This window comes from Mycolicibacterium sp. XJ662, assembly GCF_053484035.1.
The window spans coordinates 115344-171481 of sequence record NZ_JBEFTL010000006.1; the positions used below are offsets into that span (position 1 = coordinate 115344).

At 67.6% G+C, this 56138-nt stretch carries 55 protein-coding genes, 1 tRNA gene and 1 other RNA gene (2 of these 57 cut by a window edge); 32 read left to right on the top strand and 25 right to left on the bottom strand.

Annotated features, from left to right (window positions below; all coding sequences use genetic code 11):
* Nucleotides 1–779 carry the 3' portion of a serine hydrolase domain-containing protein gene (locus tag ABQE93_RS17590; protein WP_448409323.1) on the top strand. Its footprint begins 46 nt before the window's first position, so 779 of the gene's 825 nt are visible here — the last part of the coding sequence; the start codon falls outside the window, past its left edge; its stop codon occupies nt 777–779.
* Between the two features lie 118 nt (nt 780–897).
* The gene (locus ABQE93_RS17595; RefSeq protein ID WP_069404919.1) at nt 898–1410 is read left to right on the top strand and encodes a DUF3145 domain-containing protein; all 513 of its coding nucleotides are present in this window, start codon (nt 898–900) and stop codon (nt 1408–1410) included.
* Here ABQE93_RS17595 and ABQE93_RS17600 read toward each other — a convergent pair.
* Both ABQE93_RS17600 and ABQE93_RS17605 read right to left on the bottom strand, forming a co-directional pair.
* Nucleotides 1407–2306 carry a diacylglycerol kinase gene (locus tag ABQE93_RS17600; protein ID WP_448409322.1) on the bottom strand — a complete coding sequence of 300 codons (900 nt, stop codon included), beginning with the start codon at nt 2304–2306 and terminating at the stop codon, nt 1407–1409. The two genes, ABQE93_RS17595 and ABQE93_RS17600, sit on opposite strands and share 4 nt — an antisense overlap.
* The gene (locus ABQE93_RS17605) at nt 2303–3883 is read right to left on the bottom strand and encodes an FAD-binding oxidoreductase (protein ID WP_448409445.1); all 1581 of its coding nucleotides are present in this window, start codon (nt 3881–3883) and stop codon (nt 2303–2305) included. Before ABQE93_RS17605 ends, ABQE93_RS17600 begins: the two co-directional genes overlap by 4 nt.
* Before the next feature lie 50 nt (nt 3884–3933).
* Here ABQE93_RS17605 and ABQE93_RS17610 point away from each other — a divergent pair, with 50 nt between their 5' ends.
* A complete protein-coding gene (locus ABQE93_RS17610; RefSeq protein ID WP_448409321.1) occupies nt 3934–4503 on the top strand; it encodes a TetR/AcrR family transcriptional regulator in 570 nt (189 codons plus the stop codon).
* The gene (locus tag ABQE93_RS17615; protein WP_448409320.1) at nt 4500–6038 is read left to right on the top strand and encodes a glycerol-3-phosphate dehydrogenase/oxidase; all 1539 of its coding nucleotides are present in this window, start codon (nt 4500–4502) and stop codon (nt 6036–6038) included. Before ABQE93_RS17610 ends, ABQE93_RS17615 begins: the two co-directional genes overlap by 4 nt.
* A gap of 39 nt (nt 6039–6077) precedes the next feature.
* Here the strand turns inward: ABQE93_RS17615 and ABQE93_RS17620 are convergent, their stop codons facing one another.
* The 7 genes from ABQE93_RS17620 to aceE all read right to left on the bottom strand — a co-directional run bounded on the left by ABQE93_RS17620 (nt 6078) and on the right by aceE (nt 15655).
* Nucleotides 6078–7499, bottom strand: a complete 1422-nt coding sequence (locus tag ABQE93_RS17620; RefSeq protein WP_448409319.1) for an acyl-CoA carboxylase subunit beta — start codon at nt 7497–7499, stop codon at nt 6078–6080.
* 53 nt (nt 7500–7552) lie between these two features.
* The gene (gene kasB, locus ABQE93_RS17625; protein ID WP_448409317.1) at nt 7553–8830 is read right to left on the bottom strand and encodes a 3-oxoacyl-ACP synthase KasB; all 1278 of its coding nucleotides are present in this window, start codon (nt 8828–8830) and stop codon (nt 7553–7555) included.
* A 26-nt stretch (nt 8831–8856) separates the two neighbouring features.
* Nucleotides 8857–10107 carry a 3-oxoacyl-ACP synthase KasA gene (kasA, locus tag ABQE93_RS17630; RefSeq protein WP_448409315.1) on the bottom strand — a complete coding sequence of 417 codons (1251 nt, stop codon included), beginning with the start codon at nt 10105–10107 and terminating at the stop codon, nt 8857–8859.
* Nucleotides 10104–10403, bottom strand: coding sequence for a meromycolate extension acyl carrier protein AcpM (gene acpM, locus ABQE93_RS17635; protein ID WP_069404904.1), 300 nt, complete (start codon nt 10401–10403; stop codon nt 10104–10106). Before acpM ends, kasA begins: the two co-directional genes overlap by 4 nt.
* A 91-nt stretch (nt 10404–10494) precedes the next feature.
* Entirely contained in the window at nt 10495–11403 is a 909-nt protein-coding gene (locus ABQE93_RS17640; RefSeq protein WP_448409314.1) for an ACP S-malonyltransferase, read from the bottom strand.
* A gap of 137 nt (nt 11404–11540) precedes the next feature.
* Nucleotides 11541–12818: a PucR family transcriptional regulator gene (locus ABQE93_RS17645; protein WP_448409313.1), complete on the bottom strand. Its 1278-nt coding sequence runs from the start codon at nt 12816–12818 to the stop codon at nt 11541–11543.
* Nucleotides 12819–12865: 47 nt separating this feature from the next.
* The gene (gene aceE, locus ABQE93_RS17650) at nt 12866–15655 is read right to left on the bottom strand and encodes a pyruvate dehydrogenase (acetyl-transferring), homodimeric type (protein WP_448409312.1); all 2790 of its coding nucleotides are present in this window, start codon (nt 15653–15655) and stop codon (nt 12866–12868) included.
* A 158-nt stretch (nt 15656–15813) separates the two neighbouring features.
* Between aceE and ABQE93_RS17655 the strand changes: the two genes are divergently transcribed.
* The 4 genes from ABQE93_RS17655 (at nt 15814) to ABQE93_RS17670 (ending at nt 17509) form a co-directional block, all read left to right on the top strand.
* Complete coding sequence (locus tag ABQE93_RS17655; protein ID WP_448409311.1) at nt 15814–16389, top strand: Rv2240c family protein; 576 nt, start codon at nt 15814–15816, stop codon at nt 16387–16389.
* 115 nt (nt 16390–16504) lie between these two features.
* Nucleotides 16505–16930: a DUF3052 domain-containing protein gene (locus tag ABQE93_RS17660; RefSeq protein WP_448409309.1), complete on the top strand. Its 426-nt coding sequence runs from the start codon at nt 16505–16507 to the stop codon at nt 16928–16930.
* Nucleotides 16931–17395, top strand: coding sequence for a peroxiredoxin (locus ABQE93_RS17665; RefSeq protein WP_448409308.1), 465 nt, complete (start codon nt 16931–16933; stop codon nt 17393–17395).
* Nucleotides 17396–17437: 42 nt separating this feature from the next.
* Nucleotides 17438–17509: transfer RNA gene (locus ABQE93_RS17670), tRNA-Val, on the top strand.
* Nucleotides 17510–17513: 4 nt separating this feature from the next.
* Here ABQE93_RS17670 and ABQE93_RS17675 read toward each other — a convergent pair.
* Nucleotides 17514–18341 (bottom strand): oxygenase MpaB family protein, encoded by an 828-nt coding sequence (locus tag ABQE93_RS17675; protein WP_448409306.1) that lies wholly within the window; start codon nt 18339–18341, stop codon nt 17514–17516.
* A 36-nt stretch (nt 18342–18377) separates the two neighbouring features.
* Between ABQE93_RS17675 and ABQE93_RS17680 the strand changes: the two genes are divergently transcribed.
* Nucleotides 18378–19340 carry a cobalamin biosynthesis protein gene (locus tag ABQE93_RS17680; RefSeq protein WP_448409304.1) on the top strand — a complete coding sequence of 321 codons (963 nt, stop codon included), beginning with the start codon at nt 18378–18380 and terminating at the stop codon, nt 19338–19340.
* On the opposite strand, the gene ABQE93_RS17685 is transcribed toward ABQE93_RS17680, so the two are convergent.
* Genes ABQE93_RS17685 through ABQE93_RS17695 form a run of 3 tightly spaced genes read right to left on the bottom strand, consistent with a single transcriptional unit; the run spans nt 19294 to nt 21279 of the window.
* Nucleotides 19294–20121, bottom strand: coding sequence for an SURF1 family cytochrome oxidase biogenesis protein (locus ABQE93_RS17685; RefSeq protein ID WP_448409302.1), 828 nt, complete (start codon nt 20119–20121; stop codon nt 19294–19296). The genes ABQE93_RS17680 and ABQE93_RS17685 overlap by 47 nt on opposite strands.
* A complete protein-coding gene (locus ABQE93_RS17690; RefSeq protein ID WP_448409301.1) occupies nt 20121–20615 on the bottom strand; it encodes a low molecular weight protein-tyrosine-phosphatase in 495 nt (164 codons plus the stop codon). The genes ABQE93_RS17685 and ABQE93_RS17690 overlap by 1 nt, the downstream gene beginning before the upstream one ends.
* Complete coding sequence (locus ABQE93_RS17695; protein WP_448409443.1) at nt 20608–21279, bottom strand: HAD-IA family hydrolase; 672 nt, start codon at nt 21277–21279, stop codon at nt 20608–20610. Before ABQE93_RS17695 ends, ABQE93_RS17690 begins: the two co-directional genes overlap by 8 nt.
* A gap of 136 nt (nt 21280–21415) precedes the next feature.
* Between ABQE93_RS17695 and cobC the strand changes: the two genes are divergently transcribed.
* From cobC to ABQE93_RS17715, 4 genes are read left to right on the top strand one after another with little or no spacing between them, the layout of a single operon-like run.
* Nucleotides 21416–22378 (top strand): Rv2231c family histidinol phosphate aminotransferase CobC, encoded by a 963-nt coding sequence (gene cobC / locus ABQE93_RS17700; protein WP_448409442.1) that lies wholly within the window; start codon nt 21416–21418, stop codon nt 22376–22378.
* Nucleotides 22375–23508: a Nif3-like dinuclear metal center hexameric protein gene (locus ABQE93_RS17705; protein ID WP_448409300.1), complete on the top strand. Its 1134-nt coding sequence runs from the start codon at nt 22375–22377 to the stop codon at nt 23506–23508. The genes cobC and ABQE93_RS17705 overlap by 4 nt, the downstream gene beginning before the upstream one ends.
* Nucleotides 23498–24235, top strand: coding sequence for a zinc ribbon domain-containing protein (locus ABQE93_RS17710; protein ID WP_448409299.1), 738 nt, complete (start codon nt 23498–23500; stop codon nt 24233–24235). The genes ABQE93_RS17705 and ABQE93_RS17710 overlap by 11 nt, the downstream gene beginning before the upstream one ends.
* Nucleotides 24232–25293: a bifunctional RNase H/acid phosphatase gene (locus tag ABQE93_RS17715; protein ID WP_448409298.1), complete on the top strand. Its 1062-nt coding sequence runs from the start codon at nt 24232–24234 to the stop codon at nt 25291–25293. The genes ABQE93_RS17710 and ABQE93_RS17715 overlap by 4 nt, the downstream gene beginning before the upstream one ends.
* Here the strand turns inward: ABQE93_RS17715 and ABQE93_RS17720 are convergent.
* Nucleotides 25282–25854, bottom strand: a complete 573-nt coding sequence (locus ABQE93_RS17720; protein WP_448409297.1) for a type II toxin-antitoxin system RelB family anti-toxin — start codon at nt 25852–25854, stop codon at nt 25282–25284. The genes ABQE93_RS17715 and ABQE93_RS17720 overlap by 12 nt on opposite strands.
* A 47-nt stretch (nt 25855–25901) precedes the next feature.
* Between ABQE93_RS17720 and ABQE93_RS17725 the strand changes: the two genes are divergently transcribed.
* Both ABQE93_RS17725 and ABQE93_RS17730 read left to right on the top strand, forming a co-directional pair.
* On the top strand, nt 25902–26858 hold the full coding sequence (locus ABQE93_RS17725) for an NAD(P)/FAD-dependent oxidoreductase (RefSeq protein WP_448409296.1): 957 nt from the start codon (nt 25902–25904) through the stop codon (nt 26856–26858).
* Entirely contained in the window at nt 26845–27480 is a 636-nt protein-coding gene (locus tag ABQE93_RS17730) for an SAM-dependent methyltransferase (RefSeq protein WP_448409294.1), read from the top strand. The genes ABQE93_RS17725 and ABQE93_RS17730 overlap by 14 nt, the downstream gene beginning before the upstream one ends.
* Here ABQE93_RS17730 and map read toward each other — a convergent pair.
* On the bottom strand, nt 27446–28231 hold the full coding sequence (map, locus tag ABQE93_RS17735; protein WP_448409292.1) for a type I methionyl aminopeptidase: 786 nt from the start codon (nt 28229–28231) through the stop codon (nt 27446–27448). The two genes, ABQE93_RS17730 and map, sit on opposite strands and share 35 nt — an antisense overlap.
* Nucleotides 28232–28326: 95 nt before the next feature.
* Between map and ABQE93_RS17740 the strand changes: the two genes are divergently transcribed.
* The 4 genes from ABQE93_RS17740 (at nt 28327) to ABQE93_RS17755 (ending at nt 32272) form a co-directional block, all read left to right on the top strand.
* A complete protein-coding gene (locus ABQE93_RS17740; RefSeq protein ID WP_448409291.1) occupies nt 28327–28593 on the top strand; it encodes a helix-turn-helix domain-containing protein in 267 nt (88 codons plus the stop codon).
* Between the two features lie 124 nt (nt 28594–28717).
* Entirely contained in the window at nt 28718–29404 is a 687-nt protein-coding gene (locus tag ABQE93_RS17745) for an envelope biogenesis lipoprotein LpqN (RefSeq protein WP_448438072.1), read from the top strand.
* A 439-nt stretch (nt 29405–29843) separates the two neighbouring features.
* The gene (locus tag ABQE93_RS17750; protein WP_448409288.1) at nt 29844–31574 is read left to right on the top strand and encodes an HNH endonuclease signature motif containing protein; all 1731 of its coding nucleotides are present in this window, start codon (nt 29844–29846) and stop codon (nt 31572–31574) included.
* Nucleotides 31575–31717: 143 nt separating this feature from the next.
* Complete coding sequence (locus ABQE93_RS17755; RefSeq protein WP_448409286.1) at nt 31718–32272, top strand: DUF4334 domain-containing protein; 555 nt, start codon at nt 31718–31720, stop codon at nt 32270–32272.
* Here ABQE93_RS17755 and ABQE93_RS17760 read toward each other — a convergent pair.
* Nucleotides 32269–32913, bottom strand: a complete 645-nt coding sequence (locus ABQE93_RS17760) for a winged helix-turn-helix transcriptional regulator (RefSeq protein WP_448409284.1) — start codon at nt 32911–32913, stop codon at nt 32269–32271. The genes ABQE93_RS17755 and ABQE93_RS17760 overlap by 4 nt on opposite strands.
* A gap of 63 nt (nt 32914–32976) precedes the next feature.
* Here ABQE93_RS17760 and ABQE93_RS17765 point away from each other — a divergent pair, with 63 nt between their 5' ends.
* Together ABQE93_RS17765 and ABQE93_RS17770 are read left to right on the top strand one after the other, a co-directional pair.
* Nucleotides 32977–33846 carry an alpha/beta fold hydrolase gene (locus tag ABQE93_RS17765; RefSeq protein ID WP_448409283.1) on the top strand — a complete coding sequence of 290 codons (870 nt, stop codon included), beginning with the start codon at nt 32977–32979 and terminating at the stop codon, nt 33844–33846.
* Entirely contained in the window at nt 33846–34178 is a 333-nt protein-coding gene (locus ABQE93_RS17770; RefSeq protein ID WP_448409282.1) for a TfoX/Sxy family protein, read from the top strand. The genes ABQE93_RS17765 and ABQE93_RS17770 overlap by 1 nt, the downstream gene beginning before the upstream one ends.
* Here the strand turns inward: ABQE93_RS17770 and ABQE93_RS17775 are convergent.
* From ABQE93_RS17775 to ABQE93_RS17785, 3 genes are read right to left on the bottom strand one after another with little or no spacing between them, the layout of a single operon-like run.
* Entirely contained in the window at nt 34153–34650 is a 498-nt protein-coding gene (locus ABQE93_RS17775; RefSeq protein WP_448409281.1) for a methyltransferase family protein, read from the bottom strand. The two genes, ABQE93_RS17770 and ABQE93_RS17775, sit on opposite strands and share 26 nt — an antisense overlap.
* Nucleotides 34651–35082, bottom strand: coding sequence for a VOC family protein (locus tag ABQE93_RS17780; RefSeq protein WP_448409280.1), 432 nt, complete (start codon nt 35080–35082; stop codon nt 34651–34653).
* Nucleotides 35083–35098: 16 nt separating this feature from the next.
* On the bottom strand, nt 35099–35545 hold the full coding sequence (locus ABQE93_RS17785) for a helix-turn-helix domain-containing protein (protein WP_448409278.1): 447 nt from the start codon (nt 35543–35545) through the stop codon (nt 35099–35101).
* 69 nt (nt 35546–35614) lie between these two features.
* On the opposite strand from ABQE93_RS17785, the gene rnpB reads away from it, so the two are divergent.
* An RNA gene (gene rnpB, locus ABQE93_RS17790) (RNase P RNA component class A) lies at nt 35615–36019 on the top strand.
* Nucleotides 36020–36030: 11 nt separating this feature from the next.
* On the opposite strand, the gene ABQE93_RS17795 is transcribed toward rnpB, so the two are convergent.
* Nucleotides 36031–37530 carry a CYTH and CHAD domain-containing protein gene (locus tag ABQE93_RS17795; protein ID WP_448409276.1) on the bottom strand — a complete coding sequence of 500 codons (1500 nt, stop codon included), beginning with the start codon at nt 37528–37530 and terminating at the stop codon, nt 36031–36033.
* Between the two features lie 118 nt (nt 37531–37648).
* Here ABQE93_RS17795 and ABQE93_RS17800 point away from each other — a divergent pair, with 118 nt between their 5' ends.
* Complete coding sequence (locus ABQE93_RS17800; protein ID WP_448409274.1) at nt 37649–39457, top strand: fatty acyl-AMP ligase; 1809 nt, start codon at nt 37649–37651, stop codon at nt 39455–39457.
* 9 nt (nt 39458–39466) lie between these two features.
* Nucleotides 39467–40246: an enoyl-CoA hydratase/isomerase family protein gene (locus tag ABQE93_RS17805; protein ID WP_448409273.1), complete on the top strand. Its 780-nt coding sequence runs from the start codon at nt 39467–39469 to the stop codon at nt 40244–40246.
* On the opposite strand, the gene panB is transcribed toward ABQE93_RS17805, so the two are convergent.
* Nucleotides 40243–41076 carry a 3-methyl-2-oxobutanoate hydroxymethyltransferase gene (gene panB / locus ABQE93_RS17810; protein WP_448409271.1) on the bottom strand — a complete coding sequence of 278 codons (834 nt, stop codon included), beginning with the start codon at nt 41074–41076 and terminating at the stop codon, nt 40243–40245. The two genes, ABQE93_RS17805 and panB, sit on opposite strands and share 4 nt — an antisense overlap.
* Nucleotides 41077–41236: 160 nt before the next feature.
* Between panB and ABQE93_RS17815 the strand changes: the two genes are divergently transcribed.
* The 7 genes from ABQE93_RS17815 (at nt 41237) to ABQE93_RS17845 (ending at nt 51700) form a co-directional block, all read left to right on the top strand.
* Nucleotides 41237–42628, top strand: a complete 1392-nt coding sequence (locus tag ABQE93_RS17815) for a WS/DGAT/MGAT family O-acyltransferase (protein ID WP_448409270.1) — start codon at nt 41237–41239, stop codon at nt 42626–42628.
* 45 nt (nt 42629–42673) lie between these two features.
* Complete coding sequence (locus ABQE93_RS17820; protein ID WP_448409268.1) at nt 42674–44188, top strand: alpha/beta hydrolase; 1515 nt, start codon at nt 42674–42676, stop codon at nt 44186–44188.
* Nucleotides 44189–44265: 77 nt separating this feature from the next.
* Nucleotides 44266–45795 carry an alpha/beta hydrolase gene (locus tag ABQE93_RS17825; protein ID WP_448409267.1) on the top strand — a complete coding sequence of 510 codons (1530 nt, stop codon included), beginning with the start codon at nt 44266–44268 and terminating at the stop codon, nt 45793–45795.
* A gap of 61 nt (nt 45796–45856) precedes the next feature.
* A complete protein-coding gene (glnA, locus tag ABQE93_RS17830; RefSeq protein ID WP_448409266.1) occupies nt 45857–47197 on the top strand; it encodes a type I glutamate--ammonia ligase in 1341 nt (446 codons plus the stop codon).
* A 31-nt stretch (nt 47198–47228) separates the two neighbouring features.
* Nucleotides 47229–50204, top strand: a complete 2976-nt coding sequence (locus tag ABQE93_RS17835; RefSeq protein WP_448409265.1) for a bifunctional [glutamine synthetase] adenylyltransferase/[glutamine synthetase]-adenylyl-L-tyrosine phosphorylase — start codon at nt 47229–47231, stop codon at nt 50202–50204.
* Nucleotides 50205–50213: 9 nt separating this feature from the next.
* Nucleotides 50214–50846, top strand: a complete 633-nt coding sequence (locus ABQE93_RS17840) for a PaaI family thioesterase (protein WP_448409264.1) — start codon at nt 50214–50216, stop codon at nt 50844–50846.
* On the top strand, nt 50843–51700 hold the full coding sequence (locus ABQE93_RS17845; protein WP_448409262.1) for a TIGR03619 family F420-dependent LLM class oxidoreductase: 858 nt from the start codon (nt 50843–50845) through the stop codon (nt 51698–51700). The genes ABQE93_RS17840 and ABQE93_RS17845 overlap by 4 nt, the downstream gene beginning before the upstream one ends.
* A 3-nt stretch (nt 51701–51703) precedes the next feature.
* On the opposite strand, the gene ABQE93_RS17850 is transcribed toward ABQE93_RS17845, so the two are convergent.
* Both ABQE93_RS17850 and glnA (ABQE93_RS17855) read right to left on the bottom strand, forming a co-directional pair.
* Nucleotides 51704–52186: a DoxX family protein gene (locus tag ABQE93_RS17850; protein WP_448409260.1), complete on the bottom strand. Its 483-nt coding sequence runs from the start codon at nt 52184–52186 to the stop codon at nt 51704–51706.
* Between the two features lie 85 nt (nt 52187–52271).
* Nucleotides 52272–53708, bottom strand: coding sequence for a type I glutamate--ammonia ligase (gene glnA / locus ABQE93_RS17855; protein WP_448409258.1), 1437 nt, complete (start codon nt 53706–53708; stop codon nt 52272–52274).
* Between the two features lie 158 nt (nt 53709–53866).
* Here glnA (ABQE93_RS17855) and ABQE93_RS17860 point away from each other — a divergent pair, with 158 nt between their 5' ends.
* On the top strand, nt 53867–54355 hold the full coding sequence (locus tag ABQE93_RS17860; protein WP_448409256.1) for an RDD family protein: 489 nt from the start codon (nt 53867–53869) through the stop codon (nt 54353–54355).
* Between the two features lie 6 nt (nt 54356–54361).
* Here the strand turns inward: ABQE93_RS17860 and ABQE93_RS17865 are convergent, their stop codons facing one another.
* Together ABQE93_RS17865 and ABQE93_RS17870 are read right to left on the bottom strand one after the other, a co-directional pair.
* Nucleotides 54362–55234, bottom strand: coding sequence for a type IV toxin-antitoxin system AbiEi family antitoxin (locus tag ABQE93_RS17865; protein ID WP_448409255.1), 873 nt, complete (start codon nt 55232–55234; stop codon nt 54362–54364).
* A gap of 84 nt (nt 55235–55318) precedes the next feature.
* Nucleotides 55319–56138: the 3' portion of an amidohydrolase gene (locus ABQE93_RS17870; RefSeq protein ID WP_448409253.1), read on the bottom strand. The gene runs 983 nt beyond the window's last position; only the last 820 of its 1803 coding nucleotides appear in the window; its start codon lies off the right edge, out of view — the gene reads right to left on this strand; the stop codon is at nt 55319–55321.

Here is a 56138-nt window from a genome sequence, read left to right on the forward strand (position 1 = left end):
CCGCGGCGGTGGTCGGTCCCTCGGGGGTGCTCGCCGAGCATGGCGACGTCGCACACGAGTTCCGGTTGGCGTCGGTCACCAAACCGTTGGTGGCCCGCGCCGCGCACGTCGCGGTCGAAGAAGGTGCGTTCGGGCTGGACAGCGCGGCCGGACCGGAGGGCTCGACCGTGCGTCATCTGCTGGCCCACGCGACCGGCTACTCGATGAACTCGGCGGAGTTGATGGCCAAGCCGGGCAAGCGGCGGGTGTACTCCAACTACGGCTTCACGGTGCTGGCCGAGACGCTCGAACAGGCGTCGGGCATCGAGTTCGGGCGCTACCTGACCGAGGCGGTGTTCCAGCCGCTGGGCATGGGCGCGACATCGCTGACCGGCGGCGCGTCGGCCGCCGGGTTCGGGGCGACGTCGACGGTGACCGACCTCGCGGCCTTCGCCGTCGACCTGCTGCGCCCGTCGATCGTGTCGGGCCAGATGCACGCCGAGGCCACCAGCGTGCAGTTTCCCGACCTGACCGGCGTGTTGCCCGGCTTCGGGGTACAGCGGCCCAACGACTGGGGCCTGGGTTTCGAGATCCGCGGAAACAAGTCGCCGCACTGGACCGGATCGGCCAACTCGGAGCGCACGTACGGTCATTTCGGCCAGTCAGGGACGTTTTTGTGGGTCGACCCGGCGGTTGATCTGGCGCTGGTGGTGCTCGCCGACCGCGACTTCGGGGACTGGGCGTACGAGCTGTGGCCGGCGCTATCTGATGAAGTGCTGAGAGAATTTCGCGCAGACTAGCGCAACAGGGGCCACACAAGGCACAATAGACACGCACGACACATACATATCTGCAAGTCATTCGGTTTCTACCAGGTCGTTGGGGAAGACGTCCCTCGTGGAGCCGAAGGAGCAGCAGATGCGTGCAGCGAATCAGTTCGCCGACGCGACGACCGGCGTGGTGTACATCCACGCCTCACCCGCGGCGGTGTGCCCACATGTCGAGTGGGCGTTGTCGTCGACCCTTCAAGCCAGGGCGAATCTCAAGTGGACCCCGCAACCGGCCATGCCCGGCCAACTGCGTGCGGTGACGAACTGGGTGGGTCCCGTCGGGACCGGCGCCCAGCTGGCAAGTGCACTGCGCTCGTGGTCGGTGCTGCGCTTCGAGGTGACCGAGGACCCCAGCGCCGGCGTCGACGGGCACCGGTGGTGCCACACCCCGCAGCTGGGCATGTGGAGCGGGCCGATGAGCGCCAACGGTGACGTGATGGTCGGGGAGATGCGGTTGCGTGCGCTGATGGCCGAGGGCGCCGACATGCTGGCCGCCGAACTCGACTCGGTGCTCGGCACCGCGTGGGACGAGGCGCTCGAGCCCTACCGCGACGGCGGCGAAGGCGCCGAGGTGAGCTGGCTGTCCCGCGGAGTTGGCTAGCCGGCGGGGCGCAGGATCTTCAGCGCGGCAGGCACCGCCGACACCTCGACCGGCAGCGGGCACATGTACTCGCCGTCGGCGTAGGCGTTGATACCCGGCGAGTCGACGGTGATCGTCTGCGCCCGGGCGGTGCTCACCTCGTCGAGGTGCACATGGGTGCCCTTGAACACGGTGGGAAACAGCCGGATGAGCTTGGTGCGCGACGCCGAGGCCACCATCGTCACGTCGAGCTTGCCGTCGGTGGGGTCGGCGTCCGGGCAGATCAACATCCCGCCGCCGTAGCTCTTGGTGTTGCCGAACGCCGCCAGCGTCAACTCGGTGTCCATTTCGCGCCCGTCGAAGGACAGCCGAAACGGCAACAGCCGCAGCTTCGACAGCTCGGCGATGATCGCCAGGTTGTAGCGCATCCGGCCGTGCGGCCAGATCATCCGGTTGGTCCGGTCGGTGACCAGTGAATCGAACCCGGCGGCCATCACGGTGCCGAACCATTTGGTGGTGCCGTCGGCGCCCACGATGCGGCCCAGATCCACGGTGTTCACGACACCGTCGACCACGGCGTCGGCGGCCGCCTCGGGATCGCTTCGCGGAATGCCGAATTCGCGTGCGTGGTCGTTGCCCGTGCCGGCGGGGATGATGCCCAACGGGATGTCGGTCTTGGCAAGCACTTGCAGGGCAAGGGAAATGATGCCGTCGCCGCCGACCACCACGAGCGCGTCCATATCGCGTTCCAGCGCGCCTTCGACGAGGCGGCGGGCGTGCTCGGCGTCGCGGCCCACGATGGCGACGACGTCGACGCCGCGTTTGGCGAACCTGGCGGCCGCCCGCTCGGCGGCGTGTGACGCGCTGCCGTGCCCCGACATCGGGTTGGTCAACATCGTGATGCGCGAGACGCTCATGGAACCAGCTTGCCCGGGTTGAGGATTCCCGCCGGATCCAGCGTGGCCTTGACCGCGCGCAGCACCGCGACACCCAGTTCGCCGACCTCGTCACGCATCCACGGCCGGTGGTCGGCGCCGACGGCGTGGTGGTGGGTGATCGTGCCGCCCGTGCGCATCATCGCGTCCGAGGCGGCGGCTTTGGCCTTGCGCCACTGGTCGATCGGGTTGCCGCGTTGTGCGGCGACGACGGTGAAGTACAGCGACGCTCCGGTGGGGTACACATGCGAAATGTGGCACAGCACCAGCGCGGGCGTGCCGGATTCGGCGAGCGATGCCGTCAGCGCATCGGTGACCGCGGCTTTGAGCGCCAACACATTCGACCAGTTGGTGGCCGTCTCCAGCGTCTCGCACAATGCACCCGCGGCCAGCAGCGAGTCGCGCAAATACGGTGCGCCGAACCGGCCGTGCTCCCAGGCCCTGGCCGGTTCCTCGCCCAACGAGGTGCCGCCCGCGGCTTCCAGCACGGCGCGCGTCTCGGCATGGCGGCTCGCGACGTGGGCCTCGGTTCCCTCGAACAACGTGATGGCCATGCAGCCGCCGGTGATCTGTTGTTCGCCGATCTTCTCGGTGGTCGCGAGGTTGACGCCGGTTTCGGCCTCGTCGGACAACCGGATCACGGTGGGTCCGGTGCCGGTCTGCACGACCGCGCGTAGTGCGTCGGCGCCGGCCGCGAAGTCGGGGAACGACCACGCCTCGTAGCGGGTGGCGGTCGGAACGGGGTGCACCCGCACGCGCACGCGGGTGATGATGCCGAACGCGCCCTCGGAGCCGATCAGCAGCTGGCGCAGGTCAGGACCGGCCGCCGATTCCGGCGCGCGGCCCGGCTCGAACGTGCCGACCGGGGTGATGAGGCGCAACCCACGGACCATGTCGTTGAACCGGCCGTAGCCCGCCGAGCCCTGCCCGGACGAGCGGGTCGCCGCGAACCCGCCGATCGTGGCGTACTCGAAGCTCTGCGGGAAGTGCCCGAGCGAGAAACCGCGCTCGCCGAGCAGGCGTTCGGCATCGGGGCCGGTCAGCCCCGCGCCCAGCTCGGCCTCGCCGGAGATCTCGTCGAGGGAATGCAGCTGGTTCAGCCGCCGCAGGTCCAGCGAGACGACGGCGGAGAAGTCGCCGCGGATGGGATCGAGGCCGCCGACCACGCTGGTACCGCCGCCGAACGGCACGATCGCGATGCCGCGCTCGCTACAGAATTGCAGTATCGCGGCGATCTCGTCCTCAGAACCCGGGATCAACACCGCATCGGGAGCATCCTGTTCGCCGGAGTCCTTGCGGCGCAACAGATCCAGCGTCGACTTACCTCCGGCGCGCAGCAGGCGTCCGCGGTCGTCGACGCTGCAGTACTCGGTGCCGACGATGGCTGCCAGGCCGTCGCGGTCGGAATCGGAGAGCGCCGACGGCCGCAACCGCACCTCGTCTGCCGTCAGTTCCGTCGCCGTCGACGTCGTGACCCCGAGGGCCTGCTCCAACAGCGACCGGATGCCGTCCGAGAGCGGTTTGGCCGCATCCGGATCACCCCAGGCGTTCCACTTCATCGGAGGGAGTAGGTGGTCATCACGACGATTCATGCGTTACAGTATTACACATGGCGTCAAGAAGTAACGGTACCATCGGGGACCGGATCCTCGAGGCCGCGGCGTACTGCGTCACCGCCTATGGGGTCGACCGCGTGACCCTGGCCGAGATCGCGCGCCGCGCGCGGGTGAGCAGGCCGACGGTGTATCGGCGCTGGCCCGACACCCGCTCGATCATGGCAGCGCTGCTGACGTCGCGGATCGTCGCCGTGCTCGATGACTTGCCCGCTCACGAGGCGGGGCGCGAGGCGCTGGTCAACCGCATCGTGGCCGTCGCGCAGCGCCTGCGCGAGGACGACGTGGTGATGTCGCTGCTCGGCTCTCCGGAACTGGCGATGGTCTACATCGCCGAACGCCTCGGCACCAGCCAGCAGATCCTGCTGGACGCGGTGGCGGGCGAGATCAAGCTGGCGCAGGAAGAGGGCAGCGTCCGCGACGGCGATTCGCGTCAACTCGCGGCGATGTGTCTGTTGATCACCCAGTCGGCGATCCAGTCCGCCCAGATCGTCGCACCCATCCTCGACGCCGACGCGCTGGCTGTCGAACTGGCCCACTCGCTGAACGGATACCTCAAATCGTGACTGGCTCAACGGCTCTGAACGCCGCCCGGCGCACCGCCGAGCTGACCAAACTGGCCGAGGGCGAGCCCGTCGACGTCCTGGTGATCGGCGGCGGCATCACCGGCGCGGGCATCGCGCTGGACGCCGCGACCCGCGGCCTGAGCGTCGCGCTGGTCGAAAAGCACGATCTGGCTTTCGGTACCAGCCGGTGGAGTTCGAAGCTGGTGCACGGCGGCCTGCGGTACCTGGCGACCGGCAACGTGGGCATCGCGCGGCGCAGCGCGACCGAACGCGGAATCCTGATGACCCGCAACGCCCCCCATCTCGTCAACGCCATGCCGCAACTCGTTCCGCTGCTGCCGTCGATGAACACCGCGTCGCGGGCGTTGGTGCGGTTCGGCTTTCTCGCCGGTGACGGGCTGCGCAAGTTGGCGGGCACGCCGGGTTCCACGCTGCCGCGGTCGCGGCGCATCGATGCGCAGCGCGCCGTCCAACTGTCCCCGACGGTGCGCCGCGACGGGTTGGACGGCGCCCTGCTCGCCTACGACGGGCAGTTGATCGACGACGCCCGGCTGGTCACCGCCGTGGTCCGCACGGCGGCCCAGCACGGCGCGCGCATTCTGACCCGGGTGGCGGCTTCGGCGGCCACCGATACGACGGCGACGCTGACCGATCAGATGTCGGGGGAGTCCTTCGCCGTCAGCGCCCGGGCGGTGATCAACGCGGCCGGGGTCTGGGCCGGCGACGTGGACCCGTCGATCAAGTTGCGACCGAGCCGCGGAACACATCTGGTGTTCGACGCTTCAGCGTTCGGCAATCCCACTGCGGCGCTTACTGTCCCGATTCCCGGCGAGATCAACCGCTTCGTGTTCGCGATGCCCGAACAGCTGGGCCGGATCTATCTCGGGCTCACCGACGAGGATGCGCCCGGCCCGATTCCCGATGTGCCGGAACCGACTCCGCAGGAGATCTCCTTCCTGCTCGATACGGTCAATACGGCGTTGGACGTCGCGGTGGGGCCCTCTGATGTGATCGGTGCGTACGCGGGTCTGCGGCCGCTGATCGATACCGGTGCCGGTCGCACGGCCGACGTGTCGCGTGAGCACGCGGTGGTGGAGTCGCCGTCGGGCGTTCTCAGCATCATCGGCGGCAAGCTGACCGAATACCGGTTCATGGCCGAGGATGTCCTCGACCGGGCGATCGCGTTGCGGGGGTTGACGGCGTCGCGGTGCCGCACCCGCAACCTGCCGTTGGTGGGTGCGCCCTCGAATCCCGTTGCGACGCTGCGTGCCCCGGTTGAGATCCCGAGTTCACTGGTCGCGCGGTACGGCGCCGAGGCCCCGAACGTGATCGCGGCCGCCAGTTGCGACCGGCCGACCGATCCGGTGGCCGACGGGATCGACGTGATCCGCGCGGAGTTCGAATACGCGGTGACACACGAAGGCGCGTTGACCGCCGGCGACATCCTCGACCGTCGCACCCGCATCGGGTTGGTCCAGGCCGACCGCGACCGCGCCGAGACGGTGGCCGACGAATTTGTGGTTTCGGCGCGCTAATGCCCCGTCACGGGCGCTGAGCGCGCCGAAATCGCTGCCTTACAGCGGGATGTTCTTGTGGCGGCCGCGGCGGGCGGGGGCTTCGGCCAGCGCCTGCGTCAGCTTGCTGCGGGTGCGCGCCGGGTCGATCTTCTCGTCGACGACGCCGATCTCGATCGCCGAATCCACCCCACCGGCGATCCGCTCGTGCTCGGCGGCCAACTCCTCGTGCAGCGCCTCGCGCTCGTCCTCGGGGGCGGCCGCCAACTTCTTCTTGTGCAGGATCCCCACGGCGGCCTTCGCTCCCATCACCGCGACCTCCGCGTCGGGCCAGGCGAACACCTTCGTCGCGCCCAGCGACCGTGAGTTCATCGCGATGTAGGCCCCGCCGTAGATCTTGCGCGTCACCAACGTGACCCGCGGAACCGAGCACTCACCGAACGCGTGCAGCAGCTTCGCGCCGCGCCGCACGACACCGCCCCATTCCTGATCCACACCGGGCAGGTAGCCCGGCACGTCGACCACGTTGACGATCGGGATGCCGAACGCATCGCACAACCGCACGAAACGGGCCGCCTTCTCCGCGCTCTCGGAGTTCAGGCAGCCGCCCAGCCGCAGCGGGTTGTTGGCGATCACGCCGACGGTGCGGCCGGACAACCGGCCCAGACCGATGACGATCGACGGCGCCCACTTGCCCTGGAACTCGTCGAACGGCGCGTCGTCGTCCAACAACGCCTCGACGATCGGGTGCACGTCGTAGGCGCGCCGCGGGGAGTCGGGCAGCAGCGCGTGCAGGTCGATGTCGCCGGCTTCGGCCTTGGCCCGGTCGAAATGGCCCTGCTGGCAGAACAATCCGACGAGCCGGCGGCCGCGCTCGTAGGCGTCGAGCTCGTCGTCGGCGACGATGTGGCACACACCGGACTTCTTGTGGTGCGTGTCGGGGCCGCCCAGCGACGCCATGTCGACGTCCTCACCCGTGACGCTGCGGACCACGTCGGGACCGGTGACGAACACGCGGCCCTCCTGCGCCATGATGACGACGTCGGTCAGCGCGGGTCCGTAGGCCGCGCCGCCGGCGGCGAATCCGACGACGATCGAGATCTGCGGGATGTACCCCGAGGCCCGGATCATCGCCTCGAAGACCAGGCCGACCGCGTGCAGCGCCTTGACGCCCTCGGCGAGCCGCGCGCCACCGGAGTGCCAGATGCCGACGATCGGGCTCTGCTCCTCGATGGCGGTGTCATAGGCGTTGACGATGTGGGTGCAGCCCTCCATGCCCATGGCGCCACCCATCACGGTGCCGTCGGTGCAGAAGGCCACGGTGCGCACGCCGTTGACCTCGCCCGCGGCGGCCAGCACACCGGAGCGGTCGCGTTCGTGCAGCAGCTCAACGGTGCCGTCGTCGAAGAACGTGCTCAGCCGCAACAGCGGATCACGTGGGTCCAACGATTCGCCGACCGCCTCTGGCGCCATGATTGTCATCGAAACCTCCTGTAGCGCAGCGGATGTCGGCATGCGCCCTCGAGTTGTAGTTGTCAGTACTTCCCGAAGGCGAGCGCGACGTTGTGCCCACCGAATCCGAACGAGTTGTTGATCGCGTACTTGTAATTTCCGGGCCGAGCCCCACCTGCAACGACGTCCAGGTCGATCTCGGGGTCTTGGTTCTTCAGGTTCAGCGTCGGCGGGATGATGCCGTCGCGCAGCGCCAGCACGGTGAGGATGGACTCCACCGCGCCGACCGCGCCGACCGAGTGGCCAAGCGCCGACTTGGGTGCGTACACCGCGGGCCGGTGCGAGCCCAGCGCGTTGTTGATCGCCACCCCCTCGGCGATGTCACCGACCGAGGTGCCGGTGGCGTGCGCGTTGACGTGGTCGACGTCGGTCGGGGACAGACCGGCCAGCTGGATCGCGCGGGTCATCGCGTGCCCGGCCTGCTCACCGTTGGGGTCGGGCGCCACCATGTGGTAGCCGTCGGAGGTGACGCTGGCACCCATGATGCGGGCCAGGATCCTGGCCCCGCGCGCCTTGGCGTGCTCCTCGGTCTCGATGACCAACAGCGCGCCACCCTCGCCGAACACGAAACCGTTGCGGTCCTTGTCGAACGGACGGCACGCACCCGGCGGGTCGTCGTTGGTGTTGGACAGCACGATGCGCATCTGTGCGAAACCGGCGATCGGCACCGCTTCGATCTTGGATTCGACGCCACCGCAGATCGCGATGTCGGCTTCCCCGAGAACGATGTTGCGCCACGCGTGTGCAATGCCTTCGGACCCGGACGCACACGCCGAAACCGGGGTGATCACACCGGCTTTGGCGCCACGTTCCAGGCCGACGGCGGCGGCGGGGGAGTTGGGCATGTACTTCTGCACCGCCAGCGGCGACACCGCCCGCATCCCCTTGGCGCGCATGTCGTCGTAGGCGAAGACGAGCTCTTCGGCCGAGCCCATGCCCGTGCCGATCGACACCATCAACCGCCTGGTGTCGACCTCGGGTGTGCCGGCGTGTTCCCACACCCGTCGGCTCAGCACCGTGGACATCTTCTGCAGATACGACAGCCGACGCAGTTCGACCTTGGTCAACTCGGAGTCAAAATCCTCGAGCAGGTGGCCGCCGATACGCACCGGAAGGTCGTACTGTTCGACGAAGGGATCCTCGAGCTTACGGATCCCGCTTCGCCCTTCCAGCAACGCCTTCCAGGTGCCCTCGGCATCGGTCGCCACGGACGTCGTCATCGCGACGCCGGTGACGACGACGTTGGGGAACCCTGCCCCCGTGGAAAGCCGAGCTAACCGTTCCCGTTCCTGCCCTGCCATTGCAGCCCGAATGTTCCTTTCGCCGCTCAGTAGCGCCCGAAGGCCAGGGCGACATTGTGCCCACCGAACCCGAACGAGTTGTTGATGGCGTACTGGTAGTCGCCATATCGAGGCTCGCCCGCAACGACATCGAGATCGACCTCGGGATCGGGGGTTTCGTAGTTGAGCGTCGGCGGGATGACGCCGTCGCGCAGCGTGAGCACGGTCAGCACCGACTCCAGCGCGCCGACCGCCCCGATCGAGTGGCCGAGCGCCGACTTCGGCGCGTACACCGCAGCGTGTTCGACGCCCGCAACGCGGATCGCGTTGGCCTCGGCGATGTCACCGATCGACGTGGCCGTGGCGTGGGCGTTGACATGCTGAACATCCTTGGGCTCCAGGCCCGCGGTCTCCATCGCACGCTTCATCGCTTGCCCGGCCCGCAGCCCGTCAGAGGCAGGCGCCACCATGTGGAACGCATCCGAGGTGATGCCCGCGCCCAACAGCCTGGCCAGCGGCTTGGCGCCGCGCGCTTTGGCGTGCTCTTCGGTCTCGATGACCATCATCGCGCCGGCTTCGCCGAACACGAACCCGTCGCGGTTCTTGTCGAAGGGCCGCGACGCACCCGCGGGGTCGTCGTTGTTGGTCGACATCGCGCGCATCATCGAGAACGCCGCGATCGGCAGCGCCTCGATGCCGCCCTCGACACCGCCGACGACGGCGATGTCGGCGTCACCCATGACGATCTGGCGCCAGCCGTGAGCGATGGCCTCCGAGCCGGATGAGCAGGCCGACACCGGGGTGATCACCCCGGCGCGGGCGCCCAGTTGCAGCCCGACGACCGCAGCCGCACCGTTGGGCATGATCATCTGAACGGCCAGCGGCGACACCTTGCGGGGGCCGCCCTCGTTCATCGCGTCGTAGGTTTCGACGATCTTCTCGCCGCCACCCAGACCCGTGCCGATGACCACGGTGAAGCGGTCCGGGTCGACCTCGGGGCTACCCGCGGTCTCCCACAGCTGGCCGCTGAGCAGCTTGGCCATCCGCTGGACGTAGGACATCCGGCGCATGTCGAGCCGGCTCATCTGCGGGTCGATCGGCTCCTTGAGGTGTCCACCGATTCTGACCTGTAGGTCCCACTTGGTGACGAACTCGTCTTCGAGTATGCGGATTCCGCTCTCGCCTGCCAGCAGACCCTTCCACGTGCTCTCGATGTCCGCCGCGATCGACGTCGTCGCCGTTACGGCGGTTACCACAACATTGGGGAAACCGCCGTTAGCAGTGGAAGGTCTGGTCACTTGTTATCCGCGATCTGTGCCCGAATGGCCGCAGCGGCCTCGGGGTTCTCTTCCTCGAGCTTCTGGATGTAGGCGACCACGTCACCGACGGTGCGCAGGCCGGCCAGATCCTCGTCGGGAATCTTCACGCCGTACTTGTCCTCGGTCTGAACGGCGATCTCGACCATCGACAGCGAGTCGATGTCCAGGTCGTCGACGAACGACTTCTCCGGGGTGACCTCGGACGGCTCAATACCGGTGACCTCTTCGATGATCTCGGCGAGACCGGCAATGATTTCTTCTTGCGTAGCGGGCACGGTGGCTCCTTCTAATTGGTTGGTACTGCTTATTTTTGTTGAACGTGCGGTATGCGGTTGTACTTCCCGGCGGGCCGGGAAACGGTGCCCGTCAGAGCTCTACAAGCCCGTCCAGGTCAGCGGGGGATTTGACGGCGCGCGTCGGCACTCCCCGAAGTTCGCGTTTGGCGATGCCGGCCAGCGTCCCGGCGGGCGGGAACTCGACGATGGCCGTGACGTTCTTGTCCCGCATGGTTGCGGTGCACAGATCCCACCGCACCGGGCGGGTCATCTGCGCCACCAGCTTGGTCATCGCATCGGCGGCCGAGGCCACCGGCTGACCGTCGGCGTTCGACAATAGCGTCGTGTTCGGCTCGCCGGTCGTTACACCTTCGGCCGCCGCGGCGTAACCGTCGAGCGCCGAGGCCATGTACTGGGTGTGGAAGGCGCCCGCGGTGGCCAGCTTGCGCACCCGCGCCTTCTCCGGCGGATCCTCGACCAGCTTGTCGAGTGCGGCCACCGCACCGGCGGCCACGATCTGCCCCGCGGCGTTGCGGTTGGCCGGTACCAGGTCGAGCGCCTCGAGACGCGCGAGCACCTCGGCCTCGTCGCCGCCGAGCACCGCGGCCATCCCGGTCGGCTCGAGCGCGCAGGCCTTGGCCATTTCGGCGCCGCGGGTGGCGGCCAGCTTGACCGCGTCGTCGGCGGAGATGACGCCGGCGATGGCGTACGCCGCGATCTCGCCGACCGAATGGCCGGCCACCAGGTTGTCCCGGCCCGCGAGCAGCCCGCGTTTGGTCAGTTCCTCATGGGCCAACAGGGTCGCGGCCACGACCAAGGGCTGGGTCACCGCGGTGTCGGTGATCTCCTCGGCGGTCGCGGTGGTGCCCAGGCGGGCCAGGTCGAGTCCGCTGATCTCCGACCACGCCGCAATGCGCTCGGCAGCACCCGGCAGCTCAAGCCATTCGGCGAGCATGCCGGGAGTTTGGGAGCCCTGTCCGGGCGCAAGCAAGGCAAGCACGTCTCTAAGAAAACACTGTGAAGACGGTTTCGCGCGGTGTAAGAGATTATGAACCTCGTCTTATGTTTTTGTGGAACCTCTACAAAAACGCATGTGATGCGACTCCATCGATATCGGTTCGCGACCCGCCGCTTCGCTTAATGGCCCGTCGACAATGCCGGACGCAACACGGGGCGCACCACCGGAGGGGTGTTTGGCGTGCTCGTTTGGTATGTCTGGCGGCCGAGCCTGCCCAAGCTCGAGGCCACGCGGAGCACATACGCATCACGCGGGACGGTGGGGTCGCGCCCGGTGAAGTCGCCGATCCGTTTGAGCCGGTAGCGGACGGTATTTGGATGAACGAACAATTTGCGAGCGCACGCTTCGATAGCACCCCCGGAGTCCAGATATGCCTCCAGGGTCTCGGTCAGCGCAGGCCCCGCGTCGGACAGCGGCCGCAGAACCTCGGTCTCCAACGCCGCGATCGCCGTCGCGTCGCCGAGCAACGCGCGCTCGGGCAGCAGTTCGCGGGCGGCGACGGGCCGCGGCGCACCGGTCCAGCCCGCGACGGCGTTCATTCCGGCGATCGCCTCGGTGGCGCTGCGATGGGCCGCGCTCAGCGTGGGCGCGGTCGGCCCGACCACCACGGGTCCCTCGGCGAACACCGACACCACCTCGGTGAGGAACCGGTCGGTCGGCGACAACGCGCCCGAGACGATGGCGACCAGCCAGGCGCCGTGCACGTCGGACAGCGCCGCGCGGCCGTTGCGGCTGACGATGTCGTGGATGTCGTCGCTGGCCAGGTCGATGCGGTCGGGTTGGGGCAGCCCCACGATGACGGTGGCCGGCGCGGTGGCGTCCCAGTTGAGCGCGGCGGCCTGCGACTGCAATTCGGGTCCGGTGTCGCCGCGGACGACGGCGTCGACGACGTTGGCCTCCATCCGGGTGTCCCATGCGCCGCGGGCCTCGGCCTGATCGGCGTAGGCGGTGGCCGCGGCGAACGCGAGATCACGGCTGTAGCGCAGGATTCCAGCCGTCAAGGCGGTCAGCTGCTCCTCGGAGCGGGCCAGTAGCGGCACCACCTCTTCGAAGAACTCCATCGTGGTGCGCACCATCTCGACGGACTGGCGCAGCGCGATCCGCCGCCGTAGATCCTGGGGGACCACCTCGAACGCCTCGGCGGTGTAGCTGACGTTGCTCTGCGGATTGCGCATCCACTCGACGAAGTTGACGATCGCGGTCTGCACCACCAATTGAACGCTGGCCCGCTGCGACGCCTCGAGCTCGGCGAAGAACGGCAGCCGTTCCTCCAGCGCACGCACCGCTTGCGTGGACAGCCGGCCCGAGTACTGCTGCAACCGCCGCAGCACCGAGTCGGGCACCGTCTCGAGCACTTCGACGGTGGACTTCGGTGGAACGTACCGATTGTCGGGCACCTATAAAGACTACGCCAAACCTATGGAGGTTTCCTCCAAGGCGCCTTTCAGGCCACTCCGGGATCTGACGTCTGCTCGGGCGCGGCCAGCACGTCGTCGATCTGGTACCGGTTCGCGGCGTCGACGGCGACCGACATGTCGATGTTTCCGTCGCGGGCCAGCCCCTCGAGCACCGCGACGGCGATCGACTCGGCGTCGGTGTTGAAGTAGCGGCGCGCGGCGGGGCGGGTGTCGGAGAACCCGTAGCCGTCGGTGCCCAGGGTGATGTAGGTGCCCGGCACCCACGGCCGAATCTGTTCGGGCACGCCGCGCATCCAGTCGCTGACCGCGACCACGGGCCCGGCCACGTCGGCGAGCGCCTCGGTGACATAAGGCGTTTCGGCCGGACGGCCGGGATGGCGCAACCGCTGCTTCTCGACCCGGACGCCGTCGCGGTTGAGCTCACCCCAGCTGGTGACCGACCAGACGTCAGCGGCGACGTCCCAGTCGTTGGCCAGCAGGTCCGCCGCGCGCAGGGCGTCGGGCATGGCCACACCCGAGGCGAGGATCTGCGCGACGTGCGACCGCTTCTCCGGCGCAGGGCGGTACCGGTAGATACCGCGCAGCAGGCCGTCGACGTCGAGGTTCTCCGGTTCGGCGGGCTGCTTGTAGGGCTCGTTGTAGATGGTGATGTAGAAGAACACGTTCTCCTGGCTCTCGCCGTACATCCGCTCCAGGCCGCTTTCGATGATGTAGGCGATCTCGTAGGCGAACGCCGGGTCGTAGGCCACCACCGCAGGGTTGGTCGCCGCCAGCAGCACCGAGTGCCCGTCGGCGTGCTGCAGACCCTCGCCGACCAGCGTGGTGCGTCCCGCCGTCGCGCCCAGCAGGAACCCGCGGGCCATCTGGTCACCGGCGGCCCACAGGTTGTCGCCGGTGCGCTGGAAGCCGAACATCGAATAGAAGATGTAGACCGGGATCATCGGCTCGTTGTGCGTCGAGTACGACGTGCCGGCCGCGATGAAGCTGCCCGACGATCCGGCCTCGTTGATGCCCTCGTGCAGGATCTGGCCGACGTCGCTTTCCTTGTAGGCCAGCATCAACTCGGCGTCCACCGACGTGTACAGCTGCCCGTTGGGGTTGTAGATCTTGAGGTTGGGGAACCACGAGTCCATCCCGAACGTGCGGGCCTCATCGGGGATGATCGGCACGATGCGCCAACCGATCTCCTTGTCGCGCAACACTTCTTTGAACGTACGCACGGTGGCCATCGTGGTGGCCACCTCCTGGTTGCCCGACCCCTTCTTCAGGGATTTGTAGGTGTCGCGGCCGGGCAGTGTCAGCACCTTGCCCTTGGTGCGTCGCTCCGGGATGAACCCGCCCAGCGCGCGTCGGCGCTCGAGCAGATAGCGGATCTCGGGCGCTTCCGGCCCCGGGTGGTAATACGGCGGCAGGTACGGGTCCTCTTCGAGTTGGTCGTCGCTGATGGGCACCCGCATCGCATCGCGGAAGTACTTGAGGTCTTCCAGCGCAAGCTTTTTCATCTGGTGGGTGGCGTTGCGGCCCTGGAAATGGGCGCCCAGCGAGTAACCCTTGATGGTCTTGGCCAGGATGACCGTCGGTTGGCCCTTGTGATCCAACGCGGCGCGGTAGGCGGCGTAGACCTTGCGGTAGTCGTGGCCGCCGCGCTTGAGGTTCCAGATCTCCTGATCGGACAGGTGCTGCACCAATTGCTTGGTGCGCGGGTCACGGTTGAAGAAGTGCTCACGCACATAGCCGCCGTCGTTGGCCTTGTAGGTCTGGTAATCGCCGTCGGGGGTGACGTTCATCAGGTTCACCAGTGCGCCGTCCTTGTCGGCGTGCAGCAGCGCATCCCACTCGCGGCCCCAGACCACCTTGATGACGTTCCAGCCCGCACCGCGGAAGAAGGACTCCAGTTCCTGAATGATCTTGCCGTTGCCGCGCACCGGGCCGTCCAGGCGCTGCAGGTTGCAGTTGACGACGAACGTCAGGTTGTCCAGGCCCTCCAGCGCGGCCACGTGGGCCAGCCCGCGGCTTTCGGGCTCGTCCATCTCACCGTCGCCCAGAAACGCCCACACGTGTTGGTCGGAGGTGTCCTTGATGCCGCGGTTGTGCAGGTAGTGGTTGAAGCGGGCCTGGTAGATGGCGTTCATCGGGCCCAGCCCCATCGACACGGTGGGGAACTCCCAGAAGTCCGGCATCAGTCGCGGGTGCGGGTACGACGGCAGCCCGCCGCCGGGATGGCTGTGTTCCTGCCGGAAACCGTCGAGGTCATCGGCGGTCAGCCGGCCTTCCAGGAACGCGCGGGCGTAGATTCCCGGCGAGGCGTGGCCCTGCACGAAGATGTGGTCCCCGCCGCCGGGGTGCGATTTGCCACGGAAAAGGTGGTTGAAGCCGACCTCGTACAGTGCCGCCGAGGACGCATATGTCGAGATATGGCCTCCCACACCGACTCCCGGGCGCTGGGCGCGGTGCACCATGATGGCGGCGTTCCAGCGGATCCAGGTCCGGAAGCGGCGTTCGACCTCCTCGTCACCGGGGAACCACGGCTCGGATTCGGTGGGGATCGTGTTGACGTAGTCGGTGGATGTCAACGCCGGTATGGCGACGCGCTTCTCGCGGGAGCGCTCCAGCAGGCGCAACATCAGGTAGCGGGCCCGTGCCGGTCCCGAGCGTTCCACCATCTGTTCGAACGACTCGAGCCATTCGCCGGTCTCTTCCGGATCGATGTCGGGCAGATACGACGCCACCCCTTCGCGGATCACCCGAACTCGGTCGGGTTCGGCTGGGGTGGTGGAGTTTTGGGCCAGATCCTGGCGCGCGAACTCGGTGGTCAACTTCCGCTCCTTGTTAGGCGGTATAGGTGTTTACCGATGTGCACAGATGTTTTCTGCGCGTTATCCATCTTCGTCCCATCCTGCCCCAGGCGCACCGCCGGGGGTGTGAACCGAATGAAGCGGCGGTCGCGGATTTGAACCGGTAACGTCTGCAGACCGTGCAGATCGGTGGGCTGTTGCAGCAGCGGCTGCGGATCGCCGCTCTGGCGTTGGGCAGCCTGGCTGCCGTCGCGATGATCATCGTCGGTTGCAGCAGCGTCACCGAAGGCACCGCACGCGTCGACGCGGGCGAAGCGCCGGTCTACCGGGCGTCGGTGTCGGCCTCGATCGAAGAGTCGGTCTCCAGTTCACGCGCGCAGGAATCGGCACGTCAGACGTCGCTGACCAGGGCGGCCGTCCGCTCCTCCTGCGAAGCGCTGAGCTCGAGCAGCGTCGATGCGGTCACCGCGGTCAACGACTACGTCGACGCGTTCAACCAGAACTCCGCCGACGTCATCGTCAAGACAGCGCCGGCGATCGACGCCCTCAACCACAGCGCCGACCTGGTCGCGCGCAGCGTGTCAGACCCGTTGACTCCGGAGCTGAAGGACGCGCTGCGCGCGTGGGTGGACGCGGCAAGGGGCGTGGCCACCGCGATCGAGGGCAATTACGGGCCCGTCGAGTTCAATGCGGCGATCACCCGGCTCAACGATACGAAGACCTCGGCGCTGAACCTGTGCGATGCCGCATACTGACGCGATACGGTGCGGATTCGACGAAAGTGACGCCACGCGCCTGCAAACGCAGCCCGCCGTGCGACGATAGGTCGAATGCGCATGGCGCGCCCGAGTTGGCTGAAGGAGGACCACGGTGGTCGCGGCGGACAACGCCTCGAGCTACGCCCGCAGACTGGGCATCCAAAAAGACCAGGTTGTGCAGGAGTTGGGCTGGGACGAAGACACCGACGACGACATCCGGGCCGACATCGAAGACGCGTGCGGTAGCGAGCTGCTCGATGAGGACGCCGATGAGGTCATCGATGTCGTGCTCCTGTGGTGGCGCAACGATGACGGCGACCTCGTGGACCGGTTGATGGACGCCATCACCCCGCTCGCGGACGACGGCGTCATCTGGGTGGTCACGCCCAAGACGGGTAAGCCCGGCCACGTGCAGCCTGCCGACATCGCCGAGTCCGCGCCGACGGCGGGGCTGATGCAGACGTCGTCGGCCAACCTCGGCAATTGGATCGCCACCCGGTTGGTGCAGCCGAAGTCCAAAGCCGCCGGGAGGCGCTAGGTGATCGAGGTCGGTACCGAGGCGCCGGACTTCACGCTCAAGGACCAGAACGGTCAATCCGTCACGCTGAGCAGTTACCGGGGCGAGAAGAACGTGGTGCTGGTGTTCTTCCCGTTGGCGTTCACCGGGATCTGCCAGGGCGAACTCGACGAGATCCGCGACAACCTGCCCAAATACGAGAACGACGACACCGCGGTCCTGGCGATCTCGGTGGGCCCGCCGCCCACCCACAAGATCTGGGCGACGCAGAGCGGTTTCCTGTTCCCGGTGTTGTCGGACTTCTGGCCGCACGGCGCGGTGGCGCAGGCCTACGGCGTCTTCAACGACGACGCGGGCTTCCCGAACCGCGGCACGTTCGTGGTGGACCGCTCCGGCGTCATCCGGTTCGCCGAGATGAAGGAGCCGGGGGAGCCGCGCGACCAGTCGGTGTGGGCCGAGGCGCTGACCGCGCTGCGGGCCGGCTGAATTTCCTGTCGCACGAGGTCGGCGTGTAGCTTGCCTTCGCAGGGGCGCGTAGCTCAGTGGTAGAGCTCTGGTTTTACACACCAGCGGTCGGCGGTTCGATACCGTCCGCGCCCACTCTTTAGACGACTCGCTTCCCGCGGCGCGCGCGCATCCGCATGTCCCACAGGTACAGCTGGTAGCCGAGCAGCCACACCTCGCGCGGCACCACACGATCCGCGATGCGCAGCATCGTCAGCAGCTGATCGAACCGGCGCTGCTGACCGGGCGACCAGCGCAACTGCATGTGCTCGCGGAACTCCGGGGGCAGGAAACCCGTCGTCGCCCACAGGTTGAACCGCCCGGCAAGCAACCGCAGCGGCGCGGGCAACATCGCCATCGCCGCGACGCCGTGCAGGTGTTCGCGCACCGGCTCGTCGATGCGCAGCTCGTCCAACGACCGCTTCCAGTACTCCTCGAAGGCGGCTCGATCCGGCGGCCACATGTCCGCGCCGACCTGCAGTGTCGTGCCGAGACTGCGCGCGTCTTCATACACGGCGTCAGCGGCGTCGGCATCGAGCGGTCCGTACAGGAACTCGTGCTGGTCGACGTAATAGCGATACAGGCAGGCCGCCACCCACAACTGCAGCCGCGGGTCGAACGCCCGGTACGACACCGGACTTGCTTTCGTCGACCGCACCATCGCGTGCACCCGGTCCACCTCGCGGCGGATCAACTCGCGGTCTTCCTGCGTGCCCATGGTCGCCACCGCCAGGTACGTCCCGGTCGTGCGTGCCCGTTTGAACGGACGCTTGTAGACGTTGCCGCTGTCCACCGGGCTTTCCAGCACCCCGTATCCCACCCCCGGCAACGCCAACTGCATGATCACGTTGGCCGCAGGCAGCAACGCCGCCGCCGGATTGATCAGATCGATGACGCGGGTCGGCCGCCGCGGTGGTCCCAGCCTCATGGCTTCGAGTGAACCACTTTGTGAGACGCTCCCGAAGTGTTTGCGTCGACGACATTGGGACTTGCGGCGGGCTGCATCGCCGATTATCTGCTGGGTGACCCGCGTCGTGGGCATCCGGTGGCGTTGTTCGGCCGCGGCGCAGCGGCTTTGGAGCGTGCGACGTATGCCGACTCCCGAGCCGCAGGCATCCTTCACACCGGCGCGCTGCTGGGAATGCTCGGCGTGTTGGGTTTGGCGGCCGACCGCGCCGGCGCGCGTCGCGGCCCACTCGGCAGCGCGGCGGTGACGGCGGCTGCGGTGTTCGTCGCGCTCGGCGGCACCTCGCTGAGCCGCACCGGCAGCACCATGGCGGACCATCTGCAAAACGACGATCTGGACGCGGCCCGGCGGCTGCTACCGTCGCTGTGCGGACGTGATCCCGCCGTCCTCGACGCAGCCGGGCTGACCCGCGCGGCGCTGGAATCCGTCGCCGAGAACACCTCCGACGCCCATGTCGCGCCGCTGTGGTGGGCCGCGGTCGGCGGCGTGCCCGCCGTGCTGGTCTACCGCGGCGCCAACACGCTCGACGCCATGATCGGCAACCGGTCTGCCCGGTATACCCGGTTCGGTTGGGCGGCAGCACGATTCGACGACCTGATCAATTACCAGGCCGCACGCGCGACGGCGGCGCTGGTCGCGGTGTGCGCACCGGTGGTGGGCGGCTCACCCGTCGGCGCGGTGCGCAGCTGGCGGCGTGACGCGGCCCGCCATCCCAGCCCGAACGCGGGCGTGGTCGAGGCGGCCTTCGCCGGCGCGCTCGGCGTGCAGTTGGGCGGTCCGACGCAGTACGCCTACGAGCTGGAGATCCGGCCGACGCTCGGGGAAGGCTCGGCGCCTGAGGTCAGCGACCTCGCGCGGGCGGTGCGGTTGTCGCGCGCCGTACAGGTCGCCGCCGCAGTTATCGCGTTCGCACTCAGCGCCGCCGGCCATAACGGTCGGCGAGCTTGTCCTCCGTGCTGAGGGGCGCATCCGGCTCCGCCGCCGCAGCCTCCTGCGCTTCCTTCTCTCGCCGGCGTTGTCGCAGTTCGGCATACACGAAATAGCCCAGGCCGATCGGGGCGACGATGCCGAACGTGATCCATTGCAGGCCGTAGGACAGAAACGGTCCGGCGTCGAGGTGCGGCAGGGCCAGTTCCCCGAGCCCACCCGGTTGATCCCCGGTGAGCTGCAGATACGAGCCGGTCAGCGGTACCCCGGTCAGCTGCGAGATCTGCTCGACGTTGATCGAATACACCTGCTGCGTCCCGTCCTGACGCATGGGATCCTTGCCGCGGGCCAACCCCTCGGAGTCGCGTAGCCGGGCCACGATCGTCACCTCGTCGGCGGGTACCGGCGGGATCTCCGGCACCGCGGAACCGTCGACCGGGCGCACGAAGCCCCGGTTGACCAACACGGTAGGGCCGTCGGCGACATCGAAGGGCACCAGCACCTCGAACGCCGGTTCACCCTCGACCACCCGCAACCGCGCCAGCACCTGCGCCTCGGGCAGATAGCGTCCGGTGGCGGTGACCAGCCGCCATTGCTCATCGGGAGCCACCGAATCCTGCTGCGGCAGAAGTGATGTCACCGGCACCGGATCGGCCTTCAACGACTGGGTGATCTGCGCGTTCTGGCGTGATGTATCGGTGTTCTTACCCAGTTGCCACGGCGCAAGCACCGTGAAGCACAGGTAGGCGAACGCGATCACCACGACGATCAGGGCCAGCCATTGTGGCCGCAGCAGAAATGCCAAGCGTCGCATCAGCTTGCGATTCCCCGAGCGGTCAGTTGTTCGTCGACCCACGCGTGCAGCCCCGGCAGCGCCGACTCGATCACGCGGAACACCTCTTCGAAGTCGTCGTGATCGCCGTAGTAGGGGTCTTCCACGTCGAGTACATGCGCACCCGAGCGCGGGTCGAACGAGCGCAGCATCCGGATCCGCTCCTGGGGCACCCCGAGCTCGCTCAGTATGCGGACGTGGTTGCGGCCCAGCGCGATGACCAGATCGGCCGACATGTGATCGTCGTCGACCTGGGCGGCACGGTGTGACGTCGGATAGCCGTGGTTGCGCAGCACATGGCTGGCCCGCCGGTCCGCCGGCGCGCCCGCGTGCCAGCCGCCGGTGCCCGCGCTGGTCACCCGGACCGCCTCGGACAGGCCGCGTTCGCTGATCTGGTGGGCGAACATCTTCTCCGCCATCGGCGACCGGCAGATGTTGCCGGAGCAGATGAACGTCACGTGCAGCAGGTCAGACACCCAGCACCTCGCGTAGCTCGTCGACGTCGGAGACGTGCGCCCGTGCGGCCGGGCTGTCCGGGTCGTCGAAATCCCCGCGGCCGTAACCCCATCCGACCACCACGGTGTCGATGCCGTGTTCGGCGGCGCCTTCCACGTCATGGGACCGGTCGCCGACCATCAGGACACGCTCGGGCAGCGGGGTCAGTTGGGCCACCGCGTGCGCGACCACGTCGGCCTTGGTCGCCCGGGTGCCGTCGACGCTGGCGCCGGCGATCACCTCGAAATGGTCGTCGAGGCCGAAGTGGGCGAGGATGCGCTGCGCCGTCGGTTCGGCCTTGGAGGTGGCCACCGCCATGCGCACGCCGGCGGCCTGCAGGTCGGCCAGCAGCGCCGGAATGCCGTCGAACACCCGGTTGATCGCCCACCCCCGGTTCCGGTAATCCGAACGGTAGGCCGCGATCGCGGCGTCGGTCTGGTCGCCGAGGCCCAGTTCCTGCAGCGTGTGGTGCATCGGCGGGCCGACCACCATGCTCGCCAGGTCCCCGTCGGGTACGTCGGCACCGACCGAGCCCAGCGCATGGCGGAAGCTCGAGACGATGCCCTCCGCCGAATCGGTCAGGGTCCCGTCGAGATCGAAGATCACCAGATGCGGGCGGGTCGCCGCAGCGGTGTGGTCCAACATGTCGGTCACGGCACCATTCTCCCCGATCACAGAAGTACGCTGCCCGGCGCACTAGGGTCGTGTTGTGGCGAGTCCATTTCCGGGTGCGACGCGTGCGGGCGCCCGCTACCACGGCGATCAGGCCGCGGCTCCCGGCATGCTCGACTTCGCCGTCAACGTCCGCACCGACAGGCCTCCGACCTGGCTCGTTGACCGGCTGGCGGCTCGGTTGCCCGATCTCGGCCGCTATCCGAGCGCCGCCGACGAAGAGCGCGCGGTCACCGCCGTCGCCGCTAGGCACGGGCGCAGCGCCGACGAGGTCGCGCTGCTTTCCGGGGCGGCCGAGGGATTTGCGCTATTAGCGAACCTGCGCCCGCGGCTGACCGCGCTGATCCAGCCGTCGTTCACCGGGCCCGAAGCCGCGCTGGCCGCAGCCGGGCTGCCGTTCGAGCACGTCGTGCTCGCCCCGCCGTTTCACCTGTCCGACGCCCCGGTCCCCGACGCGGCCGACCTCGTCATCGTGGGCAACCCGACCAATCCCACGTCGGTGCTGCACACCCGCGAGCAGGTGCTGGCGCTGCGCCGCCCGGGCCGCATCCTCGTGGTCGACGAGGCGTTCGCCGACGCGGTCCCCGGCGAGCCGGCGTCGCTGGCGCGCCAGTCGCTGCCCGGCGTGGTGGTGCTGCGCAGCCTCACCAAGACGTGGGCGCTGGCCGGGCTGCGGGTCGGCTACGCGCTGGGCGCGCCCGAGGTGCTCGACCGGATGACCGCACGACGGCCGCACTGGCCGCTGGGCACGCTGCAACTGGAGGCCATCACCGCGTGCAGCTCCCCGGAAGCGGTGGCTGAGGCCGACGGTGGTGCGCACCGGCTGGTCGGGCTGCGCGCCGAGATGGTGACCGGCTTGGCTAGCATCGGCGTGGATGTCGTCGACGGATGCGCCCCGTTCGTCCTGGTCTCGGTCGGTGATGCGGCGTTGACGCGAAAACACCTGTACAACAAAGGAATTGCCGTGCGCCGCTGTGACACGTTCGTCGGTTTGGATGGTCAGTACCTGCGCGTGGCGGTGCGTCCGGAGTGGCCGGTGCTGGTCGACGCGATGGCTGAGGTGCTGCGGTGAGCGTGCGCCTGGCCGACATCATCGACGTGCTCGACGCGGCCTATCCGCCGTCGCTGGCGCAGGACTGGGATTCGGTGGGCCTGGTGTGTGGTGATCCGGCCGAGTCGGTCGAGGCGGTCACCGTCGCGGTCGATGCGACCGCCGCCGTCGTCGCCGAGGTGCCCGAGGACGGTTTGCTGCTCGCGCACCACCCGCTGTTGCTGCGCGGGGTCGACACCGTGGCGGCCAGCACCGCCAAAGGCGCCCTGATCCACCAGATGATCCGGACCCGCCGGTCGCTGTTCACCGCGCACACCAACGCCGACGCGGCGTCGCCGGGGGTCTCCGACGCGCTCGCGGAGGCACTGGGCCTGACCGTCGAGCAGGTCCTCGCGCCCACCTCCACGGGGCCCGACCTGGACAAGTGGGTGGTGTTCGTCCCCGTCGACGACGCCGACGCGGTGCGCCTGGCGATGTTCGACGCCGGCGCCGGACGGATCGGCGACTACTCGCACTGCAGTTGGAGTGTGGCGGGCACCGGCCAGTTCCTGCCCCACGACGGCGCGTCGCCGGCGATCGGCAGCGTGGGCACCGTCGAACGCGTTTCCGAGGACCGGGTCGAGGTGATCGCGCCCGCCGCGCGTCGCGCCGACATCCTCGCCGCGCTGCGCTCGGCGCATCCCTATGAGGAGCCGGCGTTCGACATCTTCACCCTCGCGCCCATCCCCGGCAACGTGGGACTGGGCCGTATCGGTGTGTTGCCGAAGCCGGAGCCGTTGTCGGCGTTCTTTTCTCGGGTGCACGAGGCGCTGCCTGCCACGTCGTGGGGCATCCGGGCCTGCGGTGATTCAGACGCGGAGGTGTCACGGGTGGCGGTGTGCGGGGGAGCGGGCGATTCGCTGCTCGACGTCGTCGCGGGCGCCGACGTGCAGGCCTATGTCACCTCCGATTTGCGCCACCACCCCGCCGACGAACACCAGCGCGCATCCGATGTGGCGCTCGTCGACGTGGCGCACTGGGCCAGTGAGTACCCCTGGTGCCGCCAGGCCGCAGCGCTGTTGCGTGACCAATTCGGCGACGCGCTCGCAGTGCGCGTGTCGGCGATCCGAACCGATCCATGGAATGTCGAGAGAACGAGTCATGAAAGCTGAAGTAGCGCAACAACGTTCGTTGCTTGAATTGGCCGAGCTCGACGCCGGGCTGAACCGGATCGAGCACCGGGCCAAGAATCTGGCCGAGCAACAGCGCCTCGAAGAGGTCCAGACGACCCTGCAGGATGCCAACGACACCCTCGCCGCGCTGCAGCTGGCGATCGACGACCTCGACGAGCAGATCGCCAAGTTCGAAACCGAGATCGATGGCGTGCGTCAGCGCGAGGACCGCGACCGCCGCCTGCTCGCCGACGGCAGCGTGGACGCCAAACAACTCACCGAGCTGCAGCACGAGCTGCAGACGTTGGAGCGCCGGCAGACGTCGTTGGAGGACTCCCTGCTGGAAGTGATGGAGCGGCGCGAAGAACTGCAGCGCGACCAGGCGGAGGCGCTGGCAAGAATCGACGAGCTGCAGGGCCAGCGAAGCGAGGCACAGAAGGCCTGCGACGAAGCTCAGACCGAGATCGACCAGCAGCGCCACCAAAGCCTTTCCCGGCGAGACGAACTGCTCGCACACCTGGACCCGGACCTGGCCGCGCTGTACGAGCGCCAGCGCGAACGCAGCGGCGCGGGCGCCGGTCCTCTGCAGGGACGTCGTTGCGGCGCCTGCCGGATCGAGATCGACAAGGGTGAACTGGCACGCATCTCCGCCGCCGCAGAAGACGACGTGCTGCGTTGCCCGGAGTGCGGGGCTATCCTGTTGCGGCTCAACGGAACGAGCGCGTGAAGGTCATCGTCGAAGCTGACGGCGGGTCCCGCGGCAATCCCGGGCCCGCGGGCTACGGAACGGTCGTGTGGTCGCAGGACCGCGCCACGATGCTCGCCGAGAGCAAGCAAGCGATCGGCTACGCCACCAACAACGTCGCCGAGTACCGCGGGCTGATCGCGGGCCTGCAGAAGGCGGCAGAACTCGGCGCTTCCGAGGTCGAGGTCCACATGGACTCCAAGCTGGTGGTCGAGCAGATGGCGGGCCGGTGGCGCGTCAAACATCCTGATCTGGCGCCGCTACACCAGCAGGCCACGGCGCTGTCGACGCAGTTCGACCGTGTCAGCTACGAGTGGATTCCGCGGGCGAAGAACTCATACGCCGACCGGTTGGCCAACCAAGCGATGGATGCCGCGACTACACAGACGTCCCCGGCGGGTTGGACCGGTGCACGCGGCGAGCCGACCCGGTTGCTGCTGCTCCGTCACGGCCAGACCGAATTCTCGGCGCAGCGACGCTATTCCGGGCGCGGTAACCCGGCGCTGACCGAGACCGGACGCCGGCAGGCCGAACTCGCCGCGCAGTACCTGGCGAACAAGGGCGGCGTCGATGCCGTCGTCACCTCGCCGCTGCAACGTGCGTACGACACCGCAGCGGCGGCGGCCAAAGCCCTCCGCCTCGATGTCGTCGTCGACGACGACCTGATCGAAACCGACTTCGGCGCATGGGAAGGGCTGACGTTCGTCGAAGCGTCGCAGCGTGATCCGGAGCTTCACCAGCGATGGTTGCGTGACACCTCGGTGACCCCGCCCGGCGGGGAGAGCTTCGACAACGTGGCCCAACGCGTGCACCGCGCCCAGAACCGCCTCGCCGCCGAGAACGGCGGGCAGACCCTGCTGGTGGTGTCGCATGTGACGCCGATCAAGACGTTGCTGCGGATGGCGCTGGATGCCGGACCCAGCATCCTTTACCGGTTGCACCTGGATCTGGCGTCGTTGTCGATGGCCGAGTTCTATCCCGACGGTGCAGCATCCGTGCGGTTGGTCAACCAGACGGACTATCTGACCTCACTCGTGTAGGTGCAGACGTTCGCCGTGCAGGCCGAAGATGGTAATGGCCTCAACGGGTCCGTCGACCACGCCGAACCAGTGCGGTGTCCATGTCGAGAATTCCACTGCCTCACCGGGTTTGACCGTGAAGTCGCGGTCACCCAGGATCAAGCGCAGCTCCCCGGACAGCACGTACATCCAATCCTGGCCTTCGTGCACGGGCAGTTCGTCGGGCGGTGTGCGGCGCCGCCCGCTGATCCGAATCTTGTAGGCGTGCAGGCCGCCCGCGGCCTGGCGGGTCAGCGGCCAGTACGTGATGTTGTGGTGGGTGTGAGAACTGGTCCGTACCCGAGGATCTGGCGCCTCGGGCTCGCGCAGCAGTTCGTCGGTGCTCACCGAGAGCGCCGCGGCCAGGCGGGGGAGATGGTCGAGCGCCAGCCGCCGCTTACCCGACTCCAGCCGGCTCAGCGTCGACACGTCGATATTGGACCGGGTGGCGACGTCTTCGAGTGTCAGCCCGTGTTGTGTCCGCAGTTCGCGCAGCCGGCGTCGTACCCGGACGTCGACGCTTTCCTCCGCTTTTGCCTCCATGGCAAACCAGCTTGGCATTTCGGCCGCAGGTCTGCAAGGTGGGTTTCATGGATACGACATGGGACTGCGTGATCGTGGGCGGCGGATCGGCCGGCCTGAGCGCGGGCTTGGTGCTCGGCCGAGCGCGTCGGCGGACGCTGTTGGTGGACGCCGGATCTCAGAGCAATCTGCCCGCGCACGGAATTGGTGGCCTGCTGGGCCACGACGGGCGCCCACCTGCTGATCTGTACGCCATCGGCCGCGGTGAACTCTCGGCCTATCCGAGCGTCGAGGTTCGCGACGGGAAGGTCACGGCGGCACAGCGGGTCGACGACCAGTTCGTTGTGCAACTAGGCGACGGTCGACGCGAACGGGCTCGTCGGATACTGCTGGCCGGCGGCATGGATTACCGCCCGCCCGATGTGCCTGGGCTGGCTGAACTGTGGGGCCGTTCGGTGTTTCACTGCCCGTTCTGTCACGGCTGGGAAGTGCGTGACCAGCCGTTGGCGGTGTTGGGGCGTGGTGAACGTGCGGTGCATTCGGCGCTGCTGCTGCACGGCTGGAGCGACGATATCGTGGTGTTGACCGACGGGCCCAGCGACCTCGACGACGCCGATCAGGCCCGGCTGTCCGCGGCCGGCATCGGTGTCGATGAACGACAGGTCGCCGAACTCGCATCGGAGAACGGCGAATTGACAGCCGTCGTATTCACCGACGGATCCCGGGTGGCGCGCAGGGGCATGCTGGTGGCCACGACGCTTCATCAGCGCTCACCGCTGGCTGAACAGTTGGGCGTGGAATTCGGCGGCCCCACACCGATTTCTGTCGATCCCGTTGCGGTGGACGCCCAATACCGCACCACCGCGCCCGGCGTGTTCGCAGCGGGTGATGTGAGCGCACAGATGCCGCAAGTGGCCGCCGCAGTGGCAAGCGGTTCATTGGCCGCGGCCGCAGTGGTGCAAAGTCTTGTCGCCGACCAGCATGGTCTGGCCGTTCCAGGAGGGAGCCGACATGTCAACGCCTGACGCCAAAACCCATTGGGAAGAGCACTACGGTGAACGTAACCGGGTCTGGAGTGGACGAGCCAACGCCCGCCTCGTCGAGGTCGCCGAATCGCTAAAGCCCGGCCGAGCCCTGGATCTGGGCTGCGGCGAGGGTGGCGACGCGCTGTGGCTGGCCGAACGCGGTTGGCACGTCGTCGGCGTCGATATCTCCGAAACTGCGCTGCAACGTGCGGCAGCCGACGCCCAGGAGCGGGGAGTCAGCGATCGGGTCACGTTTGCGCAAGCCGACCTGCCGGAACAGTTTCCGGACGGCACATTCGATTTAGTGTCGGCGCAGTTCCTGCACTCCACGCTTCCGCTAGATCGTCCTCGAATCTTTCGACGGGCGGCTGATGCGATCCGCCCCGAGGGACTGCTGCTGATCGTCGACCACGGCGGGCCGCCGCCCTGGGCGTCGAAGCTGCACCACGATCACGAGTTCCCCAGCGCCGAAGAAGTGTTCGCATCGCTGAACCTGACTGCTGCGCAGTGGGAGTCGCTACGGGTGGAATCGGCCGAGCGGGAGGCGTCGGGTCCCAATGGCGAGTCGGGCACCCTGGTCGACAACATCATCCTGCTGCGGCGACGCGCTTCCGACGCGTGAGGACGAGGGGTTGACCGTCGGTGATTGCGACCGTGTGTTCGCTGTGGGCCGTGCGAGATCCGTCGGCTGATCGCAGGGTCCAACCGTCGGGGTCGTAGACGATCTTGTCGGTGCCTGCGGCGAACCACGGCTCCAGGGCGAGCGTGAGGCCGGGACGCAGTTTCAGCCCACGGCCCGCGCGACCGATGTTGGGTACATGCGGATCTTCGTGCATGGTGCGGCCCAGCCCGTGGCCGCCGAAGTCGGTGTTCACGCGGTAGCCGTAATCTGCTGCCACGGAACCGATCGCCGCGGAGATGTCGCCCAACCGGTTCCCGGGCAGTGCCGCCGCGATACCCGCCGACAGGGCTTGTTCGGTGGCCTCGATGAGGCGCTGGTCCTCAGGTCGAGGAGTGCCGACGATGATGCTGCGCGCGCAGTCGGCGACCCAGCCATCGATGGATACCGCGATGTCCATGCTGAGCAGGTCACCGTCGGCCAGCACGTAATCGTGTGGCATCCCGTGCAGCACAGCGTCGTTGACCGATAGGCAGATCACGTTGCGAAATGGCCCGCGGCCGAACGACGGCGCATAGTCCCAGTAGCACGACGTGGCGCCGCGCTCGGCGATCAGCGCTCGGGCGCGGTCTTCGAGCTCGAGCAGGTTCACGCCGGGGCGGGCACGGTCGGAGAGGTCGTCGAGCAGCTCGGCGAGGAACGCGCCGGTGACGGCCATCGCTTCGACTTCGCGCGGTGTCTTCAACTCGACCATCGACTGGCACTCCTCTGCAGCGTGAGCGGTATGAAAATACCACCCTAGCGCGCGTGGCCGGTATTTTCATACCGGGTCCGCGGTAAGCTCGGCGTATGGTCCGTGTCCCGTTGACGACAGAACAGCTCGCCGCAGGGAAGCGCATCGGCGAGCGGCTCAGGCAGGCCCGCGGTGACCGCACCCTCGCGGAAGTAGCTGACGCGGCCGCGATTTCCCCCGAGACCTTGCGCAAGATCGAGACGGGCCGGCTGCCGACGCCGGCGTTCACCACCATCGCGGCCCTGGCCCGCGTACTTCCGTTGTCGCTGGACGAGCTCGCCGATATCTGCTTGGCTCGGGTCGATCTTCAGAACATTGGGTGAACTGTCTCGCCTGTGGCGTCACTGTTGCCGATGTAGTCGCCGAAAGGCGTTTTAGCCCTTAGTCTCAGGGCGAGACCCTTGTTTCCCTTGTTTTGCCAAAGCGACCGTAGGAGATTGCGAGCCGATGAAGAGACCACCGGTGGGGACGACGGCGGGAATTATCGCCGTCACTCTGAGCCTTGGGCTCGTGGGCTGTGGTTCCAGCACCGACACCGCATCCACGACGACGCCGACGTCGGGCGAAACCACTGCTACTACGGCCACAACGACTCCAGCGGCCGACGAGCCCGACACGATCAACGACTACATCGTTAAGAACGATATTGCCGAAACGCCGATCAAGCCTGGCGAGCCGGGAACCCCGAAGGTCGATTTCCCGCTGCCGCCGCAATGGCGCGACGCCGGCGACGAGACGCCGGACTGGGCCTACGGTGCCATCCTCTACGACCACCCGACGGATCCCAACAATCCGCCTGACTTGTACGCGATCGCCTCCAAGCTCACCGGAAACGTCGACGCGGCAAAGATCCTCGAGCTCGCACCGCAGCAGCTACGGGAGATGGCCGAATTCAAGCCGTTGGGCGAACCTGAGAAAAATGATCTGAGCGGCTTTGACGCGATTTCGTTTTACGGGACCTACATGAACGAAGGTCAGGAGCGATTCGTCGCCCAGAAGACGATCGTCATGCCGGCAGCCGATGGACTTTTCGTCCTGCAGCTCAACGGTGACAGCCTCGCGAGCGAACAAGACGTGGTGCTCGACGCCGCCGAGGTGATCAATCAAGAGACGACCATCACTTTGCCGCAGTGACCGCCGACCACCCAACCGACGCAGCGCGCTTTACCGACGGAGAAGCATCGATATGAAAATCCAAGCCACGACGGCAGGGTTCCTGCTGGCCTCGGTGTGCAGTGCCGTGCTGATGGCATCGTCGCTGCTGACTGCGCCAGCCGCGCAAGCGCAGTGTACGGCTGGAGAGCAATGGGATCCGCGCACCCGGATCTGCTGGCCGCATTCACAGGACACACTTGGCGTTACTGGGACGGGTGGCTGGTGTAAGCCGGGCAGGCTCGGACTATGCATCGCGGCCTGGGAGAACTCGGTTCGCCCGGGTGCAGCGCTCGAGCCCGCTCCTCCGCCGGGTCCTGCGCCGCGCTCGACTTGGCCTCGCGGCTGAGTCTTCGCGCGCCAAACGCACGGTTGACCTGCGACGACGTTTCTGTCGTACCCCTCTGCGAGAATCAAACACATGTTCGAGGGGTTTCGGTCGGTCGACGATGCGGGGTTGATCGCTGAGGTCCAGGCGTGTGCGCGTTTTGAGGCTGCGGTTGCCGCGCGGCGGTTCGCCGCGACCGGTGAGCTGGCCGCGCGGGCGCGCGAGTCTTATGAGCAGCGCGAGCACTGGGTGGTCGATGGGTGGGATTGCGCGGCGGCCGAGGTGGCCGCGGCGATGGGGATCACCCGGTATCGGTCCGGGCAACAGATGGCGATCGGGTTGGCGTTGCGTAACCGGCTGCCCAAGGTTGCGGCCCTGTTTAGTGAGGGCTTGATCAGCGCGCAGGTGATTTCGACGATCACCTGGCGCACCCATCTGGTGCTGGAGGGAGAGCCGTTGGCGCGGGTGGATGCCGAGATCGCCGAGCGCGCGGCCGCGTGGGGGGCGTTGGGCCAGGAGCGGTTGGAGTTGGCCGTCGACGCGGTAGTGGAGACCCATGACCCCGATGCCCGTCGGCGTTATCGCGACGCGGCGCGCGAGTGTGATGTGCAGGTGGGCAAGCCCGATGACGCCACCGGTACCGCGTCGTTGTATGGGCGGCTTTCGGCTACTGACGCCAAGCTGTTGATGGCGTGTCTGGAGCAGATGGTCGCCGGGATATGTGATGGCGATCCGCGCAGTGCCCGGCAGCGGCGCGCCGCGGCGTTGGGGGCGTTGGCCGCCGGCGCAGATCGGCTCACCTGCCAGTGCGGTAGCCCGCAATGCCCCTGGGCCAACACAGATGACCCGCGTGCGGCCCGGTTCGTCATTCACGTGCTCACCGACACCGAACCGTCAACGCCGCAACCTTCCACCCCGGCCCAGACCAGCGCCGGCCTGACCCGCAACACCGACACCGACACCGATGCCGATGTTGACGCCGCCGAAGCCTGCGGGCAGGGCGATGCCGACGCTGAAACATCTGCCGACCAGGGGACACCGGAGCCGGTCAATGAGGAGTGGGTGCCCCCGACCGATGAGCCGGTCGATGAGGAACTGGTGCCCCCGGATGAGCCGGTCGATGAGGAGTTGGTGCCCCCGCCGATCGATGAGGGGTCAGAGGCCGAGCCGACACCGCCGCAGGCCGAATCGGCACCGAAGGCCAATCTGTTCGCGCCCCATCAGCCCGAGAGCTCGGGGTCGGCGGGGGTGATCGTCGGTGGTGGGGTGATGCCGCCGGCGTTGTTGGCCGAGTTGGTCGCCAACGGCGCCAAAGTACAGAGCGAGCATCGCCCCGAGGCGACAGAGGGTGAGCCGCGGTACCGCCCCTCGCGGGCCTGTGAGCGGTTTGTGCGTTTGCGCGATATGACGTGTCGCTTCCCCGGCTGTGACCGCCCGGCCGAGTACTGCGATCTCGACCACACCACCCCGTATCCGGGCGGGCCGACTCACCCGTCAAACATCAAGTGCCTGTGTCGTTTTCATCATTTGATGAAGACGTTTTGCGGTTGGAATGACCAACAATGCCCCGATGGCACCATCATCTGGACCGCGCCCAGCGGCCACACCTACCGCACCCATCCCACCAGCAAGCTGTACTTCCCACATTGGGACACCACCACCGCCGACCTCCCGCCGCCGGCCAACGCACCCCCACCCTCGGCGCAACGCGCCCTGAAGATGCCACGACGACGACGCACCCGCGCCGCCGACAACGAAGCACGCATCACCGCCGAACGCAACCTCAACAACCTCGACGCCGCACGTGACATACCGCCGATCTGACCGATGCGGCCGTCGCTGAACACGCGGCTTCGGGTGGGGTAGCGGAGCAGAACCAATCACGCCTTTGGCAACAATGGCACCGCGTAAAATCGTTGCGACCCGGCCGATCAAAAATGCGAGGGCCTCGCTGGAGGGAGCACGTCATGCTCGACGCGATCGGTTCTCCCGGCGAGGTGCTCGTCGACGTCCCCATCAGTACCGGTGAGGCCTTTTCGATGTTTGACAGCGGAGAGCCCGTCGAACCCGACTACTTGATCGGCATGTGGCGAGGCGCCGAGGTACCGACTGGGCATCCGCTCGATGGCATCCTCGCGGCCAGCGGCTGGTGGGGCAAAGAGTTCATCGACTCGGAGACAGTGCATCCGTTGCTCTTTCGCAGTCGTGATGGCATGCGCGCCTGGGCGATGAACCCGATCCTTGTACCAGTTCAGTCGGCGTTGAAGGTTCGCGTGCCTTCATTCGCGTATCCACTACTGCGGCCCACGATCTCAGCGCTGCGGCCGGTTCTGCAGACCCGCCGGCCCAGGGCCCGGTTGCGTTCAATGACGTATCGCGGCCAGTCGACTGCAGCGATGGTCTACGACCAACAACCCGTCATCGATGTGTTCCGAAGGGTCGCCGAAGACGTCGTCCTCGGGGTCATGGATCTGCGGGGCTCGGCACAACCATATTTCTTTGTGCTGCAGCGTCATCGTTAGACAAGCGCCGTCGGCGCTTCGAAGACAGTCCGCAGCGCGTCCTTGTCGCCTTCGCAGGAGATGGCTTCGGCGACATCGTCGAGGGCCAGGAGGCCCGTCGACAGCCCGAGGACTATCGACGCCTCGGCACGCAGAACCGCGTCGAAGTCGCGGCCGTCGGGCACACCGACGTCGATGCCGGCCGGGGTGGCTCGCACCTGAACCATCGCGCTCTCGTCACCGTCGACGGCGATCCCCACCGTCGCCGAGGCAGTCGACGCCCGACCGGCGAACAGCGCAGGCAGCGCCAACAGCAGCCACTCGGTGCGAAACTCGTCGCCTTCGGGCCCGCGGACCATCAGCGGCGTCGACCAGCGGATCAGCCCTTCGATCGGTTCACGGAGTTCGGCCCCCCACGGCGTGAGCGCGTAGGTGATGGCGCCACCATCGTCGGCCAGCCGCCGCTCGACCACCCCCGCCGACTCGAGATCACGCAACCGATCCGCCAACAGGTTGGTCGCGATGCCGGCGAGGCCGGCGCGCAACTCGCGGTACCGGGCCGGGCCCACCAAGAGTTGGCGCACGATCAGCAGATTCCACCGGTCGCCCACCACATCGAGCGCCCGGGCAAGTCCGCAGTATTGACCGTAGTCTCGACTCATAGCCTCTCGCTTGCTAATCTAAAGTGCACTTGATTATATCAAGTATCTGCGAAGGGGCGCGCAATGACGGTCACGCACCGACCCGCCTGGGTCGACGACACACTGTTCCCGTTCGACAGTCGATACCTCGACATCGCCGGGCACCGCGTCCACTACGTCGACGAAGGATCCGGTCCGACGTTGCTGTTCCTGCACGGCAACCCGACATGGTCGTTCTTGTATCGCGACGTGATCGCATCCCTGCGCGACGAATTCCGTTGTATCGCTATGGACTACCCCGGATTCGGTCTGTCGACAGCGGCGCGCGGATATCGGTTCCTGCCCGCCGAACACGCGGAAGTGACCGCCGAATTCGTCGGAACCCTCGGGCTCACCGACGTCGCGCTGGTGGCCCATGACTGGGGTGGTCCCATCGGATTGGCCACGGTGCAGCGACTTCGGCACCGATTCGACCGACTGGTGCTTGCCAACACCGCGGGGTGGCCGGCCGACGCGCTGCCCGCAACCCTCATGTCCCATGTCATGGGTGGCCCGCTCGGGCGCCTGCTGATCCGCCGGCTCAACCTGTTCGTCAACGTGATGATCCCCGTCGGCCACCGTCTGACCAAGCCCACCGACGCGGAGATGGCCCACTACCGCAACGCCCTCGACAGCCCAGCACGGCGACATGCTTCAGCGGTTTTTCCCCGCGAGATCACCGGCAGCCGTGCGTTTCTCGCCGACGTCGAAGCCGGGCTTGCCGACCTCACCACCCTGCCGACCCTGATCATCTGGGGCGACGCCGACATCGCGTTCGGCGACAACGACCGGCGACGCTGGGAGTCGACGTTCACCGGTCACCACACCGTCATCGTCGAAGGAGCAGGCCACTTCGTCCCGTCCGACGCGCCCGAACGGTTCGCTGCCGCAATCCGGGATTGGTACGCGACGTAATGGCCTACGACATCGCGCTGGCTGCCCGGGTACGGGCGCTGCTCGCAGACAACCCCACCGTGCGTGAACAACCGATGTTCGGCGGGTTGGCCTTCCTGCTCGCCGGGCGGATGGCAGTCGCGGCCAGCGGGCAGGGTGGGCTCCTGGTTCGCGTCGGCGCCGAGAACGCGGAGCGGCTACTGGCGACCACCGCCGCAGAACCCATGGAGATGAAGGGCCGCACCATGCGCGGCTGGCTGCGCGTCGACGCCGAACACCTGCAATCGGAAAGTCAACTCGCAGAATGGATCGGGATCGGCACTGCCGCTAGCTTGACGGCGTCCACGGGGTGAGCCGCGGCGTCCACGCCGGCACGTTGCGCCGATACTCCTCGTACTGCTCGCCGTAGGTGCGCACCAGCGTGGGTTCCTCGTACCAGCGCACGAACGACGCCGTCGCAACCCATCCGAGCGCGGCGTACAACACCAACCACAGGTTGTCGAACAACACCGACTGGCCCAGAATAGCGACGAGCAACCCCACGTACATCGGGTTGCGCACGAAACGGTTGAAACCGGTCACCACAAGCCGTTCGGTCGGCGCGGCAGGCATCGGCGTGCCACCGGCTCTCGCGAACTCGATGAAGGCGTGGATCGGCGGGATCAACCCAAGCACGACCATCGCCGCGCCGATGGCCACCCGCACCGTCGGGCTGGATCCGGGGATCTCCCAGCGGGTGATCAACCACGGACCCAGACCGACGACCGTGCCTGGGGCGACGACGAAGAACGCCGCCGAACCCAGTGCCGCGGTGCTGATGCGCATCTAGCCAGTATTGGCCGGAACCTCGGTCCGTTGGGTCAAACGCACACTATTGCCTGACGGGTCGCGAAATCCGCAGTCGATGCCGTACGGCATCTGGTGCGGCTCCTCGGCGAACTCCACGCCGCGGGCCTTCATCTCCTCGTAGCTCGCCTGGCAGTCCTCGGTGGTGAGAAACACCGTTCCCGCAAAGCCTTTGGCGGTCAGGTCCAAAACTTGGGCATGGGTGGCGTCGTCCATCAGCGGCTCTCCGGGCACCGCCATCAGCACGATCGACACATCGTCCTGGCCGGGCGGACCCACCGTCAGCCACCGAAAGTTGGCTTCAGGCAACGAAACATCCTCGCGCACTTCCATTCCGACCTTTTCGGTCCAGTACTTCAGCGCGACATCCTGGTCATGAACCCACAGGTGGGCACTTGCTATTTTCATCATGGCGATGACGCTACGGTCAGCGGCCGCCGGTCGTCTTCTCCCTGTGTGCTGTCTTGATGCGGCTGTCGGCGGGCGGGCGGGTGTCGCGCGCCAGGATGCAACTGGGCACCCTGGCATGTACCGACGCCGGCGGCAGGCGGGCCCGGTACGCGGCGGGCGGCAGGCCGTACACGCGAGCGAAACTCGTCGTGAACGATCCGACGCTGCCCAGGCCCACCATGGCGCAGATGTCGGCGACGGAGCGGTCGGTGTAGCGCAGCAGCGAGGCCGCGCGCTCCAGTCGCCGGGTCTGCAGATAGGACCTCGGCGATTCACCGAACGTGCGGGTGAACATCCGCGTGAAGTGCGCCCGCGACAACCCCGCGGCGGCGGCCAGATCAGCCACCGTGATCGGCTCGGCGTAGCGCGCGTCGACCAGATCCTTGGCCCGCATCAGATACCGGGATGGAGGCGGCTGCGCCATGGCGTCAAGTATGAACCCGTCGCGGGATTGGAGGAATCCCCGCCGCGCACAGTACGTTGTACGGGCGGATGAGTTGGCTGGGCGGCCGCGGGATTCAGGGAAACCTGGGTTTCGAGGAAAGTCCGGACTTCACAGAGCAGGGTGATTGCTAACGGCAATCCGAGGTGACTCGCGGGAAAGTGCCACAGAAAACAGACCGCCACCATTGCGGTGGTAAGGGTGAAACGGTGCGGTAAGAGCGCACCAGCATTCCGGGTGACCGGAGTGGCTAGGCAAACCCCACCCGAAGCAAGGCCAAGAAGGCCGCAACCTGGTTGCGGCCGCGCAGGCGCCCGAGGGCTGCTCGCCCGAGCCTGCGGGTAGGCCGCTCGAGGCACCCGGCAACGGTGTGTCCAGATGGATGGTCGCCGCCTTGCCGCCGTGGTCACACGCGGCGGTGAGGGACAGAATCCGGCTTACAGGCCAACTCATCCGCCCGCCCGGGATCAGCGCTTCCGGCGCACCGCCTTGTCGAGTTTCTTGAGCGCATCGTCGAGTTGGTCTCGTGAGCGACGCGCCAGGTCATCCTCTAGCTGGAACAGCAGACCGTAGGTGAACGTGTCCTCGCCGGCGGCGTGCGCGGCGTCGGCTTGGCGGCTCAGATGGTTGCGGCTGACGACGCTGTCCTGGTGATCGCCCAACATGGACTGGATGGCCTTGGCTCGGTCGGACACCTTGTCGGCGCCGGTGGCGGCAGCCGTATAGCGAAGACGTTTGGCGCCCTTGCGGATTCGGTGCAGCGCCTCGTCTTTGTCGTCCTCGGCCGCCTTGCGGGCCGCCTTGGCCGCTTTGCGGACGCGTTTGTACGCGGCGTCGATGGTCGTCGCGGGCTTGTGCTCAGCACTGTCCTGCGCGGGTTCGGCGGCCACCAACTCCTCGAGCCCGGCGAGCAGCCTGAAGTAGCGCGGTGAGCGCATCGCCAGCAGCGAGCGCCGCAGACCCGCCCTGTACTGCCGCCTGGCGCCCTCCACCAACCGTTCGCGCACGGGTCCGCGCACCAACTCCTGGGGCAGGCCGTCGAGCGCGTCCTGATACCGATCAGCCAGTACCTCGGCGTCGCGGGCCACACCGAGCACCGCGGCCAGCGCCCTGAGCTCGTCGAGAAGCCAGGCGTTCGGTGACCCGTCGGCGACCCCGAACGCATCCTTGGCCGACTGCAACAGGCTGCGGATCTTGCGCGTCGCCACCCGCATCTGGTGCACCGAGTCATACGCGTCCTCGCGCACCGCGCGGTCCCACACCAGCAGCTGCTCGACCTGCTCGGCCACCGCCTGGTGTAGCGGATCGCGCGCACCCCGGTCATCGGCGTCCTCGGCGTCTTCGGGCTGGGCGCCGGCGAGTGCCCGCGCCAGCTTCGAGCCGTGGCCGGAGGGCTCCGCGCCTGCGTCGAGCAGCCGGTTGGCGAGCCGGTCGAGCAGGTCGGCGCCGTCGTCCCCGGCGCCTGCGGCCAGTTCGAGCTCCCATTCGCGCCAGCGCTGTTCGTCGTCGCCGCCGGCCGCCCACGCGGTGACGTCGTCGTCGCAGAACTCGGCGATCACCGCATCGTCGGCGCCGTGGAGGTAATCGACCGCGCGGGTTGTCGTGATCCGTGCGACGGGCGCCAGCGGGCGGTCGCGCACGATCGCCGCCACCGTGTCGCGCAGTTCATCGGGCACGTCGTCGGCGGACGCGCCCAACGGTGCGCGCACCTCGGTGCGCGCACCCTTCTCTGCGGGCAGCTTGAGATGCCATCCCTCGTCGGAACCGCCCGTGCGTCGACGCAGGGTGATCCGGCGCGCCGCGAGAGCACGCTCCGGCGTGTCGTAGTACACGGCGTCCAGCGTGTGCGCCGGTGTGCGCTCGACACGCGCGACCATCGCCAGCCCGTCAAAAGACGGCGAAACCGTCGATTCACGCACGTCGAATTTGCGCTCGACCTCGGTGTAGCGGTCGGTTTTGGCAGCCACACAGATCAGCGTGCCATATCGGCGTGACCTGGGCGTCTGCGTCCTGCACGGGGGTACCCGTGACAGCCTTCACAGACAAATGGACCTTAGAGCTTGTTTACAGTCTTAGACTGTGCTTATGAAACTTGGAGGATCGATCGAGGAATACCTGGACTCCGAGGGCCATATTGTCATTCCCGACGGCGCCACGCTGACGTCATATCTCGAGAGCAACATCGCCGATCTGGGCGATTCGGTCGCCTTCCGGTACCTGGACTACCGCGGGAATTCCGACGGCAGGCCGATCGAGTTGAGCTGGAACAGCCTGGGTGTCCGGTTGCGCGCGGTCGGAGCCCGTCTTCAGCAGGTCACTGAACGAGGCGACCGCGTGGCGATCCTGGCGCCTCAGGGTGTCGACTACGTGGTCGGTCTGTTCGCCGCGATCGCCGCAGGCAACATCGCGGTGCCGCTGTTCGCCCCCGAACTGCCCGGACACGCCGAACGGCTGCGTGCGGTGATCAGCGACTCCGAACCGACGGTGGTGCTGACCACCACCGAGGGCGCAGAAGCCGTGCACCAGTCCCTGGAGACGGTTTCGCGGCGCCGCCGGCCCCGTGTCATCGCCGTCGACGCGCTGCCCGATTCCGTGGGCGAGCTGTTCGCGCCCGTCGACGCGGGTTCCGACGACATCGCGTACCTGCAGTACACCTCCGGCTCCACCCGCACACCGGCCGGTGTGGAGATCACCCACCGGGCGGTGTGCACCAACGTCGCGCAGATGATCCTGTCGGTCGGGCTGGACCGCGACATCCGCAGTGTCAGCTGGCTACCGCTGTTTCATGACATGGGCCTGCTGATGGTGATGTTCCCGGCGCTGTGCGGCGGGCAGCTCACGTTGATGTCACCGATGGCGTTCGTGCGTCGGCCCTATCGCTGGATCCGCGAGCTCGCCGCCGAGTCCAAGTACGGTCGCACGTTCGCCGCCGCGCCGAACTTCGCGTTCGAGCTCGCCGCGCAGCGCGGCCGCCCGCCCAAAGGTGAAGATCTCGACCTGAGCAACGTCGGCGGGCTGATCAACGGCTCCGAACCGGTCAGCATCGGCTCGATCGAGAAGTTCAACGAAGCCTTCGGCCCCTACGGCCTGCCGCGTACCACCATCAAGCCGTCCTTCGGCATGGCCGAGGCCACCCTGTTCGTCTCCACGATCGACCCCGAGGCCGAGGCCAAGGTGGTCTACCTCGACCGCGAGCAGCTGGGCGACGGGCGTGCCGTCGAAGTGGCTCCCGACGCCGAAAACGCGGTGCCCCAAGTGTCGTGCGGCCGGGTGGCGCGCAGCCAGTGGGCCGTCATCGTCGACCCGAACACGGGCGCCGAGTTGGCCGACGGCCACGTGGGTGAGATCTGGCTGCAGGGCGCCAACATGGGTCGCGGCTACTGGGGCCGTCCCGACCAGACCCAATCGGTGTTCCAGAACAAACTGGAGTCGCGGGTGGAGGCCAGCCACGCCGAAGGTGCTCCGCCCGGCGCGTACTGGATGCGTACCGGGGACCTGGGCATGTATCTCGACGGTGAGCTCTTCATCGTCGGGCGCATCAAGGACATGATCATCGTCGACGGCCGCAACCACTATCCGCAGGATCTGGAGGCCACCGCGGCGGCGGTATCGCCTGCGGTGCGTGCCGGTTTTGTGGTCGCGTTCGGGGTGCCCGACGGCACCGGTGAGCGGCTGGTGATCGTGGCCGAGCGCGCCCCCGGCGCCGGCAAGGCCGATCCGGAACCGATCGCCGAGGCGATCCGCGCGGCGGTGTCACGCCACCACGCGCTGCCGGTCACAGATGTGAAACTGGTTGCAGCAGGCACTATTCCGCGAACCACCAGCGGCAAGCTGGCGCGCCGCGCGTGTCGGGCCGAGTACCTGGACGGCAAGCTGGGACCCGTTGCCGGTTAAAGTCCAGGGGTGAGCGAATACGAGACCATCAAGTTCGAGCAGTCCGGGGCCATCGCCCAGATCACGCTGAACCGGCCCGACGCGGCAAATGGCATGAGCGGCACCATGACTCGCGAGTTGGCCGACGCCGCCAAACGTTGTGACACCGACGCCACCAAGGTGGTGGTCCTCACCGGGTCGGGGCGTTTCTTCTGCGCCGGAGGCGATCTGAAGGACTTCGCCACCGCGCCCGACCGCGCTCAGCACGTCAAGGGCGTCGCCGACGATCTGCACCGCGCCATCTCGAGCTTCGCGCGGATGAACGCCGTGCTGATCACCTCGGTCAACGGCACCGCCGCGGGAGCCGGGTTCTCCGTCGCCGTCACCGGGGACCTGGTCCTGGCCGCCGAGTCCGCGTCGTTCACGATGGCCTACACCCGGGTCGGGCTCAGCCCCGACGGCAGCGCCTCCTACTTCCTGCCGCGGCTGATCGGCATCACCAAGACCAAGGAGTTGATGCTGACCAACCGCACGCTCTCCGCGCAGGAGGCGTCGCAGTGGGGACTGGTCACCGAGGTCGTCGCCGACGCCGAACTGGCCGACCGGACCGCGCAACTGGCCGACCAGATGGCCGCGAGCAGCGCCGGATCAAACGGGGGAGTCAAACAACTGCTGCTCGGCACCTTCAAGAACGGCCTCGAGGAGCAGATGGAGCACGAAAGCCGGTTGATCGCCGAACGGGCCGGGTCCGCCGACGGCCGCGAGGGCGTCGATGCGTTCCTCGCCAAACGGAAAGCGGAGTTCGCCTAGAACGAGTGCTCGTCGGCGGGGAACTCCCCGCTGGCCACCTCGTCGGCGTACTGCGTTGCGGCGCGGCGCAATTCGGCACCCACATCGCCGAACCGCTTGACGAACTTGGCCGTTTTGCCGCTGGTGAGCCCGGCCATGTCCTGCCAGACCAGCACCTGGGCGTCGCAGTTGGGTCCGGCGCCGATCCCGATGGTGGGGATGGTCAGCTTGCCGGTGATCTGGGTGGCCAACTCGGCGGGCACCATCTCCATGACGACGCTGAACGCACCGGCCTCCTGGACCGCGATCGCGTCGTGGATGGTCTGCTCGGCGCCGTCGCCGCGGCCCTGAACGCGAAAGCCGCCCAGCCCGTTGACGCTCTGCGGGGTGAAACCGATGTGCGCCATCACCGGGATGCCTGCCGCGCTGATCGTCGCGATCTGATCGGCGACGCGTTCACCGCCCTCGAGCTTGACCGCGTGCGCGCCGGTCTCTTTCAGGAACCGGGTGGCGCTCTGGAGGGCCAGGGAAGCGCTTTGCTCGTAGCTGCCGAACGGCATGTCGGCGACCACCAGCGCGTGCGGCGCCCCCCGCACCACGCCGCGCACCAGCGGGATGAGCTCGTCGATGGTCACCGGCACGGTGGTGTCATAGCCGTAGACGACGTTGGCCGCCGAATCACCGACCAGCAGCACCGGGATGCCGGCGTCGTCGAATATGGCTGCGGTGGAGTAGTCGTAGGCCGTCAACATGCCCCACTTGTGGCCTTCGGCCTTCCACTTCGCCAGGTGGTGAATGCGCGTTTTGGTCCGCGGTGCGGAGGCAGCGCCGTACACGGTCTGCTCAGACATCGTTGTCCCCTAATGGGTGGGTCGGGTCGAATCCTCGAGGCCGAAACGGTCCCCGGGTTTCGTCTGACCCTGTCAGTCTGCCACTGCGGCCGCGGAAAGTTAAAAGGCGGGTTGAGTGGATTTCCTCACAGTACCGCTTGACCGGCCTACGATCGGCGGCATGCAGCGGCTCAGCGGCCTCGACGCCAGCTTCCTCTATCTCGAAACCGCCACACAGCCACTGCATGTGTGCTCGATCCTGGAACTCGATACCTCGACCATGCCGGGCGGCTACACGTTCGAGCGGTTCCGCGAGGAGTTGAGCGAGCGGATCAAGGCGATGCCGCAGTTCCGCGAGAAGCTGGCCGACAGCCGGTTCAACCTCGACCACCCGGTGTGGGTGGAGGACCGCGATTTCGTCGTCGACCACCACCTGCACCGCATCGGCCTACCCGGACCGGGTGGCCGCCGCGAACTCGCCGAAATCTGCGGCCACATCGCGTCTTTGCCGCTCGACCGCAGCCGTCCGCTGTGGGAGAAGTGGGTGATCGAGAACATCGACGGCACCGACCCGTACGAGGGCGGGCGCCTGGTGGTGATGACCAAGGTGCACCACGCCGGCGTCGACGGGGTGACCGGCGCGAGCATGATGTCGCAGCTGTGCAGCACCGAACCCGACGCACCCGCGCCGGATCCCGTCGAGGGATCCGGTGACGCCAGCGGGCTCGAGATCGCCGTCAGCGGCGCGCTGCGCTTCGCCACCCGGCCGCTCAAACTCGCCAACGCGGTGCCCGAAACGGTGACCTCGGTGGTGGACACCGTGCGGCGCGCCCGCTCCGGGCGGACCATGGCGACCCCGTTCTCCGCCCCGCGCACGGTCTTCAACGCCAACGTCACCGCGCACCGCAACATCGCGTTCGCCGAACTCGACCTCGAGGACATCAAGACGGTGAAGAACCACTTCAATGTCAAGGTCAACGACGTGGTGCTGGCGCTGGTCTCCGGTGTGCTGCGCAAGTTCCTGGACGACCGCGGCGCACTGCCGGAGCACTCGCTGGTGGCGATGGTGCCGGTGTCGGTGCACGAAAAATCCGACCGGCCGGGCCGCAACCAGGTGTCGGGCCTGTTCTCCCGGCTGGAAACCCATATCAAGGACCCGGCTGAACGGCTCAAGTCCATTGCCGAAGCCAATTCGGTTGCCAAGCAACATAGTTCGGCGATCGGGGCGACACTGCTGCAGGACTGGACACAGTTCGCTGCGCCTGCGGTGTTCGGGGCGGCGATGCGGGTGTACGCCGCGAGCCGGCTCAGCGGGGCCAGGCCGGTGCACAACCTCGTCGTCTCCAACGTGCCCGGCCCTCAGGTGCCGCTGTACTACCTGGGCTGTGAGGCCAAAGCGATGTATCCGCTGGGGCCGATTTTCCACGGCTCCGGGTTGAACATCACCGTGATGTCGCTGACCGGAAAGCTCGACGTCGGCATCGTGTCGTGCCCCGACTTGCTGCCCGATCTGTGGGATATGGCCGATGATTTCAAGGCCGCGCTCGACGAGTTGCTCGCCGCCACCCGATAGCCGTCCAGCCAGGACATATTGGTGGTCATGGCAGCATGTTGTGCCATGAGACTCAGGATCGGGGTCCTCGCGACCGCAACGCTGCTCCTCGTCGCTGGATGCAGCACGACGGTCGACGGACGCGCCGTCATCGCGGTGCCCAGGCCCGGCACGCCGGTGCAGTGGGAGCCGTGCCAACTGGAGGGCGGCGCCGAGTCACGTGTTCCCCAGGGTGCCGAATGCGGCATGTTGTCGGTGCCGGTCGACTACGACAAGCCCGACGGTGACGTCGCCCGGATCGCGCTGATCCGGTTTCCTGCCACCGGCGACAAGATCGGTTCGCTGGTCATCAACCCGGGCGGCCCGGGGGAGTCCGGTGTTGAGGCCGCCGCCAGCGTCGCGTCGTCGCTGCCGGAGTCGGTGCGGGAGCGCTTCGACCTCGTCGGCTTCGACCCGCGCGGGGTCGCGAACTCCACCCCTGCGTTGTGGTGCAACTCCGACGCCGACAACGACCGGTTGCGCGCCGACCCGCAGGTCGACTACTCGGAGGAGGGCGTCGCCGAGATCGAGACGGAGACCAAGGCGTTCGTGCAGCGCTGCGTGGACAAGATGGGCGAAGAGTTCCTCGCCAACGTCGGCACCGACAACGTGGCCAGGGACCTCGACGCCATCCGCGAAGCGGTCGGCGACGAGAAGCTGACCTACCTGGGCTACTCCTACGGCACCCGGATCGGCGCGACGTACGCCGAGAACTATCCGGACAAGGTGCGGGCGATGATCCTCGACGGAGCCGTCGACCCCAACGCCGACCCGGTCGAGGCCAACGTCCGCCAGGCGAAGGCCTTCCAGACCGCGTTCGACGACTACGCCGCCGACTGCGCGGCCTCAACACCGGACTGCCCGCTGGGCGACGACCCCGCCAAGGCCAACGACGTCTACCACAGCCTGGTCGACCCGCTGGTGCAGGAGCCGGCCGAGACCCGCGACCCGCGCGGGTTGAGCTACTCCGACGCGATCGTGGGCACGATCCTGCCGCTGTACTCGCCGAACCTGTGGCGCCACCTGACCCAGGCGCTCAGCGAGTTGGAAGACGGCACCGGCGACACGATGCTGGCGTTGGCCGACCTCTACATGGGCCGCGATCAAAACGGCCACTACAACAACTCGACCGACGCGCGGGTGGCGGTCAACTGTGTCGACAAACCCGCGGTGACCGACCGGGCCAAGGTCGTCGAGGAAGACCGGCGGGTCCGCGAGGCGGCGCCGTTCTTGAGCTACGGCGAGTTCACCGGGCACGCCCCGCTGAGCACCTGCGCGTTCTGGCCCGTACCGCCGACCAGCGAACCCCACGAGATCGAGGTCGACGGGCTGCCGCCGGTGCTGGTGGTGTCGACCACCAACGACCCGGCCACACCGTACGAGGCCGGTGAGGAGCTGGCCAAACAGCTCGGCGGCACCATGCTCACCTACGAGGGCACCCAGCACACGGTCGTCTTTCAGGGTGACAAGTGCGTGGACGACATCGCCTCGCGCTACCTGATCGACCTGGAGCTGCCACCGGAAGGTGCCCGCTGTCCCTGATCCGGGGGGCGGCACCAGATCACATCACGGTCACCGTTGGATCGCGGCTGCGATCGTCGCCCCGCCGCCATGCCACGATGTCTGCCATGTGGCGGGTGGGCCGGTTGCTGGGCATTGCTGTGCTGACGGCGATGTCGCTGTGCCCGAACGCCTCGGCGGCGCCGCAGGGTCAGACCGCCACGCACTACGGGCAGCCGCCCGTCTGGGGTAGCTGCCAGCAGTGGGTGACCGACACCAGCGAGATCCCCACCGCCCAGTGCGCCACGGTCGCGGTGCCTATCGACTGGAATGAGGCGGCCAATCCGCAAGCGGCCCAAGCGCAATTGGCGGTGATCCGGGTACCGGCGAGCGGCGACCGGATCGGCGTGCTGATGGTGAACCCGGGCGGTCCCGGCGCATCGGCGGTGAACACCGTCGCCGGGATGGGAGCCGCGCTGTCCGGCAGCGAAATCGGTCGGCACTTCGATCTGGTCGGCTTCGACCCCCGCGGCGTCGGACATTCCACCCCGCAGTTGCGCTGCCGCACCGACGCCGAGTTCGACGCCTTCCGCCGCGAACCAATGGTCGACTACAGCCCGGCGGGCGTCACACGTATCGAGCAGCTGTACGCACAGCTCGCGCAGATGTGCGTCGACAAGATGGGCACCGAGTTTTTGGCCAACGTCGGCACCGCGTCGGCGGCACGCGATATGGACGTCGTGCGCGCCGCCCTCGGCGAAGACCAAATCAACTATCTGGGCTTCTCCTACGGCACCCAGCTCGGCGCGGCCTACGCCGAACACTTCGGTGAGCGGGTGCGCACGATGGTGCTCGACGGCGCGGTCAACCCCGGACTGGACCCGATCGCCGCCCGGGTCCGCCAAATGGCCGGTTTCCAAGAGGCTTTCCAGAAGTACGCGGCGCACTGCGCGCAGTCGGCGGGCTGTCCGCTGGGCACGGACCCGACGCAGTTCGTCGCCCGCTACCGCCAGTTGGTGAACCCGTTGGTGCAGCGACCGGCCTTTACCTCCGATCCACGGGGCCTGAGCTACGCCGACGCGATCACCGGAACGGTCAACGCGCTCTACTCCCAGCGCTACTGGACGTATCTGACCAGCGGGCTGCTGGGATTGGCGCGCGGCACCGACGCCGCAGACCTGCTGCTGCTGGCCGACGACTACCACCGCCGCGACAAGGACGGCCACTACAGCAACCAACAGGACGCGTTTCTGGCGATCCGCTGCGTCGACGCGCCGTACCCGACCGACACCGCCTCCTGGGTCGCGGCCGACGCCCAGATCCGGCAGGTGGCGCCGTTCATGGCCTACGGCGCCTTCACCGGGTTCGCGCCGCGCGACCTGTGCGCGATGTGGCCGGTGCCGCCGACGTCGTCGCCGCGGCCAGCGTCCTCACCCGGGCCCGGTAAGGCCGTCGTCGTGTCGACCACCGGCGACCCCGCCACGCCGTACCAGGCCGGCGTCGACCTGGCGCGCCAGATGCAGGCGCCGCTGATCACGTTCGAAGGCACCCAGCACACGGTGGTGTTCAACGGCGACGCGTGCGTGGACACCGCGGTGGTGAACTACCTGGTCGACCTGACGGTCCCGCCCGACGGCCTGCGGTGCTGACCGCGCACATCCGCAGCGCCCGTGTAACACAGAGTTAACAGCTCGGACCTACGCTGCGGACATGGATCGGCAGAAGGAATTCGTGCTGCGCACGCTGGAAGAACGCGATATCCGCTTCGTCCGGTTGTGGTTCACCGACGTGCTCGGATACCTCAAGTCGGTCGCCATCGCGCCCGCCGAACTCGAAGGGGCCTTCGAAGAGGGCATCGGCTTCGACGGTTCGGCGATCGAGGGCTTCGCCCGGGTGTCGGAGGCCGACATGGTCGCCCGCCCGGACCCGTCGACGTTTCAGGTGCTGCCGTGGACGTCCAGTTCGGGTGAGCACCATTCGGCGCGGATGTTCTGCGACATCACCATGCCCGACGGCTCACCGTCGTGGGCGGACTCGCGCCACGTGCTGCGCAGGCAGCTGTCGAAGGCCAGCGACCTGGGCTTCTCCTGCTACGTGCACCCGGAGATCGAGTTCTTCCTGCTCAAGCCCGGCGAGTACGACGGCAGCCCGCCGGTGCCCGCCGACAACGGCGGCTACTTCGACCAGGCCGTGCACGACGCCGCCCCCAACTTCCGCCGCCACGCCATCGACGCGCTCGAGCAGATGGGCATCTCGGTGGAGTTCAGCCACCACGAAGGCGCGCCCGGCCAGCAGGAGATCGACCTGCGTTACGCCGACGCGCTGTCGATGGCCGACAACGTCATGACGTTCCGCTACGTCGTCAAGGAAATCGCCCTGGGCGAGGGCGTGCGCGCCACCTTCATGCCCAAACCGTTCGGCGAACACCCCGGCTCGGCGATGCACACCCATATGAGCCTGTTCGAGGGCGAGGTCAACGCGTTCCACAGCCCCGAGGATCCGCTGCAGCTGTCCAACGTGGCCAAATCGTTCATCGCGGGCATCCTCGAGCACGCCAACGAGATCAGCGCCGTCACCAACCAGTGGGTGAACTCCTACAAGCGGCTGGTGCACGGCGGCGAAGCGCCGACGGCGGCGTCGTGGGGCGCGGCCAACCGCTCGGCGCTGGTCCGGGTGCCGATGTACACCCCGCACAAGGTGTCCTCACGCCGCGTCGAGGTGCGCAGCCCCGACTCCGCGTGCAACCCGTACCTGACCTTCGCGGTGCTGCTGGCCGCCGGGCTGCGCGGTATCGAAAAGGACTACGTGCTGGGCCCGGAGGCCGAGGACAACGTCTGGACACTGACCTCCGAGGAACGCAGCGCCATGGGCTACAAGGAGCTGCCGTCGAGCCTCGGCATGGCGCTGACCGAGATGGAGAACTCCGAGCTGGTCGCAGAAGCGTTGGGCGAGCACGTTTTCGACTACTTCCTGCGTAACAAGCACGCCGAATGGGAGAACTACCGCAGCCACGTCACGCCCTACGAGCTGAAGTCGTATCTGTCCCTGTAGCGGCTCAAAGCGTTTGCGCTAACGTCAAGCCGTGGCCAAACCAGCGACGCAGCGTCCGAAGCTGCCCAGCGTCGGCCGGCTAGGACTGGTCGAACCGTCCGCGCCGGCCGATCTGGATCGGCTGGGCTGGAACACCGACGCGCACACCGATCTGCTGTGGTCGCTGTCGCGCGCACCCGACGCCGACACGGCGCTGAAGGCCATGGTGCGGCTGGCCGACGCGGTGCGGATCGGCTGGGCGGAGCTCAACGAGCAGCTGCTGACCGACCGTGCCCTGCGCGGCCGGCTGTTCAGCATCCTGGGGTCCTCGCTTGCGCTCGGCGATCACCTCGTCGCCCACCCGGACTCCTGGCGGCTGCTGGCCGGCGACGTGACGTTGCCGATGGCCGAGCAACTGCGCCACCGGTTCGGGTCGCTGGCCGAAAAGCTCACGGACACAACGGCTGCGCTACAACCGTTGCGCACGCTGTACCGGGACCGGCTGCTGGTGCTGGCCGGCCTCGACCTCGCATCCACCGTGGAGAACGAACCCGTCCTGCCGTTCACGACGGTCGCGGCGCACCTGTCGGATCTGGCCGACGCCGCGCTGGGCGCCGCGTTGAGCGTCGGCATCAGCTCGGTGGGGCTGGACCCGAACGAGGCGCCGCGGCTCGCCGTGATCGCGATGGGCAAATGCGGTGCGCGCGAACTGAACTACGTCAGCGACGTCGACGTGATCTTCGTGGCCGCCAACGCCGAGGACGACCTCGCGGCCGCGACCCGCGTCGCCGGCGAGATGATGCGGTTCGCCGCCGACGCCTTCTTCGAAGTCGACGCCGCGCTGCGGCCGGAGGGTAAACACGGCCAGCTGGTGCGCACGCTGGACTCCCATATCGCCTACTACCAGCGCTGGGCCAAGACCTGGGAGTATCAGGCGCTGATGAAGGCCAGACCCGCCGCGGGCGACGCCGAACTCGGCCAGGCCTATGTCGACGCGCTGATGCCGATGGTGTGGACCGCCTGCGAGCGCGAGGATTTCGTGTCCGAGGTGCAGGCCATGCGCCGACGCGTCGAGGAGTTGGTGCCCGCCGGGGTGCGCAGCCGCGAGATCAAACTCGGCACCGGGGGCCTGCGCGACGTCGAGTTCGCCGTGCAGCTGCTGCAGCTGGTGCACGGCCGCAACGACGAATCCCTGCGGGTGGCCTCGACCGTCGACGCGTTGGCGGCGCTGGGGGCCGCCGGGTACGTCGGCCGCGACGACACCGCCAACCTGACCGCCTCATACGAGTTCCTCCGGTTGCTCGAGCACCGGCTGCAGCTGCAGCGCCTCAAGCGCACCCACATGCTTCCCGACGAGGACGACGACGAGTCGTTGCGCTGGCTGGCCCGGGCCGCCCACATCCGCCCAGACGGCAGACACGACGCGCTGGGGGTGTTGCGCGAAGAGCTCAAACGACAGAGTTTGCGGGTGTCGCGGTTGCACGCCAAGCTGTTCTACCAACCGCTGCTGGAGTCGGTCAGCGGAGCGGCACTCGGTCTCGAGGAGGGCATGACGCCCGCGGCCGCCGAACGGCAGCTTGCCGCACTGGGTTACGAGGGTCCGCAGAGCGCGCTGACTCACCTCGGGGCGCTGACCGCAGGCGGCGGGCGGCGCAGCCAGGTGCAGCGGGTGCTGCTGCCGACGCTGCTGGACTGGCTGTCCGATACGCCGGACCCCGACGGTGGGCTGCTGGCGTACCGGCGGATTTCCGAGGCGCTCGTCGACCACCGCTGGTATCTGGCGACGCTGCGCGACGAAGGCGCCGTCGCCAAGCGGCTGATGAAGGTTCTGGGTACGTCGGCCTACATCCCCGAACTGTTGATGCGCGCGCCCGAGGTCATCCAGCAATACGCCGACGGCCCGAACGGGCCCAAGCTGTGCGACGTCGACCCCGACGGGGTGGCCCGCGCGCTGATCGCCTCCGCCGGAAGACATCCCGACCCGAAGCGGGCCATCGCCGCCGCACGCACCCTGCGCCGACGCGAGCTGGCTAGGATCGCCTCGGCCGATCTGCTCGGCATGCTCGAGGTGACCGATGTGTGTGCGGCGCTGACGTCGGTGTGGGTGGCGGTGTTGCAGTCCGCGCTGGTGTCGGTGATGCGCGCGAACATGCGCGACGGCGTGGCGCCCGCCCGCATCGCGGTGATCGGCATGGGCCGCCTGGGCGGTGCGGAGTTGGGCTACGGCTCCGATGCCGACGTGCTGTTCGTGTGCGAAGCCGAAGAAGGGGTCGAGGATTCGGTCGCCGTGCGCTGGGCGACGACGGTCGCCGAGCAGTTGCGGGGCCTGCTGGGCTCACCGAGCTCCGACCCGCCGCTGGAGGTGGACGCCTCACTGCGACCCGAGGGCCGCAACGGTGCGCTGGTGCGCACGCTCGCGTCGTATGAGGCGTACTACTCGCAGTGGGTGCAGCCGTGGGAGGTGCAGGCGCTGCTGCGCGCCCATCGGGTCGCCGGCGATCTCGACCTGGGGGAGCGGTTCCTGTTGATGGTCGACAAGATCCGGTATCGGGCGGGCGGAATGTCCGCCGAAGGCGTCCGCGAGATCCGGCGGATCAAGGCCCGCGTGGACGCCGAGCGGTTGCCGCGCGGTGCGGACCCCAACACCCACACGAAACTGGGTCGCGGCGGGCTGGCCGACATCGAGTGGACGGTGCAGCTTGTGCAACTGCGGCACGCGCACGAGGTCGACACCCTGCACACCACCTCGACGCTGGAGGCGCTCAACGCCATCGGCGCGGCCGAGTTGATCGCCGAAGGCGATGTGGACCTGTTGCGGGAGGCGTGGCTGACGGCCACCGGCGCCCGCAACGCGCTGGTCCTGGTGCGGGGTAAGCCGACCGACCAGCTACCCGGTCCCGGCAGGCAGCTGAACGCCGTCGCGGTGGCCGCAGGCTGGGACAGCGACGACGGCGGTGAGTTCCTGGACAACTACCTGCGGGTGACCCGCCGGGCAAAAGCAGTGGTACGAAAGGTCTTTGATGGATAGGCAGCGCCGATGAGCATGGAATTCCGATACGACGTGGTGACCGCGGAGGAGTACGACCGGCTGCGCTCGCTGTACGGACCGCTGGCCGAGTCGCTGCGCCGACTCATCTCCGCGGGCGTGCACACCGACGTCGACGAGAACACCGTGCGCGACGCGCAGTCGGCGATCGAAGCCGCCACCGAGATGCTCGAACGCAAACAGCGCTCCGCCACCACGCTGATGCACGAGAGCACGGGTCGACCGCTGCCCCTGGCCAATCCCGCTGTCGGACTGCACAATGCGATCGCCCCGCCGATGGAGATCCACCACGAGGTCGACGGACGGTGCTGGAGCGAGTTCACGTTGGGGATCGCCTATGAGGGGCCTCCGGGCTGGGTGCACGGCGGCATCTGCGCGCTGGTACTCGACCACATCCTCGGTGAAGCGGCCACCGACGCGCTCGTCAAACCGAAGTTCACCGGCAACATCACGCTGCGGTACCTGCGCGGCACCCCGCTGGGGCCGGTGCGTGCCGAAGCGTACGTCGACAGAATCGAGGGCGCCAAAACCTATGCGCGGGGCACGCTCAGCGACGCTGACGGCACCACCGTGGAGGCCGAAGGCGTGTTCATCGTGCCGGCGTGGGCCAGGGACGCGGGATGAACTTTTATGTCAGCCTGGCCTTCCTCGACACCCATGAGGTCGTCGAAATTGCCAAGGCCGCAGACGATCTCGGCTACGAAGGTTTGGGTGTGCCGGACCATGTCGTCAACCTCGAGACGCTGAAGACCCCCTATCCGTACACCAAGGACGGACGCCGAAGGTGGGAACCGTTCACCGACTGGCCCGACGCATGGGTGCTGATCGGCGCGCTGGCCCTGGTCACCACGCGGGTGCGGTTCGTCACCACGGTGTATCTACCCGCCATGCGTGACCCGTACTCGGCGGCGAAGTCGATCGGCACGGCGGCAGTGCTGGCCGGTGGCCGCGTGGAGTTGGGCGTCGGCGTCGGCTGGTGTGAAGAGGAATTCACATTGATGGGCCAGCAGTTCACGCGGCGCGGCAAGCGCACCGACGAGATGCTGACGCTGATGAAGGAACTCTGGAAACCCGGTTACACGGAGTTCGACGGAGAGTTCTATCAGACGCCCCGGCTGGAAATGGAGCCGTCGCCGCCGCCGATCCCGATCTACGTCGGCGGGCTGTCCGACATCGCGTTACGCCGCGCGGCGCGCCACGACGGCTGGATCGGCGACCTGATCACCACCGAGCGCGCCATCGAACGCGTTCAGCGGTTGGCCGAGCTGCGGGCCGAAAACGGGCTGACGATGGACGATTTCACGGTGATCACCCCGCTGACCGATGCGTTCACCCCCGAGCACTACGAGCACGCGGCGGCCAACGGCATCACCGGCATCATCACGATGCCGTGGATGTTCTACAGCGGGCCCCAGGCGTCGTTGGCCGAGAAGATCGACGGCATGCGCAAGTTCCGCAAGGACCTCGCGCCGGACTGAGCGCTACCGCCGGAAGCGGCTGAGCAGACCGCGGCGGGGCGCGGCGGTCGTGGTTCTGGTCGTGGTGGCGGCTACCGGGCGGCGTCTGCCGTCGATGGAGTAGGCGCCGGCGCCGATGGTGGCCAGCAGCAGGAAACCGAAGCAGAACAGCAGCGTGGCCTCGCCGCCGTTGGCCATCGGCCAGAAGCTCTGCGGCTCGCCTTCAAGCGGCGGCCAATGCTGCCAGAAGTACGCGACAGCCATCTCGCCGGCGGCGATGAAAGCGGCGATGCGGGTGAACAATCCCACGGTGATCAGAAGGCCCGCGACCAGTTCGATCACCCCGGCAAACCACATGGGCCAGCTGCCGAAGGGGACCGAGGTACCCAGCGGCCAGCCGAACAGCTTCGATGAGCCGTGGATGGCGAACAGCAGACCGAAGATAACGCGGAAGGCGGTCAGCGCCGCCGGAGAGTACGTGTTCATGCGGTTGTTCAGGGTCGTCATTGAAAGACCCTAACGCCGAATCGGGCCGGGCGCGCCAAAGTCGCCCGGCCCGAACCGCTCAACGCTGAATTACGCGTCGTAGTACTTAGACGTCGTAGTACAAAGCGATCTCGTAGGGGTGCGGCCGGATCTGCACGGGCATGATCTCGTTCTCGCGCTTGTAGGAGATCCAGGTCTCGATGAGGTCCTCGGTGAAAACGCCGCCCTCCGTGAGGTATTCATGGTCGGCTTCGAGGTTGTCGATGACCGCCGACAGCGACGTCGGCGCCTGCGGGATGCTGGCGGCCTCGTCCGGCGGCAACTCGTAGAGATCCTTGTCGACCGGCGCCAGGGGCTCCATCTTCTTCTTGATGCCGTCGAGGCCGGCCATCAGCATCGCCGCGAACGCCAGGTACGGGTTGCCCGAGCTGTCCGGACAACGGAACTCCAGACGCTTGGCCTTGGGATTGTTGCCGGTGATCGGGATGCGCACGCAGGCACTGCGGTTGCGCTGGCTGTACACCAGGTTGATCGGCGCCTCGTAGCCGGGCACCAGCCGCTTGTAGGAGTTCACCGTCGGGTTGGTGAACGCCAGCAGCGACGGCGCGTGGTGCAGGATGCCGCCGATGTAGTGGCGCGCCGTGTCCGAGAGCCCGGCGTAGCCGGACTCGTCGTGGAACAGCGGCTGACCGTCCTTCCACAGCGACTGGTGCGCGTGCATCCCGGAGCCGTTGTCACCGAACAGCGGCTTGGGCATGAACGTCACGGTCTTGCCGGCCTGCCACGCGGTGTTCTTGATGATGTACTTGAACAGCAGCAGATCATCGGCCGCGTGCAGCATCGTGTTGAACTTGTAGTTGATCTCGGCCTGGCCGGCGGTGCCCACCTCGTGGTGGCCGCGCTCCAGGATGAAGCCGGCGTTCTGGAGGTTCGTGCACATCTCGTCGCGCAGGTCGACGAAGTGGTCGTACGGCGCGACCGGGAAGTAGCCGCCCTTCGGGCGCACCTTGTAGCCGCGGTTGGCGCTGCCGTCGGACTCCACCGACTCACCGGTGTTCCACCACCCGGCCACCGAGTCGATCTCGTAGAACGTGCTGTTCATCTGCGAGTCGAACGACACCGAGTCGAAGATGTAGAACTCAGCTTCGGCACCGAAGTACGCGGTGTCGGCGATACCGGTGCTGGCCAGGTAGTTCTCCGCCTTGCGGGCCACGTTGCGCGGGTCACGCGAGTAGGCCTCGCGGGTGAACGGATCGTGCACGAAAAAGTTCAGGTTCAGCGTCTTGGCGGCGCGGAACGGATCGATGCGTGCGGTCTCGGGATCCGGCAGCAGCATCATGTCGGATTCGTGGATCGACTGGAATCCGCGGACCGACGAGCCGTCGAAGGCCAAGCCGTCTTCGAAGACATCCTGTGTGAAGGCCGAAGCCGGGATCGAGAAGTGCTGAACGACGCCGGGCAGATCGCAGAACCGAATGTCGACGTACTGTACGTCTTCGTCCTTGATCAGCTTGAGAATGTCGTCGGCGGTCTTTTCTGCCACTGAGTTCTCTCCTTATATTTCGTAACCCGCGCGTTGACGCTAAGGACACGATGTTGCACGGTCGTCAACCGGATGTTGCGCCGAAGTTACGCAATGTCCCTCGGTGACTTACTGCTGGCGGCCGATGGCCCCGGCGGGGTCACACATATCCTGTCACTATGGCCCGCGCAGATGGTTCTCGGCTGGGGTCCTGGCTGTCGGGACCGAGCAGTGATCTGGGACCCAACGACTACCCGGGACAGCGACTCGGTCTGCCCGAGACCGGGCCAGGCTCGATCGCCCGGTTCGGCAGGCGCATCGGTGCGCTGCTGATCGACTGGTTCATCGCCTACGGGCTGGTGGGGCTGGTGGTGGGCGTCGGACTGGTCAGCCGTGACGACTTTTTGTACACCCCGCTGGGCTCGACGTCGATCGCGCTGGTCTGGGTGTTGCTCGGCATCGTCTCGGTCCGCCTGTACGGTTTCACCCCCGGCCAGTACGCGTTCGGGTTGCGGGTGGCCTCGATCGACCACCGGATGCACGTCGGCCTCGGGCGCGCCACCGTGCGCAGCCTGCTGGTGTTCTTCGTCATCCCCGCGCTGTTCACCGACGGTGATTTCCGCGGTTACCAGGACCGATTCACCAACACCGCCGTCGTACGCCGCTGACGCTGGTCATACGGCTGCTCCGGCCGCCCGCAGCGCGGCAATGGTGCGGGTGACGATGAGCGACCTTCGATACCGCAACATGTCGGCATTCACCCGCACGATGCGCCAACCGAGCGCCTCGAGCTCGGTCTGACGTTCAATGTCCCGGCTGCGCACAGCCGCGTCGATCCAGTGTTGCGGACCGTCCGTACTCGACCCCGACCTTCCATTTCGGATACCCATGTCGATCCGGGCGACGTGGTCGTATCCGTCGAACACTTCGATCTGGGTGTGCGTGGGTCGCAGACCCGCTGCGGTCAGGACCAGGCGGGTGCGGGTCTCCTGCGGTGACTCCGCGCCGGGGACGGACAACTCGAGCGCCTTGCGCAGGTTGACGAGTCCACGGGCACCGCGGTGGCGCTCGGCGATGACGTTGACCGACTCGGCTTTCAGACCGGTGGCCTGAATCAACGCGTCGATCCGGATCACCGCGGTCTCGGTGCTGAGGCGGCGGCCGAGGTCGAAAGCCGTGCGGGCCGGCGTGGTTGCCGGCACGCCCTTGACGACGCGGCGCTCGTCGTCATCGAGGATGTCGCTGTGCAGCACGATGCCCTTGGTCTTGTGTCTGCTGGCCTGGTTCAGCTCGGTCGGCAGTTCCGCGTCGATCCAACGGCAGCCGTACAGTGCCGCAGCGGAAAGCCCGGCGGCGGTCGCGCGCCGCCCCGACCACAGCCACGCACCGACCGCCTTGTCGACCGGTGTCACGACGCACCCCCTCGGGACGTATACGTTGCGGAAGAGCGCGTCGTACCGCGTCGCAAGCTGATACCGGGTGACCAATCCGGCGGCCAGCGCTTCGGTGCCGAGAAAAGGCTGCATACCGATTGGACGCAGGCGCACCGCGGCCGGTTCCGTCCAACGTGAAGTTCTGTTCGAAAAATCGTCGAAATCTCGAACACAAGCTCACGTTCGGCGAAACAAGGGTCACACTTCGTGGCGGATCTGCCCGTTCATCATCGTCAGCGCGACGGTGGCCTTCGCGATGTCGTGCGGGTCGACCTCGAGGATGTTCTCGTCGAGCACGATCATGTCGGCGAGCTTGCCGACCTCCAGCGAGCCCACCCGATCGTCCATCCGCAGCTGGTAGGCCGCACCCATCGTGTTGGCGTACACCGCCTCGGTGACCGACAGCCGTTGGTCCGCGGGCGCCAGCACCGCGTCGCCCTGCTGGCCGATCAGCTGCCGGGTGACCCCGATCTGGATCGCGTCCAGCGGCTTGTAGGTGGAGAAGTATCCCGCCGCGGGCCAGTCGGTGCCCAGGGAGACCCGGCCGCCGGACCTCAGCACGTCCTGAGGCCGGTACAGCAGATCGGCTCGCGGCGGTCCGTAGCGCGCCACCATGTTCTGCATGGTGTCGGGATCCGGCGACATCCAGTTCGCCGAAAACTGCGCGACGACGCCGAGTTCACCGAAGCGACCGCTGTCGGGATCCTCGACGTAGACCAGATGGGCGATGGCGTGCCTGCGGTCGCGCGGCGGATTGGCGGCCACCGCGCGCTCGATCGCGTCGAGGGCGACGCGCGTCGTGCGTTCACCGCAGGCGTGCACATGCACGTCGAAGCCTGCGGCGTCGACGTCACCGATCAGGCGGTGCCACTGTTCCTCGGTGAACGGCGATCCGCCGGTGGAGTCCGGTTTGTCCGCATACGGCTCGATCAGCCAGGCCGTGTAGCCGCCCTGGGTGCCGTCGCCGACGATCTTGACGACGTCCGCGCGCACCAGATCCGTCGAGAACCGGTTGCGG

Coding starts and splice junctions, on each gene's coding strand:
- ABQE93_RS17725 (WP_448409296.1), top strand. CDS start 25,902: ATGGATACGACATGGGACTGCGTGATCGTGGGCGGCGGATCGGCCGGC.
- ABQE93_RS17850 (WP_448409260.1), bottom strand. CDS start 52,186: ATGACGACCCTGAACAACCGCATGAACACGTACTCTCCGGCGGCGCTG.
- ABQE93_RS17840 (WP_448409264.1), top strand. CDS start 50,214: ATGAGCATGGAATTCCGATACGACGTGGTGACCGCGGAGGAGTACGAC.
- ABQE93_RS17600 (WP_448409322.1), bottom strand. CDS start 2,306: ATGAGCGTCTCGCGCATCACGATGTTGACCAACCCGATGTCGGGGCAC.
- ABQE93_RS17770 (WP_448409282.1), top strand. CDS start 33,846: ATGGCCTACGACATCGCGCTGGCTGCCCGGGTACGGGCGCTGCTCGCA.
- cobC (WP_448409442.1), top strand. CDS start 21,416: ATGCTCGACTTCGCCGTCAACGTCCGCACCGACAGGCCTCCGACCTGG.
- ABQE93_RS17860 (WP_448409256.1), top strand. CDS start 53,867: ATGGCCCGCGCAGATGGTTCTCGGCTGGGGTCCTGGCTGTCGGGACCG.
- ABQE93_RS17675 (WP_448409306.1), bottom strand. CDS start 18,341: ATGAGGCTGGGACCACCGCGGCGGCCGACCCGCGTCATCGATCTGATC.
- ABQE93_RS17760 (WP_448409284.1), bottom strand. CDS start 32,913: ATGAGTCGAGACTACGGTCAATACTGCGGACTTGCCCGGGCGCTCGAT.
- ABQE93_RS17845 (WP_448409262.1), top strand. CDS start 50,843: ATGAACTTTTATGTCAGCCTGGCCTTCCTCGACACCCATGAGGTCGTC.
- ABQE93_RS17755 (WP_448409286.1), top strand. CDS start 31,718: ATGCTCGACGCGATCGGTTCTCCCGGCGAGGTGCTCGTCGACGTCCCC.
- ABQE93_RS17820 (WP_448409268.1), top strand. CDS start 42,674: ATGAGACTCAGGATCGGGGTCCTCGCGACCGCAACGCTGCTCCTCGTC.
- ABQE93_RS17595 (WP_069404919.1), top strand. CDS start 898: ATGCGTGCAGCGAATCAGTTCGCCGACGCGACGACCGGCGTGGTGTAC.
- ABQE93_RS17825 (WP_448409267.1), top strand. CDS start 44,266: ATGTCTGCCATGTGGCGGGTGGGCCGGTTGCTGGGCATTGCTGTGCTG.
- ABQE93_RS17620 (WP_448409319.1), bottom strand. CDS start 7,499: ATGACAATCATGGCGCCAGAGGCGGTCGGCGAATCGTTGGACCCACGT.
- ABQE93_RS17750 (WP_448409288.1), top strand. CDS start 29,844: ATGTTCGAGGGGTTTCGGTCGGTCGACGATGCGGGGTTGATCGCTGAG.
- ABQE93_RS17720 (WP_448409297.1), bottom strand. CDS start 25,854: ATGGAGGCAAAAGCGGAGGAAAGCGTCGACGTCCGGGTACGACGCCGG.
- ABQE93_RS17780 (WP_448409280.1), bottom strand. CDS start 35,082: ATGATGAAAATAGCAAGTGCCCACCTGTGGGTTCATGACCAGGATGTC.
- ABQE93_RS17745 (WP_448438072.1), top strand. CDS start 28,718: ATGAAGAGACCACCGGTGGGGACGACGGCGGGAATTATCGCCGTCACT.
- glnA (WP_448409266.1), top strand. CDS start 45,857: ATGGATCGGCAGAAGGAATTCGTGCTGCGCACGCTGGAAGAACGCGAT.
- ABQE93_RS17710 (WP_448409299.1), top strand. CDS start 23,498: ATGAAAGCTGAAGTAGCGCAACAACGTTCGTTGCTTGAATTGGCCGAG.
- ABQE93_RS17695 (WP_448409443.1), bottom strand. CDS start 21,279: ATGTTGGACCACACCGCTGCGGCGACCCGCCCGCATCTGGTGATCTTC.
- ABQE93_RS17740 (WP_448409291.1), top strand. CDS start 28,327: ATGGTCCGTGTCCCGTTGACGACAGAACAGCTCGCCGCAGGGAAGCGC.
- ABQE93_RS17605 (WP_448409445.1), bottom strand. CDS start 3,883: ATGAAGTGGAACGCCTGGGGTGATCCGGATGCGGCCAAACCGCTCTCG.
- ABQE93_RS17765 (WP_448409283.1), top strand. CDS start 32,977: ATGACGGTCACGCACCGACCCGCCTGGGTCGACGACACACTGTTCCCG.
- ABQE93_RS17815 (WP_448409270.1), top strand. CDS start 41,237: ATGCAGCGGCTCAGCGGCCTCGACGCCAGCTTCCTCTATCTCGAAACC.
- kasB (WP_448409317.1), bottom strand. CDS start 8,830: ATGGCAGGGCAGGAACGGGAACGGTTAGCTCGGCTTTCCACGGGGGCA.
- ABQE93_RS17730 (WP_448409294.1), top strand. CDS start 26,845: ATGTCAACGCCTGACGCCAAAACCCATTGGGAAGAGCACTACGGTGAA.
- ABQE93_RS17785 (WP_448409278.1), bottom strand. CDS start 35,545: ATGGCGCAGCCGCCTCCATCCCGGTATCTGATGCGGGCCAAGGATCTG.
- ABQE93_RS17775 (WP_448409281.1), bottom strand. CDS start 34,650: ATGCGCATCAGCACCGCGGCACTGGGTTCGGCGGCGTTCTTCGTCGTC.
- ABQE93_RS17610 (WP_448409321.1), top strand. CDS start 3,934: ATGGCGTCAAGAAGTAACGGTACCATCGGGGACCGGATCCTCGAGGCC.
- ABQE93_RS17685 (WP_448409302.1), bottom strand. CDS start 20,121: ATGCGACGCTTGGCATTTCTGCTGCGGCCACAATGGCTGGCCCTGATC.
- panB (WP_448409271.1), bottom strand. CDS start 41,076: ATGTCTGAGCAGACCGTGTACGGCGCTGCCTCCGCACCGCGGACCAAA.
- ABQE93_RS17800 (WP_448409274.1), top strand. CDS start 37,649: ATGAAACTTGGAGGATCGATCGAGGAATACCTGGACTCCGAGGGCCAT.
- map (WP_448409292.1), bottom strand. CDS start 28,231: ATGGTCGAGTTGAAGACACCGCGCGAAGTCGAAGCGATGGCCGTCACC.